Annotated in this window: 43 protein-coding genes and 1 tRNA gene (2 of these 44 only partly in view); 22 read left to right on the top strand and 22 right to left on the bottom strand. The window is 46.7% G+C overall.

All coding sequences use genetic code 11. From position 1 onward, the window contains the following. Positions 1 to 266 carry the beginning of a signal recognition particle protein gene (ffh, locus tag R3B84_05805; protein ID MEZ6140068.1) on the bottom strand. The gene continues 1,180 nt to the left of window position 1, outside the view, so only the first 266 of its 1,446 coding nucleotides appear in the window; the start codon lies at positions 264 to 266; the stop codon falls past the left edge of the window. A gap of 107 nt (positions 267 to 373) precedes the next feature. Between ffh and R3B84_05800 the strand changes: the two genes are divergently transcribed. Continuing rightward, the gene (locus tag R3B84_05800) at positions 374 to 1,720 is read left to right on the top strand and encodes a PQQ-binding-like beta-propeller repeat protein (protein ID MEZ6140067.1); all 1,347 of its coding nucleotides are present in this window, start codon (positions 374 to 376) and stop codon (positions 1,718 to 1,720) included. A 19-nt stretch (positions 1,721 to 1,739) separates the two neighbouring features. On the opposite strand, the gene R3B84_05795 is transcribed toward R3B84_05800, so the two are convergent. Beyond that, positions 1,740 to 2,423: an HAD-IA family hydrolase gene (locus tag R3B84_05795; GenBank protein MEZ6140066.1), complete on the bottom strand. Its 684-nt coding sequence runs from the start codon at positions 2,421 to 2,423 to the stop codon at positions 1,740 to 1,742. An 87-nt stretch (positions 2,424 to 2,510) separates the two neighbouring features. Here R3B84_05795 and R3B84_05790 point away from each other — a divergent pair, with 87 nt between their 5' ends. After that, entirely contained in the window at positions 2,511 to 2,777 is a 267-nt protein-coding gene (locus R3B84_05790; protein ID MEZ6140065.1) for a hypothetical protein, read from the top strand. Positions 2,778 to 2,781: 4 nt separating this feature from the next. Here R3B84_05790 and R3B84_05785 read toward each other — a convergent pair whose 3' ends face one another. Then, positions 2,782 to 3,486 carry a hypothetical protein gene (locus R3B84_05785; GenBank protein MEZ6140064.1) on the bottom strand — a complete coding sequence of 235 codons (705 nt, stop codon included), beginning with the start codon at positions 3,484 to 3,486 and terminating at the stop codon, positions 2,782 to 2,784. Between the two features lie 73 nt (positions 3,487 to 3,559). On the opposite strand from R3B84_05785, the gene R3B84_05780 reads away from it, so the two are divergent. Both R3B84_05780 and R3B84_05775 read left to right on the top strand, forming a co-directional pair. Next, positions 3,560 to 6,907: an FtsX-like permease family protein gene (locus R3B84_05780; protein ID MEZ6140063.1), complete on the top strand. Its 3,348-nt coding sequence runs from the start codon at positions 3,560 to 3,562 to the stop codon at positions 6,905 to 6,907. Between the two features lie 8 nt (positions 6,908 to 6,915). Beyond that, positions 6,916 to 7,809 carry a Gfo/Idh/MocA family oxidoreductase gene (locus R3B84_05775; GenBank protein ID MEZ6140062.1) on the top strand — a complete coding sequence of 298 codons (894 nt, stop codon included), beginning with the start codon at positions 6,916 to 6,918 and terminating at the stop codon, positions 7,807 to 7,809. A 17-nt stretch (positions 7,810 to 7,826) separates the two neighbouring features. On the opposite strand, the gene R3B84_05770 is transcribed toward R3B84_05775, so the two are convergent. Genes R3B84_05770 through R3B84_05755 form a run of 4 tightly spaced genes read right to left on the bottom strand, consistent with a single transcriptional unit; the run spans position 7,827 to position 10,757 of the window. After that, on the bottom strand, positions 7,827 to 8,417 hold the full coding sequence (locus tag R3B84_05770) for a pyridoxamine 5'-phosphate oxidase family protein (GenBank protein ID MEZ6140061.1): 591 nt from the start codon (positions 8,415 to 8,417) through the stop codon (positions 7,827 to 7,829). 10 nt (positions 8,418 to 8,427) lie between these two features. Further along, on the bottom strand, positions 8,428 to 9,255 hold the full coding sequence (locus R3B84_05765; protein ID MEZ6140060.1) for a S8 family serine peptidase: 828 nt from the start codon (positions 9,253 to 9,255) through the stop codon (positions 8,428 to 8,430). After that, the gene (locus tag R3B84_05760; protein ID MEZ6140059.1) at positions 9,239 to 10,432 is read right to left on the bottom strand and encodes a response regulator; all 1,194 of its coding nucleotides are present in this window, start codon (positions 10,430 to 10,432) and stop codon (positions 9,239 to 9,241) included. Before R3B84_05760 ends, R3B84_05765 begins: the two co-directional genes overlap by 17 nt. Next, complete coding sequence (locus R3B84_05755) at positions 10,425 to 10,757, bottom strand: hypothetical protein (GenBank protein ID MEZ6140058.1); 333 nt, start codon at positions 10,755 to 10,757, stop codon at positions 10,425 to 10,427. Before R3B84_05755 ends, R3B84_05760 begins: the two co-directional genes overlap by 8 nt. A gap of 110 nt (positions 10,758 to 10,867) precedes the next feature. Here R3B84_05755 and truB point away from each other — a divergent pair, with 110 nt between their 5' ends. Beyond that, complete coding sequence (gene truB, locus R3B84_05750) at positions 10,868 to 11,746, top strand: tRNA pseudouridine(55) synthase TruB (protein ID MEZ6140057.1); 879 nt, start codon at positions 10,868 to 10,870, stop codon at positions 11,744 to 11,746. Here truB and R3B84_05745 read toward each other — a convergent pair. Beyond that, positions 11,740 to 13,056: an oligosaccharide flippase family protein gene (locus R3B84_05745; protein ID MEZ6140056.1), complete on the bottom strand. Its 1,317-nt coding sequence runs from the start codon at positions 13,054 to 13,056 to the stop codon at positions 11,740 to 11,742. The two genes, truB and R3B84_05745, sit on opposite strands and share 7 nt — an antisense overlap. A 175-nt stretch (positions 13,057 to 13,231) precedes the next feature. On the opposite strand from R3B84_05745, the gene R3B84_05740 reads away from it, so the two are divergent. The 4 genes from R3B84_05740 to R3B84_05725 are packed head-to-tail and all read left to right on the top strand — an operon-like array spanning position 13,232 to position 18,230. Beyond that, positions 13,232 to 14,215, top strand: coding sequence for a glycosyltransferase family A protein (locus tag R3B84_05740; protein MEZ6140055.1), 984 nt, complete (start codon positions 13,232 to 13,234; stop codon positions 14,213 to 14,215). 8 nt (positions 14,216 to 14,223) lie between these two features. Then, complete coding sequence (locus R3B84_05735; GenBank protein ID MEZ6140054.1) at positions 14,224 to 16,362, top strand: Gfo/Idh/MocA family oxidoreductase; 2,139 nt, start codon at positions 14,224 to 14,226, stop codon at positions 16,360 to 16,362. A 4-nt stretch (positions 16,363 to 16,366) separates the two neighbouring features. Then, positions 16,367 to 17,596, top strand: coding sequence for a glycosyltransferase family 4 protein (locus R3B84_05730; GenBank protein MEZ6140053.1), 1,230 nt, complete (start codon positions 16,367 to 16,369; stop codon positions 17,594 to 17,596). A gap of 4 nt (positions 17,597 to 17,600) precedes the next feature. After that, positions 17,601 to 18,230, top strand: coding sequence for a CehA/McbA family metallohydrolase (locus tag R3B84_05725; protein MEZ6140052.1), 630 nt, complete (start codon positions 17,601 to 17,603; stop codon positions 18,228 to 18,230). Positions 18,231 to 18,254: 24 nt separating this feature from the next. Here the strand turns inward: R3B84_05725 and R3B84_05720 are convergent, their stop codons facing one another. From R3B84_05720 to secA, 4 genes are all read right to left on the bottom strand, one after another. Continuing rightward, positions 18,255 to 21,044 (bottom strand): sodium/proton-translocating pyrophosphatase, encoded by a 2,790-nt coding sequence (locus tag R3B84_05720; protein ID MEZ6140051.1) that lies wholly within the window; start codon positions 21,042 to 21,044, stop codon positions 18,255 to 18,257. A 96-nt stretch (positions 21,045 to 21,140) separates the two neighbouring features. Then, positions 21,141 to 21,992, bottom strand: coding sequence for an aminotransferase class IV (locus R3B84_05715; GenBank protein MEZ6140050.1), 852 nt, complete (start codon positions 21,990 to 21,992; stop codon positions 21,141 to 21,143). Further along, positions 21,989 to 23,281, bottom strand: a complete 1,293-nt coding sequence (locus tag R3B84_05710; protein ID MEZ6140049.1) for a 3-deoxy-D-manno-octulosonic acid transferase — start codon at positions 23,279 to 23,281, stop codon at positions 21,989 to 21,991. The genes R3B84_05715 and R3B84_05710 overlap by 4 nt, the downstream gene beginning before the upstream one ends. Positions 23,282 to 23,349: 68 nt before the next feature. Then, positions 23,350 to 27,057 (bottom strand): preprotein translocase subunit SecA, encoded by a 3,708-nt coding sequence (gene secA / locus R3B84_05705; GenBank protein MEZ6140048.1) that lies wholly within the window; start codon positions 27,055 to 27,057, stop codon positions 23,350 to 23,352. Between the two features lie 256 nt (positions 27,058 to 27,313). Between secA and R3B84_05700 the strand changes: the two genes are divergently transcribed. Continuing rightward, positions 27,314 to 30,733: a HEAT repeat domain-containing protein gene (locus R3B84_05700; protein ID MEZ6140047.1), complete on the top strand. Its 3,420-nt coding sequence runs from the start codon at positions 27,314 to 27,316 to the stop codon at positions 30,731 to 30,733. A gap of 101 nt (positions 30,734 to 30,834) precedes the next feature. Here the strand turns inward: R3B84_05700 and R3B84_05695 are convergent, their stop codons facing one another. The 6 genes from R3B84_05695 to R3B84_05670 form a co-directional block, all read right to left on the bottom strand. After that, complete coding sequence (locus R3B84_05695) at positions 30,835 to 32,145, bottom strand: DUF1552 domain-containing protein (protein MEZ6140046.1); 1,311 nt, start codon at positions 32,143 to 32,145, stop codon at positions 30,835 to 30,837. Positions 32,146 to 32,208: 63 nt separating this feature from the next. Further along, on the bottom strand, positions 32,209 to 33,117 hold the full coding sequence (locus tag R3B84_05690) for a DUF58 domain-containing protein (GenBank protein ID MEZ6140045.1): 909 nt from the start codon (positions 33,115 to 33,117) through the stop codon (positions 32,209 to 32,211). 9 nt (positions 33,118 to 33,126) lie between these two features. Beyond that, positions 33,127 to 33,795 (bottom strand): hypothetical protein, encoded by a 669-nt coding sequence (locus tag R3B84_05685; protein ID MEZ6140044.1) that lies wholly within the window; start codon positions 33,793 to 33,795, stop codon positions 33,127 to 33,129. Between the two features lie 83 nt (positions 33,796 to 33,878). Then, a complete protein-coding gene (locus R3B84_05680; protein ID MEZ6140043.1) occupies positions 33,879 to 34,769 on the bottom strand; it encodes a serine/threonine-protein kinase in 891 nt (296 codons plus the stop codon). 72 nt (positions 34,770 to 34,841) lie between these two features. Continuing rightward, positions 34,842 to 35,666, bottom strand: coding sequence for an acetyl-CoA carboxylase, carboxyltransferase subunit beta (accD, locus tag R3B84_05675; GenBank protein MEZ6140042.1), 825 nt, complete (start codon positions 35,664 to 35,666; stop codon positions 34,842 to 34,844). Positions 35,667 to 35,725: 59 nt separating this feature from the next. After that, complete coding sequence (locus R3B84_05670; GenBank protein MEZ6140041.1) at positions 35,726 to 36,934, bottom strand: phosphoglycerate kinase; 1,209 nt, start codon at positions 36,932 to 36,934, stop codon at positions 35,726 to 35,728. Positions 36,935 to 37,592: 658 nt separating this feature from the next. On the opposite strand from R3B84_05670, the gene R3B84_05665 reads away from it, so the two are divergent. The 4 genes from R3B84_05665 to trmB all read left to right on the top strand — a co-directional run bounded on the left by R3B84_05665 (position 37,593) and on the right by trmB (position 41,657). Then, positions 37,593 to 39,326 (top strand): hypothetical protein, encoded by a 1,734-nt coding sequence (locus tag R3B84_05665; GenBank protein MEZ6140040.1) that lies wholly within the window; start codon positions 37,593 to 37,595, stop codon positions 39,324 to 39,326. Between the two features lie 142 nt (positions 39,327 to 39,468). Beyond that, positions 39,469 to 40,419, top strand: a complete 951-nt coding sequence (locus R3B84_05660; GenBank protein MEZ6140039.1) for an HAD family hydrolase — start codon at positions 39,469 to 39,471, stop codon at positions 40,417 to 40,419. Between the two features lie 12 nt (positions 40,420 to 40,431). Further along, positions 40,432 to 40,944: a 3-hydroxyacyl-ACP dehydratase FabZ family protein gene (locus tag R3B84_05655; GenBank protein MEZ6140038.1), complete on the top strand. Its 513-nt coding sequence runs from the start codon at positions 40,432 to 40,434 to the stop codon at positions 40,942 to 40,944. A 62-nt stretch (positions 40,945 to 41,006) separates the two neighbouring features. After that, complete coding sequence (gene trmB / locus R3B84_05650) at positions 41,007 to 41,657, top strand: tRNA (guanosine(46)-N7)-methyltransferase TrmB (GenBank protein ID MEZ6140037.1); 651 nt, start codon at positions 41,007 to 41,009, stop codon at positions 41,655 to 41,657. Here the strand turns inward: trmB and R3B84_05645 are convergent. Together R3B84_05645 and R3B84_05640 are read right to left on the bottom strand one after the other, a co-directional pair. Then, a complete protein-coding gene (locus R3B84_05645) occupies positions 41,640 to 42,263 on the bottom strand; it encodes a sigma-70 family RNA polymerase sigma factor (protein ID MEZ6140036.1) in 624 nt (207 codons plus the stop codon). The two genes, trmB and R3B84_05645, sit on opposite strands and share 18 nt — an antisense overlap. 71 nt (positions 42,264 to 42,334) lie before the next feature. Next, complete coding sequence (locus tag R3B84_05640; GenBank protein ID MEZ6140035.1) at positions 42,335 to 43,585, bottom strand: tetratricopeptide repeat protein; 1,251 nt, start codon at positions 43,583 to 43,585, stop codon at positions 42,335 to 42,337. A gap of 153 nt (positions 43,586 to 43,738) precedes the next feature. Between R3B84_05640 and R3B84_05635 the strand changes: the two genes are divergently transcribed. From R3B84_05635 to R3B84_05615, 5 genes are all read left to right on the top strand, one after another. Next, a complete protein-coding gene (locus R3B84_05635; protein ID MEZ6140034.1) occupies positions 43,739 to 44,635 on the top strand; it encodes a serine/threonine-protein kinase in 897 nt (298 codons plus the stop codon). 176 nt (positions 44,636 to 44,811) lie between these two features. Beyond that, the gene (gene icd, locus R3B84_05630) at positions 44,812 to 46,173 is read left to right on the top strand and encodes an NADP-dependent isocitrate dehydrogenase (GenBank protein ID MEZ6140033.1); all 1,362 of its coding nucleotides are present in this window, start codon (positions 44,812 to 44,814) and stop codon (positions 46,171 to 46,173) included. Between the two features lie 190 nt (positions 46,174 to 46,363). Continuing rightward, entirely contained in the window at positions 46,364 to 46,804 is a 441-nt protein-coding gene (gene msrB, locus R3B84_05625; protein MEZ6140032.1) for a peptide-methionine (R)-S-oxide reductase MsrB, read from the top strand. 445 nt (positions 46,805 to 47,249) lie between these two features. Next, entirely contained in the window at positions 47,250 to 49,838 is a 2,589-nt protein-coding gene (locus R3B84_05620) for a DUF1592 domain-containing protein (GenBank protein ID MEZ6140031.1), read from the top strand. Positions 49,839 to 49,858: 20 nt separating this feature from the next. Then, positions 49,859 to 51,250 carry a DUF1552 domain-containing protein gene (locus R3B84_05615; GenBank protein ID MEZ6140030.1) on the top strand — a complete coding sequence of 464 codons (1,392 nt, stop codon included), beginning with the start codon at positions 49,859 to 49,861 and terminating at the stop codon, positions 51,248 to 51,250. An 82-nt stretch (positions 51,251 to 51,332) separates the two neighbouring features. On the opposite strand, the gene R3B84_05610 is transcribed toward R3B84_05615, so the two are convergent. Next, a tRNA-Ser gene (locus tag R3B84_05610) sits at positions 51,333 to 51,421 on the bottom strand. Between the two features lie 211 nt (positions 51,422 to 51,632). Here R3B84_05610 and R3B84_05605 point away from each other — a divergent pair. Next, positions 51,633 to 54,638, top strand: a complete 3,006-nt coding sequence (locus R3B84_05605) for a c-type cytochrome (GenBank protein ID MEZ6140029.1) — start codon at positions 51,633 to 51,635, stop codon at positions 54,636 to 54,638. Further along, complete coding sequence (locus tag R3B84_05600) at positions 54,635 to 56,065, top strand: hypothetical protein (GenBank protein ID MEZ6140028.1); 1,431 nt, start codon at positions 54,635 to 54,637, stop codon at positions 56,063 to 56,065. The genes R3B84_05605 and R3B84_05600 overlap by 4 nt, the downstream gene beginning before the upstream one ends. On the opposite strand, the gene R3B84_05595 is transcribed toward R3B84_05600, so the two are convergent. Then, complete coding sequence (locus tag R3B84_05595) at positions 56,054 to 57,442, bottom strand: hypothetical protein (GenBank protein ID MEZ6140027.1); 1,389 nt, start codon at positions 57,440 to 57,442, stop codon at positions 56,054 to 56,056. The genes R3B84_05600 and R3B84_05595 overlap by 12 nt on opposite strands. Positions 57,443 to 57,654: 212 nt before the next feature. Between R3B84_05595 and R3B84_05590 the strand changes: the two genes are divergently transcribed. Continuing rightward, positions 57,655 to 57,671 carry the beginning of a glycine cleavage T C-terminal barrel domain-containing protein gene (locus R3B84_05590; GenBank protein ID MEZ6140026.1) on the top strand. The gene runs 1,078 nt beyond the window's last position, so 17 of the gene's 1,095 nt are visible here — the first part of the coding sequence; its start codon is at positions 57,655 to 57,657; the stop codon falls past the right edge of the window.

The following is a 57,671-nucleotide window of genomic DNA, read 5'->3' as shown; positions in this document are numbered from 1 at the left end:
TCCACAGGCCCCATCAACTCAACCAGCTCTTCAAAAACGATGTTTACGATCTGCTCAACCGGTTTCACCCGGTCGATCACTTTCTCGCCAATCGCTTTTGCTTCACATTTGCTGATGAAGTCGTTGGTTACGGTAAAATTGACATCCGCTTCCAGAAACGCCCGACGAACTTCGCGAAGACCTTCCCGAATATTGTCTTCGGTCAGACGACGACCAGAAAGTTTCGCCAGGGCTTCTTTGATGCCTTTTTGAATTCCATCGAACATTCGCAAAATCCGTGAATATATTGACCAACAGCTAATTCTATTTTGGAATACCGTCAACTACAAGCACGCTTGCAAGATTGAAGTGGCAGTAATTTTCGAGGACAGCTATGAAATATGGACTATGGATTGCCTTGTGGTCGCTTTGTGCAACACACGTATCTGCAGAAGACTGGTCCCAGTGGCTTGGTAATCATCGTGATGGTGTGTACCGTGAAAAAGAATTATTACAGGTTTTTCCGAAAGAGGGCCCGAAAGTAAGCTGGAAGATACCTTGTGGTATGGGATATTCTGGGCCGTCTGTTGCTCATGGCAAAGTATTCTTCACCGATCGCCAATTGGCCCAAAAAGCAGCCAATCCTGCCAATCCATTTGCGGTTTCTGGTATTCAGGGAAATGAACGGATCCGTTGCCTCGAAGAAACTACTGGTAAAGTATTGTGGGAACACGAATATCCCTGTGAATATCGAATCAGTTATCCTGCAGGCCCACGTGCGACACCCACAATTACGGAAAAACACGTCTTTTCACTGGGTGCGATGGGGGACTTCTTTTGCTATGAAATCAAAACAGGCAAAATTCTGTGGGAAAAACATTTCTTAAAAGATTTTAATGCCTCGCTGCCTTTCTGGGGATTCTCAGCCCACCCTCTGGCATATAACGATACTGTTATATGCCTCGCAGGTGGGGCACAAGGCAAAACAGTTGTTGCTTTTGATGCCGCGACCGGAAAGGAAAAGTGGTCTGCGTTGAACGTGGGTGACCCTGGTTATGCAACTCCAATAATTATCGAATTGCAAGGGAAACCGCAACTGATTATCTGGACACCCAAAGCGATTTATGGCCTGGAACCTGCCAGCGGCAAGAAAATCTGGTCATTCGACTGGACAATCAATTCCAGCTTAACTGCCGTGGTGCCACGTTTTGTCGAAAATCGCTACCTCTTTTTCAGTGCGTTCTACAACGGGTCTTTGCTGCTCGACGTTTCTGGCGACCAACCGAAAGTGGTCTGGAAAAGTAAAAGCAAGAACAATGGTTCTTCGGTAATGCCAAACAATACGCTCGATCTACACAGCATTATGTGCACCCCCTGGATTGCCGACGGAAATATTTACGGGGTATGTAGTTACGGCGAATTGCGCTGTCTTGATCTGCTGACAGGAGAGCGAAAATGGTTTACCCACGAACCGACCAGTGGTAAGTCATTACGCTGGGGGCATGCGTTTATCATTCCGACCACGGAAGGGTTTTCCTACATCTTCAATGAACAAGGCCAATTAATAACCTGTCATTTTTCCCCCAAAGAATATAAGGAAATATCGCGGGCGACGATTTTGAAGCCAACGAACAAAATGGCTACCGGCCGACCTGTAGTTTGGACGCACCCCGCTTTTGCAAATCACCATATGATCGTGCGAAATGATGAAGAAATCATCCGGATTTCCTTACAAAAGTAATCAACTTAGTAGTGATTAATCATTCAGTTTCGACTAATTCCAGAAGTCTTGCAATTGTCCGGAATTCTGATTGTCGTTGATCGGTTTTCAGTACCGCAAAGAAGCCTGCTTCATGTGAAGGTGCGTAATCATTAAAAAAATCATCGCCCACATAGGCAATTTGATTTCTATTCAAGCCCACCTGATTCTGGATAAAATCAAAAAACTGTGGGGCAGGCTTCCGTATTCCCAATCGAGAGCTGGAACAAATTCTCTCTTCACAGGCGAGTAACTCGGGAAAATGCCCGCAAATTCTGAAAAGTCGCTCATCAAAATTCGAGGCAATCCCCACTCTCAGCCCGCGTTGGGCGCAAAAATCGAAGACATTTTGGGTATCTTCATCTAGTTTCCAGTGCTCAGGTGCCGCAAAATAGTCCCAAAGCTCCTGAAAACAGTCATCTGTATCAATGTCGTCGAAAATTCCACGAATGATCTGTTGCCAGCGGTCTCTTTCCCGCACTTCGCTGGTTTGCCAGGAATTCTGCTGATCGAACGATTCCTGAAGATGAAACAGCGGAAAAAAGCTGGTACGTACTTGATCTAAAGTCTTTTGAGAGCCATACTTGCGGCCAGTTTGCCAATAAACTTCCATTACGGATTCTTTGGGAAGCAGCAGTGTGCCTACTGCGTCGAAATAAACGCATTGAATTGTATTTGGTAACATGACGATGTTGTATCAGGGAAACAGCCATTTTGGTCTCTGAGCGTTCAAAATGACTGTGAAAAGAAACCATTTTGAGCACCAGTGGACATGGCGAAAGCAACCGCAGTAGAAGTAGATAATCATCAGAATCCGTACGGATATCGTTCGTACCAATGTGCATTACTGGGGTTAATTCCCCCACTTGGAGTGCTTTTTGGCTTATCTGGCCTCATTCTGGGTGTTTTTGGCTTTCGATGGGCCCGCAAAACAAAGGGAAAGCCAGGAATAGGCTATTCGGTAGTAGCTATGGTCGCGGGGTTTATTGAATTGATTTTTCAATCGATTGGGCTAGTTATCATTGTCACTGCGAAGTAAATGATTACTTCTTGGGTGCGATTGTGGGGTTCAGCAAGGCTGGGCGGGTTTCCAGCCGATCAAAGCCGCGAATTACTTCGGCTGCAACTCGTTCATCTTCAGGAGTGCTTTTCTTCGGGTAAGACACTCGCACTTTCACCATCCAGCGAGTGCCACGTTCGCCTGGTGCTTCAAAAATGTACATCGAACCGATATAGCGGTTTTCATTCGGCCCACCATCGATATTCACTTTATACACATCGCCCAGGCGACCCATCAACGACTTGGTGGGTTTGGAAACGCGATCCCGACCGTAAACCGTTGACAGAATCGCATGCTCTTCGCCATAAGCCCCACTGATGGGGTTATCGGTAATGAACTCCGAGAGTCGTGTCGTGGGATTCAATTGCATCCACCATACGGTAGCAACGAATGTGCGATCGCCTTTTAACTTATCGAGATTTTTTTCAATCCCCAGGTAAGTGTGGGTGCGGGGGTCCAGTTTGCGAGTCAATCGTTGCGGACGAATTTCTTCCCAACCGGTCGGTGCGGTAAAGGTGGTCATCGTCGCTTCGTGGTAGTAAGTTTCACTGCGATTCGGTAGGCGGACGAGTAAAGTGAGATCCCGTCGATCTTCATAACGATCTTTTAATACATCTTCTTGCGAAAAAGCGGGTAAGGCCAACAGAACCGCACCCAAGCCACTCATCAGTTGCCAACTCTTGAACATTTTCAACTCCCAGCACCAGTTTCGTGCTCATCTATCTAGAATAATATCAGCTTCAAAAAAGATCACAAAAGTAATGAACCAGACACGCTTTGTCCTGAACAATCTTCGGTATCACTGGCAACTAAGCCTGGCACTGTGCCTCGGCACTTTTGTTTGTGCTGCCGTCATTTCAGGCTCGTTATTTGTGGGCGATTCATTAAAAACAAGCCTGAAAAATCGCGTATATCAACAATTAAACAATACCCAATACTCCTGGATGGGTGGTCGTTTTATCAACGAAAAGATCACCAAATCACTTCCAGGCATCAACCACCCGGCAATTTTGTTGCAGGGTGCGGTCTTCCGCTCAGATAACCCAACAACTTCCGTGTCTCTCATTGGCTGTGGGGAAAATTTTCACCCAGATCTGAAAGATCTTCCCGATGGCGCAATTCTACCAGCAAATACTGCTAGCAAAATTCGCGCCAAAGAAGGCGACAGCTTAGAAATTTCAGCAGAAAAAGGTGCGGCCATCCCACGCTCCTCGTTACTTGGCAAGCGGGATAAATCGTCCAGCATTGCCACGTTCAAGGTGAAAGTGGTTGCGATTTTGCCACCAGATCACCCGCTGGAATACTTTTCCTTAACTGCCAACAGTTCGCTACCCATTAATTTGTTCATGAATTTGCCGGAATTGCAAGCACAAATAGGACAATCGGGAAAAATCAACACAATCCTTTCCCATGCCCAACCGTTAGCACCCCTACAATCCGCATTTCAACAGCAGATTTCGCCGGCAGATTGGTCACTTAAAGTCCGGCCAGCAAAGAAGTTAGGAAATTACTTTTCTGTTGAAAGTGGGCAACAGATCCTGAACGATCAGATGGTATCTGCGATCCAGAAAGCCGCACAGAAACTCCGCTGGGAATCGTCCCCCACCCTGACCTATCTAGCAAATTCAATTGAACATCAGAATAAAGCGATTCCTTATTCCATCGTGGCTGCAATTTCACCCAACTCCAAAGGTACGCTTAAAGTTGATGAGAATCTCTCATTAAAGAAAAATGAAATTGCTTTGGTGAATTGGCCAGATTCCCCACTGAAAGTGCGTGTGGGCGATCAGATTACACTGCGATTTTTTGAACCTGAAATTGAAACAAAATTGCAGGAAACAAGTGCCACATTCACCTTAACGCAACTGATTCCTCTACAAGGACTTAGCGCTGATCCTGATCTGGTACCTGAGTTCCCTGGGATCACCGAAGTCGAAGACATTCGGAATTGGAAACCACCGTTCGATTATGATAATACCCGGATCAAGACAGCAGATGAACGGTACTGGAAGCAATACCGCACCACACCAAAAGCGTACATTTCGATGGATACAGCCCAGGAAATTTGGGGCAGCAAATTTGGCAAAATCACATCGGTGCGGGTTGCAACAGGTGCTGGTATTAACCCAGAGCAGCAAAATCAACTGGAAACTGCCATTTTGGCAGAACTAGACATCAAAGCAGGTGGGTTTGTATTCGATCCGGTAGAAGAACGACTGCTTGCAGGTACTGGTGGCAGCACCGATTTCGGTATGTTGTTCCTTGGCTTTAGTTTTTTCCTGATTGTAGCCGCACTGATGCTGGTCGTACTACTTACCAAGTTGAATGTCGAACGCCGAAGTGCTGAAATTGGTCTGATGCGGGCGATTGGCTACACTTCGAGCCAGATTCGGACGATTTTTGTGCGTGAAGGCATGCTCATCAGCATTATTGGTGCGTTGTTGGGGGTAGTGGGTGGTATTGTGCTGTGTCAGACCATGTTGACGATGCTTTCCACTCTCTGGCCCAGCGCAGCAGCCAAGTCAATACTCCAACTGTCTCCCACTCTACCCAGTGGAGTCATTGGCTTTGTTAGCTCGCTGGCTGTGAGCATGCTTGTAATCATCGTTAGCTTTCGCAGAAAAAGCATCGAAAACCCGATCCAATTGCTCAAACATTCAAACGAATCTGAAATAAAACTAGGCTCGCGACGCAGATTTTATCCCATTCTTGCAGGGTGTTGTCTGTTGGTAACTGCCATTTTAATGAGTTTTGCACCCAGCCTCCCACCGGGAGAACCGCAGGCCGGTGCCTTTTTTGGCAGTGGATCACTGGTTCTGACAGCGTTATTGCTACTATTTTGGTATTTGCTGAATTCGTACAGAACTGCGATGAAATCCACTTCGGGTTACGCATTGCGGAATGTTTTTCGCCAACCCACGCGAAGTTTACTGACTACAGGAATCCTGTCTGCAGCCATTTTCTTGCTAATTGCAGTAGAATCGTTCCGACGCAGTCCAGAAGACGATTTTGCCAACAAAGAAGGCGGCAGTGGGGGATTTGCGTTTTTGATGGAACTCGAAACCCCCATCTACGGGGCGATGTCGGAACGCAGCGATGATATACTGGATGCATTTGCACGAAAATGGCAGGACGAAGGGCTGAGCGGTGCTGTTCGATTGGAAAAGGAAGACGCACTAGCGAGCCAGTTACAAAACTTGAAAACTATCGGTTTACCTGTCAGTTCTGGCGACGACGCAAGTTGTTTAAATATGCAGCAAGTGACCCGCCCAAGAGTTATTGGTGTCACCAATGAACTGATCGAACGTGGTGGCTTTCAATTTTCTGCAAATTTACCGTTATCAGAGAACACGAAGAATCCATGGACACTTCTACAACTACCCGCTGAGTTGCCGAATGTCTTTGTGGAAGAGAACACTGCCAAGTGGATGTTGAAAAAATCTTTGGGAGATGAACTTGAGTTGCTTGATGAAAATGGGTTTACTTTCAAAGTAATCATTGCTGGATTGCTCAAAGACAGTGTATTTCAGAGCGAAATATTGTTGAGTCAACAACAATTTGTCAAATACTTCCCCCATCAGGATGGGAAGAAGCTTTGGTTAATTGAACAACCTGAGACAAATCAGAACCAGATTCCCGTAGCAGATATTTTTTCGGTAGGATTGGCGGATTATGGTGCCAGGATCACACCTAGTGCAGAAAAACTAAGTGCTTTCCTGCAAGTGCAGAATACATACCTCACGACATTTCAATTACTGGGAGCATTTGGCTTGATATTGGGAGCTACTGGATTAGCCATTGTTCTGTTACGCAACCTGTGGGATCGGCGGCACGAACTGGCAATGTTGCGTTCCCTTGGTTTTGCCAGCAGGCAGATACGCCAAATGGTGTTTCAAGAAAATGCCTGGCTGGTTGGTATTGGTGTTCTTCTGGGTGTGGTTGCCGGTTTCAGTGCAGTATTTCCCCACCTTTCTGCAAATAATCCATTCCCTTGGCAGAGATTATTGATTACGATATGCGGTGCGGTATCCCTTGGTTTGTTCACACTGTATCTTTCGATGATCTGGTCGTTACGTACCAACATCGTTGAAGAACTCAAAAAGCATTGAGGTGTGCGATGATTCGCTTTGGCTTGCTGGATTTTGATACTTCCCACGCAGTGGAATTTACCAGACGCCTCAACCAGGTGGGTGTCGCAGAGGACCAATGGGTGAAAGGTGGCCAGGTAGTCATTGGCTGCCCGGGTGAATCGAAACTGTCACCTGAAAGAATTCCTGGCTTTACAGACACAATGAAATCTTACAAAGTGCCTTTGGTAGAAAAACCCGAAGACATGATCGGCAAAGTGGATGTGATGCTGATCGAAGCAGTGGATGGCAGTGTGCACTTTGATCGCGCGAAACCATTTCTGGAAGCTGGGATTCCCTGTTTCATCGATAAGCCATTTACGTGTTCTGTGGCAGATGCCAAAAAGATCATTGAACTGGCCCAGAAAAAAAAGCTGCCGATCTTTTCATCTTCTTCGTTGCGATTTGCTCCAGAACTGACGGAGTCTCTGGCAGGTTTGAAGCCCACAGATATTCACGGTGCGGTGGTCCACGGTCCTGCTTCTCAGCATGATCGAAACCCTGGGCTGTTTCATTATGGCATCCATGCGGTTGAAATGCTCTACACAATTATGGGTACCGGTTGCATGCGTGTCGTAACCACCACTGACAAAAATTGCGACCTGGTAACTGGGCATTGGAAAGATGGCCGCATCGGCACTGTTCGTGGCATCCGTGCGGGTTCCAGCAGCTTTGGTGCCCTGCTCTTTCAATCGAAAGCAAACCAATATGTACCTGTAAAAACGACATATATCTACCGCGAATTGTTAAAGCAGATTGTTCAAACATTTGAAACAGGCAAGCCACCAATCCCAATTGAAGAAACTTTGGAAATTGTGGCATTTATTGAAGCTGCAAATAAAAGTGGCAACAACCACGGCATGCAAACCGAAGTAGTTATATAGCATAGCGGCTATATAAATCACGGTGCTACCAGTTTCATTTCCATTTCTCCAGATTGAGCTAACGCAACGAAGCACCTGCGATGCCCACCTGGGAGTAGCCAAAGTAAGTCAATTTGCTGAATTTGTGAAGAAACGATTGCAAAATGCCCACGTGCACGGTGAGGATCAACAACAAATTCTTCCAACATCAAATGTGCTGTCAATCCCGTACCGGGCACCACATGTTGCGAGTATGCGAGTTGGTTTGTTTCTACCGCAAGTTGCCAGATTTCATCGCATATGGCGGGATTATGCTCCAACTCTGACTTAGCTTTGATGCGAAGCTGCAACTGGAGTGCGGGATCAAATCCCAGCAGGTGCGTTTGCGGCTGGGCGGAAAGTTCCTGAACTTTATCAGAACGCATGTCTGTATGAAAATATAGTTTATTCGCAATATTGTCATACTTACGAATTACTACCATTCGCTGATTTGGTGCCCCACTCTGATTTGTTGTAGCAAATGTTAACCAGTGGAACGGTTTCCCTGGCAGTGCCGCACCTTCCAGCAAGGAATGAATTGTGTTAAAGGTGCAATCAGGTGTTTGCAAAAAGTTTTCAGGCAAATTCATGACTAATTTCTCATTCCTGGGTGCAGCGATTGTTCCAGTGCTGGCACAACCAATAGAGGATGGTCTTTAATTCAAATGGTTTCAAATCGGGCTTCATCGATAAAATCCGTGCCGCAATCCCTGCAAGGTGGGGTGTCGCCCAGCTTGTGGTTGGTTCGCGAGAAAATGGCCCCAGGTAACCACGACCGTGTGCTCGAAATTCGATGGTATCGCCCACATTGTAACCAAATTGTAACGGCGTAGGAAACAATCCCTTATCAACAGAAATTAAAGCGGTGCCAAATACCGCAGGATAACTTTTTACCAGTGGGTGTTCGTTGTGAGCGGCAGCAAACACAGAAATACCCTGGTAGTACGCTCGCTCAATTAAACGGGCAAATTGTTGCCTTTTGGCTGGCTGGATCAGCCTTGCTTCGGAAACTCCCAAAGACAGGTTAATGATCTGGCACGGCCACTTTTCCAGAATGTATTCCAATGCATGCAATAACGTGTCAATGTCTGTAGTGCCTGTATTGCCAAAAACGTCCGCGCTGTAAAGAGAAATAGCTGGTGCAATACGCAATAGAATATCTGCTACTGTTGTGCCATGAGGGGAAGACTGCTTACCCAAAAATGGGAATGGCTGTGGCTCGTTTGGGCGAAAAATCCCACCTGCTACCACTTTCATCTGGGGGTGTTTCTGTTGCAACACTTCCGTATCGACACCACTGTCCACGACTGCAACGCGAATCGCTTCGCCGTTTGCTGTTGGTTGAGTCAAAATTCGATCAGGATGAATCCCGGCGATCAAATCCTGAAACACACTCGTGGGCAATGCCGTATCATCCTGCGTATGCATCGAGTAGCTTCCTGACCAATTGAATAGATGCCAGTGCGTGCTGGATCGCAATGTCGCCATGCCGAAGATTTAACTGCCGCAACTCATCTAATAATTCTAGTTCGCTTTCACTGCTTCCTGGTAAATCAGAAATCAACTTCGCTCCCACTTGCAGGCGTTGATATGCTGCGGAGGATTCTGTTGTCGATTGTGGCTGGATATCGATACGGCCACTTTCCTGTAAAGCTCGATTGATCGCCTCCAACAGCCTTTCGCGAATATTCTTGTCTTCAAAAATCATCCGCATGATATCACAGACGATGTTTCCAAGCAGATTCGATAAGTTTTCGGCTGAAGAATCAAACGATTTGTCGCTTCGTAAAAACTGCAGAACCCCTGTATGGTGATTGCCAATAATCATTGGCACCAGCAATGCATGCCGATGAGCCACTTCAAATGGCAATAATTTCATTCCCAGTAATTCATCGTGGTAGTTTGAAGCCAGCGTACTTTTACCAATGCTTAATGCCATTGCGGCCATCGAATGTGGGAATAATTCCGGCGTAACCTCCACATGACTACCATCGATCTGATAAGCCACCACTTCCAGACGATTCCCCGCCTGCTCAAGAATTAACATCACCAATTGTTCGCAGGGAATCAAGTACTTTGCAAATCCCAGCGCGTTGGGAACGATTTCCGGCAATCCTACATGGGATGACAAGCGATTGGATTTTTCGACCAGGGGAATCAATTCCTGCACTGCATCACGGAAATTACGTAATTGTTCATGAAAAAGCCGATAATTTTTTGCTGGAACAATTTTGCGAAGTTGTTTTTCAACAGCTGCCAGAAAACTATCCCTGTTGAGATCCTGATTTTTATCCAGATAATCCCTAACGCCCATCCGAAGTGCATCTAAAGGCGTCGCCTGGTGGGCAAATCCTGTTACCAGAATTGCCACGATATCGGGTTGAAATTCAAACAGATCTTCCAATAATTGCAGACCATCGGACCCACTGCCCAGATTCCAATCCAGTATTGCGAGGTCAATGGTCTGTTCATTGGCCAGCACCAAGGCAGATTCGGCATCGGATGCTACCAGAATGTCGATGTTCCACTGTGAAGCGTTGAGCCACTCAAACAGTGTTTTGCGGACACTCTCTTCATCATCCACAATTAAAACAGTTTCAGCCATGGTGGATTGCTCGATATTGTTGATAGGCTTGCTGATATTGTCCATTCAACCAGGCAACAACTGCCAGTGCCTGGTGAAGTTGATTTGTTGAAGAAATCGCCTGACATCGATAAAAGTGGCATTGTGCGTTAACGAAATCGCCCACATGCAGTGACTGGACTGCCGCCCGTAAGTGGCGGGCCAGGCTGATCAGTGTGCCACAAATTAATGAAAGATCGGTCGTACACCTTCGGCACACTGGCTGAAAAGAATTGCTGGCGCGGCATACGGGACAAGCGATTTTTTGCAGAAAGTCCGGAATGTTGTTCTTATTCATTTCATTCATGAATTTTTCTTAATCTTCTCGTCTGCTGGAAGAACTTGGAAGAAATGCAGAACCTCAATTTTCATCCAGGTTTCCTTAACATATGAATGCGGAATCAGGAAATACTTGTCATGGAAAAAATACACGGAATGTTGGTCATCAACAAGCAGTTGGGGGTTACATCCCGTGATGCTGTTAATGAAATTCAGGATTTATTGCCCAGAAAAACCAAAATTGGCCACGCAGGTACCCTGGATCCATTAGCAAGTGGTGTATTGGTGATTGGTATAGGATTCGGCACGAAATTGGTCGAATTTGTCCAGGCGCAACCAAAAATCTATGAGGCAAATGTCCGCCTGGGTTGGACCAGTGTTACTGATGATGCGGAAGGCCCGCTGGAACAAAATCCGGTGATAAATCCACCTACGATAGAAACGATCCAGTGCCATCTGAATCAATTTGTGGGCAATATTGAACAGATCCCCCCACTATATTCTGCTGTCCACACGCAAGGAAAACGAGCATACCAGCTCGCCCGACGTGGGCAAACTGTTGAATTGTCCCCACGTTCGGTGGTGGTTCATGCGATTGAAATCGTGCATTACGAATGGCCCCACTTGAAATTGCTAATCACTTGTGGGAAAGGGACTTACATTCGTTCCATCGCACGTGATCTGGGAAAAATCCTGGGGACTGGCGGCTATCTTGCAGCACTGCAACGCACCAAGGTGGGGTCATACGCATTAAAAAACGCTGCACCACGATGTGACAGTTTGGCAGATGTCATTGCAAATTTGTTACCATTATCCACGGCTCTCACTACTTTTCCCAGTTTGCAAATCAAAGAAGCAGACGTGGTTGGATTTTGTCAGGGCAAGTTTCTGCCTTATTCCCATCCAAATGCTGCAATAGTGGTTGTTTTGAAACAAGATGGAAATCTGCTTGGTCTTGCCAGTTCAGAAAATGGCCTTTTGAAACCAGACAAAGTATTTCACCAAAACACTCAATAGACTGTCAGAATAATTGCTGCCGCAAGCAACGACCAGCCAAGTGCAACCAGAAACGGGCCAATCCTCATCTCTTTCTCATAAATCAGCAGAATTGTCTGGCTCAGTCCTAGTGTGTAGGTGGCAATCACGGCACAAAACGCCATTCCCAACACACCGTGGGCGAGAATCAGGGGCTTCAGGATGATCACCCCCACCAAAAGTGAAATCAGGTAAGACCATGACGCAAGAATGACGCGGTGCGACGTTACGAGGTGCACCACCTGAACCTGGATAAGTGCACGTATTGGCAACCGAGCAGAAAGAACGCCCAAAAGTATACCAGCTTGCCGATACTGAGTCGGGTACAGTTGATAGTAAAACCAAGGCGCGATGATTGCTGCAACAGACAGAATAGGCACCCCCACCCTGGCAATTAATGAGGAAACTCTCATTAAGATGCGAGCGGATTGATCTCGCTCTTTCCGGGCGGTGACTGAAAACAACACATCCCCTGCCCGATTGAGAAAATTATCCACCACTTCGTAAAGGGTCCAGGCTGCGAAGAAATAGCCAATTGTCTGCGTTTCAATGAAACGTGGGCCAAGTAACCGTTCCAGATTAATCCAGGCACCGTATAAGCAGGTGTTGAAGAAAATTGGCCAACCAATGTGACTGATTTCCTGCCAGGAGCGTCGATCCCAGCGAAACCTGGGTGCTGCAGGCAGGATGATGTGGCTCAGAATTGTGCGACACACATCTCCTGCCAGCAAACCCACAGCCAGGCACCAATAAGACCGATAAATTGCTGCAAGGCTGATTGTAAAGACAATACCTGCAATGGTTTGCGTCATATCCAGCCAGAACGGCCCACGATAATTCACCTGGCGATATTGCACCAGGACCATCGGATTTCCGAGCGACAGCAAAATTGGCCGCACGGCAAGAATCAGCAACGCGGTGCCGATTTCCGGTGTGTGATACCACTGCGGTAACACATATGCCAAGCCGATGGTAACACTTGCCAAAATCCCACTTCTAATGAGAAGTGCTGTCCAGATCGTGCCGACAAACTCTGGATTTTCACCATTTTCAGACCTGCCCACTGCCTGACGCAAACCCACGTCGGATAGAAATTCCAGCAAAAAAATCACAGCCAGGGCGGGGCCGAAAATCCCGAACGCTTCCGGGGTCAGCAGTCGTGTGATGGCCATGCTGCTGGCAAAGCGCAAGCCAATCATGAGAATCTGGCCCAAATAGGACCAGAAAATTCCATGGAGCAGCTTATTCAATGCCGGGGTGCGGGTAAGAAAATGGGAAAAGCGAAACTTCATGTCTCTTGGTAATTGCTCCCAACCAACTCTAGTTTTTCAATCCCTGAATGATCTTTTCAGATCAGGGAAGCCACCCAAAGACATTCTTGCAGAACGTTTTGTATCGGTACTTTCTTTTGAGTGATCTTCAAATATCACAACATCATCATACGAAGCGGGCAACAGTTGGGTTGTCATGGATGAAATCGGTATTGTTGTTATTGCACGTAACGAAGGGGCGCGTTTACAGGCGTGCATTCGCTCGCTGTTACCATTGACAAAGAAAATCGTTTATGTCGATTCTGGTTCTACGGACGGTAGCCAGGTGTGGGTGACCGCACAGGGAATTGCCATAGTTGAATTGGATTTGCAGCTTCCATTTACAGCCGCCCGAGCACGAAATGCGGGTTGGGAACACCTCCTAAACCTCTATCCTGAAATTAGTTACGTACAATTCGTGGATGGAGACTGTGAAGTACAAGCAAATTGGCTACTTGATGCAAAAAGCATTCTTGTGAACCACCCCAAAGTGGGTGCGGTGTGTGGGCGGAGGCGGGAGAGATATCCCGACAGAACAATCTATAACGCATTGTGCGATATTGAATGGAACACTCCAATAGGTGAGACAAAAGCCGCTGGTGGGGATGTGATGATGCGTGCAAGCGTGCTGCAGGCCGTTTCCGGATACAACCCCACGGTGATTGCGGCAGAAGATGATGAAATCTGTCTGCGGATCAGAAGAACTGGCCAGCAAATTTGGCGAATCGATTCCGAAATGACCATTCATGATGCAGCAATGTACCGTTTCCATCAGTGGTTTAAGCGTGCAGTGCGTGCAGGTTATGCGTATGCACTTGGAAACTGGCTCCATGGTAGTGGGCCTGAAAAGCAATTCCGGAAAGAAATCCGCCGAATCTGGAGAACTGCATTTCTGTTACCCCTTCTTGCATCGGCACTTGCCTGGCCAACTTGGGGAATCAGTCTGATTTTCTTGCTCTATTACCCGCTTCAAGTAGTTCGAATTGCCCAACGAACTCGCAAGAGGGGCTATAGCATCAAAATCAGCCTGGCCTGGGGGATCAGTTGCATCCTCGATAAATTGCCACAATTGATAGGTGTATTAAAATTCCATCGTAATCGATTGTTTTCTCGCCAAGCCACCATCATCGAATACAAGTGAGAAGAATTTTGGCTGAAGCACAACATCGCGTTGCTATTGTGGGTGCTGGCTATATCGCCGATTGGCATCTGAAAGCATTGAAAACGATTCCGAATCTGAAGGTCGTGGCTGTATGCGACAGCAATGCATCCAGAGCAGAATCTTTTGCAAAATCATATGGAATAAGTACTTACGTAAAATCAATTGATGAGTTAGTTGCTGCCGGAATTTGCAATGTGGCCCATATACTGTTGCCCGCTGATCTTCACCATTCAGAAGCGTCTAAGCTGCTGGAAAATCAGATTGATGTGCTGCTCGAAAAGCCCGCTACAACCAGTGTAGCAGACTGCCGGCATTTGGCTGAAGTGGTGCACAGAACTGGACGGCATCTAGGAGTCAGCCATAACTTTTTGTTTGATCCAAATTATGTTTTTTTGCGTAACTCATTGCACAATAAAGAATTAGGAAAAATTCGCGATGCCCGGCTTTGTTGGCACCGCGAATTGCCATTTGCTAAAAATGGACCATTTCACACCTATGCCGTGCGGCAACCTGGAAATGTCATTTTTGAAGTGGGCCCGCACCTGATTGCGGCTTTGATTGACCTCTTCGGGATGCCGAATGAAGTCCATTCGACAACCTCAGGTAAACTTCATCTCCCAGGTGGGGGGCATTTTTTTCAGAAATGGAATGTGCATGCCAAGTGTGCCAACGGAGAGGAAGTTTCCCTAACTTGGGATTTTGGCAGTAGTTACGGCCAGCATTGCATCGAAGTACGTGGTAGAAATGGGCTGGTGATCGCAGATCTGGAATCAGGTACTGCTGTTATGGATCGTTATGGTGCTGGGATGCTTGATTGGGAAAGGATGAAACGCACCGTCCGGCATGGTAAAACGCTGATTTGGCAGGGAAAACGGAACTGGCGATCCTATCTGCTGTCAAAGTTGAAATTGAAGAAACATGGCAACCTCTTTGGTGCCAGTATTTTTCACAGCTTGTCGGAATTTTATCGTGGACGAGAATCTGGAACTTTAGACCCACGCTTCACAATTGATTTTGCGACTCTGGTGATTGATTGTTGCGAAAAAATTGTGCAACAGGCAATTGGTGCTGTGGAAGTCCGTCTCCCTGAACCCGCACCTTTAAAACAAACTGCAACAGGTAAGCCCACAGTTCTGGTTCTGGGTGGGACAGGCTTTATTGGTCAATCACTCGTGCAACAATTAGTTCGTGAAGGCCATTCCGTGCGGCTTCTGGCTCGCGATCCTGATCGAATTCCGTTGAAAATCAGTGCATTACCGCTGGATCTGGTGCGTGGAGACCTGACAAGACCAGAAACAATCCATACAGCTTTGGAAGGCATCGAAACCGTTTTTCACCTCGCACGTGCCTACGGCAATCGTTGGGAAGATTACCTGAAAGGCGAGGTATACCCCACACTCGAGCTTGCTTCTTTGTGCGACCAGGCATGTGTGAAACTACTGGTTTATTCCAGTACCATTGACAGTTACTATTCTGGAGATCTCAATTCTGTATTACAAGATAATACCAAACTTGACCCCAAAATTCACCGCCGAAATCTCTATGCCCAATGTAAAGCATTGTGCGAAAAGAACTTAGAGCAATTTTCACTGTCGCACTGTTTGAAGATCGCAGTGGCACGCCCAGGCATTGTGATCGGTTCTGGTGGTTCACCATTTCATTGGGGCGTTGGCATGTGGTACCACGAAAACACTTGCCTGACCTGGGGCACAGGCGACCACCCCCTGCCCTTTGTACTGGCAACTGACGTGGCTACCGCGTTGACAGCACTACTACGACAGAATTCCGAGGTTTCCCAGTTCCAGACGTTTAATCTGGTGGGAGATCCGGTGTTAACTGGCAGAGAATATCTGAAATTTCTCTCAGAATTTTCTGAAAGCCAGATTACGACGAAACCCACTTCAGCGTGGTACCACTTCAGGAATGATTTGTTGAAATGGCTGGTAAAAATTGTGGTTCGGCACCCAAACCGTCGCCGGCCAAGTTACCGAGATTGGAAGTCTCGCTACCACATTTCGCGCTATGAATCGAACTTTGCCAAAGAAATCCTACAATGGCAGCCCGCAAATCGCGAAAAACTGATTAAGGAAGGAATAGAATTAGCCGTGACCACCTGGATCGAATAGCAGAATGAAGATCGCATACCTGACGAATCAGTACCCATACATCCGGCATACCTTCATCCGCAGAGAAATTCAGGCCCTTGAATCGCTGGGGGAAACAGTTTATCGCTACTCAGTGCGAGACTCCGGTAAAGATTCCCCAGATTCGGCAGACATTGCAGAATACTCTCAGACACGGGCACTCCTTTCTGTGAACATGCTCAGTATTTTGTGGATCACCTGGGTCACCTTTTTTCGTTCTCCAAGTCGATGGTTTAATGCCTTTGGTATTGCATCGCGTCTTGCAAGAAAAGCTAGCAATGGCTACTTTCGCAATCTGTTTTACTTTTGCGAAGCATGCGTGCTGAGAAAATGGCTCGCAAAGAACGAGGTGGAGCATCTCCATGTACACTTCGCAACGAATCCGGCGTCGATTGCGTTGCTTTGCCGCAAACTGGGTGGCCCCACATACAGTATCACGGTGCATGGTCCAGAAGAATGGGACCGGCCAGAAGCGTTGAGTTTGCAGGAAAAATACGAACAGGCAGCTTTTGTTGTAGCAGTTTCCGATTTTGGTCGTTGTCAGATATTTCGCTGGATTGACCCCGCGTTTTGGTCCAAAGTGTATGTGGTCCATTGTGGCGTCGACCTGGCTTATCTGGAATCGACACCAGATCCCGTTCCCGATACCAACAAATTGCTTTCTGTAGCTGGTCTAGTGCCACAAAAAGGCCACCTGCTCTTGCTACCTGCCCTCAAGAAAGTCAAAGAAATGGGGCACCAGTTTCAGATGGTGTTTATTGGCGATGGGCCCCTGCGAGAGCCGATCGAAAAGATGATTCAAGACCTGAACTTACAAGATTGTGTCACATTATTGGGGTGGCAGAGCAATACCGAAGTCCAACAACAATTGCATCGATCACGGGCATTAATAATGCCAAGTTTTGCTGAAAACCTTCCTGTTGCGATGATGGAAGCATTTGCCACTGGTAGACCCGTGCTGGGGACTTATGTTGCAGGTATTCCAGAGTTGATTGAGCATGGAGTCAATGGTTTCCTTGTACCATCGGGGAATGTTGACGCTACCTGCAAAGCAATTATCCAGCTACTGACACTATCTAACGATCGCTTGAATGCAATGGGCTTTGCAGGTTTTCAAGCAGTAAAATCGAACCACTGTGTTACCACAGAAACAAAAAAACTGCGACAATTATTTGAACAGACGATTTCAGACAACCAGAAGAAAAGCTCCAAGTAAACGAATGAAATTTGATCTCCATATGCACACGTGCCGTTATTCACCCGATAGCGTCATTGATCCGTACGAATTGGTAGAACACGCGGTTAGAATTGGATTGGATGGAATTGTACTGACCGAACATGACCGTCTTTGGCCAGAAGATGAATTGGATGAATTACGTAGTTATGCCCCACGGTTGACGATCCTGGGTGGGGTGGAAGTAACCGGAAAGCAAGGTGATGTACTTTGTTATGGGATTCAATCCCTCGATTACTTACCGAAGGGCATTCACTGGGTTGATCTATGCCAGGAAGTGCATCGCCAGGGTGGGGTTTGTGTGGCGGCACATCCTTTTCGCTGGGAACAGGGATTTGATATCATTTGCGAAAAATATCAACCAGAACTGGATGGTATGGAAATGATGTCGAACAACATGTTTCCTGAAGTGCGTGCAAAAGCCGCAGCCTATGCAATGCAACAGCCACGTTTTGCCCAACTGGGGAACAGCGATGCACATGAACTGTTCGTGCTTGGCAGGTGCTTTACTATGATGAAAACACCCGTCAAGAACAACGAGGATCTGATTCTGGCAATTCAACAGCAACTGTGTTATGCAGTCGATGGCCCACTTTTCCTGAAATCTGCCTCCTAAACTGACCTACTCAAAATTAACGAATCAGGTGTTCTGGTCCTTCTCGGATCTTCTTTTCTCGATTGCGGCCTTCAACTGCACTTCATACTCTGCATCCAATTCCCGCATCTCAATCGTATCTCGTTTCGATTGCCACCACGACCAACTGATTGCCAGAAAACCTACCAGTACAATTGCTGCCGTGAGGAGATAATTTGGCTCACTCCCGTTTTTCAGGTTATGTACCAGCACCAATGGCAGCACCAGTAGGGCTACCATATTCATCACTTTAATCAGTGGGTTGATCGCGGGACCTGCAGTGTCTTTCAATGGATCGCCAACGGTGTCACCAGTAACACTTGCCTTGTGTTGCTGTGAACCTTTTCCAGAAAGATCGGATGGTTCCTGGTCTTCGATCATTTTCTTTGCGTTATCCCATGCACCACCTGCGGTAGCCATAAAGACGGCCAACAATTGTCCCACAACCATCATGCCAGCGAGGAAGCCTCCCAACGCGTAGGGGCCCAACAAAAAGCCCACAAGAATTGGTGCAAAAATTGCCAATAATCCTGGTCCGATCAGTTCTCTTTGTGCGGTGGTGGTACAAATTCCGACCACTCGGGCGTAGTCCGCAGGTTCCGTTCCTTCCCAGATTTCTTTCTTTTTGAACTGATTTCGGCATTCATTGACGATCAAGTAGGCAGCCCGACTAACTGCCCGAATCGTCATACTGCTGAACAGAAAAGGCACTGCACCTCCCAGCAACATGCCAATAAATACTTCAGGTACCGCAATCGAAAGCAAACCAGTCTTTTCGGCAAAGTCGCCTTTGGTGATTTCATTGATTTTTTCTTCAGAACCTTTCACCAGCACCGCGATAAAACTGGCAAACAACGACACTGCTGCCACCACTGCAGAACCAATCGCAATTCCTTTCGTAATCGCCTTTGTAGTATTACCTGTGGCATCGAGGTCTGTCAGTATCTGGCGGGAAGACGCGATTGCCGCTGGTGACATGTATTCGGGATCAGTAGGAGATAATTGCTGGAATCTGGTATCACGATTGTAGCCCATCTCACCAATGCCATTGGCGTTGTCTGCAACTGGACCAAACACATCCATGCTGAGCGTGTCGCCTGTGAGTGCCAGCATTCCAATGCCACACATCGCAATACCGTAAGCAGTGAAAATAGGGCTTTCTGCGCCCGAATACACGTAGACACCAGTAAAAATCCCCACCGCAATGAGCAGTACCGCCCACACGGTACTTTCGTAGCCAATGGCGATCCCCTGAATGATGTTCGTGGCATCTCCTGTGCGGGAATTTTTTGTAATCGAACGTACCGGACTGTATTCAGTGCTGGTCCAGTATTCTGTCTTAAACATCAATGCGAGTGTCAGCAAAATACCCACCAGGCAGGCGACGGCAGGACGAATATCCAAACCATGCTTTACCGGAACGATACTGTCAGCCTCCTCGAATACACTCCGCTCAATAACCCCCTCTTTGGTAGTTATTTTCATTGGAATTTCTGCGATTCGATTCTGCTCTTCTTCGCTGAGTTTTCGCCATTTCTCGTGGGCTAATTTGGCATTCTTCTCATTTTCCTGCAGCCCTAATGCTACGCGAAATTCAGGATAGTTAACCAGGCCACGTTCAATGGCCTGTTCAACGATGTACGGTTTCTCGAAACGTAAAAATAAGAAGCCTACCAGAAATATACCTGCAACGGTCAGCAGTGCACCAATTCGAAAACTATTGTTGATCGCAGCCATGGCACCACCTGCACCCGGCCCTGGGTCTTTTTTCCCCACCAGCGCAGTGCTGATCATACTGCTGAGAATCCCCACCGCCTGAAAGAGCAGTGGGAGAATCATTGCTTTGGTACCAAAGGCTGCGTAACCCAGAATCATGGCCGCTACCATCGTTACCGTGTAACTTTCAAACACGTCCGCAGCCATCCCTGCACAATCCCCCACGTTGTCGCCAACATTGTCAGCAATGGTGGCAGCGTTGCGTGGGTCGTCTTCGGGAATATCCTGTTCAATTTTACCAACGAGGTCGGCACCGACATCGGCAGCTTTGGTATAGATACCCCCACCCACACGCATGAATAGTGCAAGCAAGGAACCGCCGAATGCAAATCCTAGCAGCGTTTCATAGGCTTTTTCACCCATGAATAATACGATTACGCACCCACCCAGCAGACCCAGGCCAGTGGTAAGCATACCTGTCACTGTACCAGTCTGGTAACCAAGTCGCATCGCTGGTGCCATGCCCAGGCGGGCTGCGGAAGCTACGCGAAGGTTCCCTTCGGTAGCAAGTTTCATGCCAAAAAATCCAACTGTGGCTGAAAAAATTGCACCAATAAGAAAAGCAATACCTCTGGAAGCAGCAATCGCCTGCACTTCAGTGTTGGTGCTATCACCAAATGGCCATTTTGCAACAATGATCAACACAGCTAAGATGACAAGGAGTACGGAAACTATCCGAAACTGCTTTTTCATATACTCATTTGCGCCCTTCCGTACCGCATCAGCAACAGCCTGCATTCCGGAAGTGCCAGAATCGGCACGAAACACCTTCTTACTGAGTATTGCTGCATAAACGATTGCAGCACAGGAAGTTAGTAGTGCTCCCAGCAACGCAAGTTGTTCCACCATTGAAAAATGAGTGGTGTCAAAAAATGTTGCAAACGGCTGCCAGCCTGTATGTGCGGTGGTGAGGTCGTTCTGGGGTGCTGCACCCAGCAGGATTGCGGCACCGATTACGACAACCACATGCAGCAATATTCGTAGTTTGCGACTTTGCAGTCCAGGTATCTTCAACGGCATTGGTTGACCTGTTCTATTTGGGGAGGAATAACAAAGCCGCCCGTATCCCATTGGAGATGCGTCGGCGGCCATATCTAGGTAGAGGATTATATAAAATTAATGAAATTTTGGGCAATCCGAAAAATAGTCCTGCCACAAACCATTTTCCGCACTGATTTCCAGCCAAAAATTCTCCAATTTCTCCCAGGTGGGGCCTCCTGGGGAAGTCGGTTGAGCACCAATTTGTGAAACTTTCTTCATTATAAAAGTGGAATTTGTGATCAGTACCACTTCTGCTGTGATCAATTCGCTGAGCAAAACTGGGCGAAATTTTGTTGGAATTGATAAACTTTCAGCCAATTCGAAAATTAGTTTTCGGGCAATTCCTGGCAAAGTTTCCCGTTCAGGTGGGCTCACCAGCACTCCATCGATAATTGCAAGGACATTTGCTCGAGCAGTTTCATAGATAAACGGATCTGCAAGACGCGAAGTAAATAGTGGTTCAAATCCTGCTGGAACAGATTGACTTGCAACCCACCAATGCAGTCGAGAGCGATGTTTGACCGATGACAATTCCATCGGCGTGCATTCATAAGGGAATAATTTGTATTGATCGGATCCTACGATCTGTGGCAGAAACTGAATCGATAACGCAGCACCCGATGATTTCGGTAACATCAACAGAATAACCTGCCACAATTTACCTGCTTTTCCCAAATTAAGCTGAATTCCAACCTCAACCAAGTTCTTGATGGATTCATGATCTGCCACTAGTGGAATCTTTGCCAATTCAGCACTTTGCATCAGCCTTTCGATGTGTGCTGCTAAGCGAAAAGGTTTTTCGTCGCGAATCTGAGTTCGATCAGTGACAATTGCTCCCCACATTAACCCAGGATGATCGAATGCCAAGGAAACCTGGTTTGCAGGCACCCAATGTCCGTCGAACCACCAGAGGACATCTTTATTCACTGAGATTCCTCAACGATTTGTGTTAGCACTTCAACTGTTCGGTGGGTGGCACCGAGTTGGGAATGTGCATAATTTTTTGCATTGGCACCCATTGCTGCAGCAGTGGTGCGGTCAGTCAACATTTTTTCAAGTTGAAATGCCAATTCGGCTTGATCGTGGACGACCACTGCACCATTGTGGTGCAATAACCCATTGACTGCATCCCGAAAGTTCCAGGTGTGGGGACCAAAAACAAGCGGAATCCCCAATCCAGCCGGTTCAATCATACTCTGCCCGCCTCGTGTGGTACACAAACTACCACCTACAAAAGCAACATCAGCCAATGCCCAGACAGTGCCCAATTCTCCCATTCGGTTAATCAATATAACAGGCTTGTTATATACTTCCGATTTTTGAAATTGTTGCGTGCGTAACTGGCATTCAAAACCAGCACCACGAATGAGGTGTTCCACTTCGACAAACCGTTCTGGAGAACGAGGAACCAGAATGAGTCGCAATTGATTAAATTTTGCTAACAAATTCTGGAATACTTGCAGGCAGATCTCTTCCTCTGGTGCATGCGTGCTGCCTGCCACAAATACTACTTGATTAGTATGAATTCCCAGTTCTTGCCGCATCCTGCCTAATGTATCAGGCGAAATCACGACTGAAGATCGATCGTATTTCACCGAACCTGTGATAGTCAGGCGATTGGAGCAAACCCCAAGCCCAGCCATCAACTGGGTGTAATGTTCGCTTTGCATGCAGAAGTGAGTGACTTTTCTCAACAACAGGCGATACAGAATTGACTTGAACAGCTGGTAGCGTTTTGCAGATCGTGGAGAAATTCGGCCATTTACAACAACGACCGGAATCTTGACTTGATTGGCGATAGTTAGAAAATTCGGCCATAAATCGCTTTCAGCAAGGACGATCAGCTTCGGTTTCATTGAAAATAGAGTGCGTTTCACAGCCCAGGTAAAATCAAATGGTGCCGCACAAACATTTTCGATTCCAAATATCCGACACGCTTCATCGTAACCCGCATCCGTAGAAGTTGAGAGATAAAACCCCCACCCTGAGTGGTGTTGTAGAAAGCTGCGAATGATCGGTTCAAGCAGATGCACTTCTCCAACGCTGACACCATGGAATAGTGCGTAAGGCTTTTGTGAAGAAGACTTTACAGTAGTACCCAATAATTTGGGAAGCAATAATCGGCGGTAGCGGCCTGTTTTCGCACGTCGTCTCAGCAGAAAAGGTGCCAGCAGTGCCAGAATTAGCACATAAAACAGGTCCAAAATGTAAACCATACTCCATCTTGGTTAGGGTGCCACCAAATTCCACCATATCGCCATGTAGCAATATTGCAGTTCGGCAATTAGCTTTTGGGTGATTGCTTCATGTGGCAATTCTTGTACTTTTTGCCACTACCACATGGACAAGGATCGTTGCGCCCCACTTTCTGATTAGAATTGCGGATCGGTTCGGGACGGGAAGTCTGTGCACTGTTGGTTTGCTGCTGGTCATCCACTCGCTGCATTAGCTCGTCCGCGTAACTTCCTGCAGATTCGTGCTTTGTGATCATATTCTGCTGGGCAACCGGTGGGGCTTCTTCAGTGGTTTCTTCGATCCGGAAAATCATATCGGTTACACGGTCGTTCAATCCTTCCCACATCACATCAAACTCACGCATCCCTTCCTGTTTGTATTTGATCTTCGGATCGACCTGTGCATAGCCCCACAATCCGATTCCGGATTTTAAGTGTTCCATCGTCTGCAGGTGTTGCTTCCAAGCTGAATCCATCAACTCCAGCAGTAAATGACGCTCCATATGATGTATTTCGTGGCGGAAATGCTCATCGAACAGGTTGTATACTGCGTTCTGCAGGTCATGAACCGTTTTCAGGTCGTCGAATCGTTCTTCAGGCAACTGGAGATCCCAGTTGTCCTTCATCCATTGCTGAACCTTGCTGACATGCTCACTTGTGAGTTTTTTTTCATTTTCGACAATCTCTTCGATCTGCTCCAGTACGTCCCACTGTGGCACTGTGGGATACTCTGCTTTGCTTGCTTCCAGAAGAAGATTTTTCAAGGCACCACGCGATTCGCTGCTGAAAGTGTTTTCGTCGAACTTGCTTTGCGATTTCGGGAAACGTTGCAATGCCCATTGATGCAATCCTGCACGATTGTAACGTTCTCCACTACCAGATTCTGCCATGAAGTTGGACATTCCCACGCTGACAGGATAAACAATATCCCGTTCGATGGAATGTTCACCAATCAATTTCAATAACTGCTGTTTCACTTCGGAATCAGTGCCTTGGCAAGCAGTTAACGGAATTTCCATGTGGAACTTGTTCTGTGCCCACTGCATCAGACTGAAAGAGCCCCATGTTTCGTCGTAGAACTGAGCCCCACCCGATAAATCGATCGTTTCCAGATACCGGTTACCTTTCTCCAGCAGCATCACCTGCAAGTCGTCGCGCTCAATTTTCTTAAGGTCCCTTTCCTGCAGGTTCTGCTGAAATCGGGAATTGATCAGACGAGTGAATTCCTGCCACTTCCAATCACTGGGATCATCAGAAAGCGACAGATTCTCTTCCATCGCTTCGGTTAAAAACAATTGCAAATTGTTGGATGCACGTTCGATTGCAGCATGCTTCGCATCTTCAAAGCTCAATCCAGCGAAGTCACCTTCATGAAACTCCAGATTTAAGCGAGATGAAGCAAATGCTCGGAATGATTCACCTGCATAATTTTCATCCAGATAGTTGTCGATTGCCGCATCCAACTGCTGCTGAATCATTCGATCGATCTTCAATCGTGGGTTGGCACCATGAAGAATCTGCTGGCGTTCGCCATAGATCCGCTTCCGCTGGGCATCCATTACCTCATCGTATTCCAGCAGATTTTTTCGAGATTCGAAGTGATATTCTTCAATTTTCTTCTGGGCAGCCTGAATCCGCTTGGTAACCATACGGCTTTCAATTGCCTCACCCTCTTTCATTCCAAGACGGGTCAGAACGTTTGCCACCCACTCCCCGGCATACATCCGCATTAAGTCATCGCGAAGTGAAAGATAAAATCGGGAAGAACCAGGGTCTCCCTGACGACCTGCTCTACCACGTAGCTGGTTATCAATCCGGCGGCTTTCATGACGCTCGGTGCCGACAATGTGCAGGCCACCCATTTCAATGATTTCACGACCGGAAATCTTGGTCTTTTCCCGTGCTTCAATCGCGTCAACGGTCTGCTTCCAGACATCCTCTGGGACTTCCAGCCGACTTGGATACTGGTGCCGCAATTGGGCCCAGGCCATGTATTCTGGATTCCCACCAAGGATAATGTCAGTACCACGACCAGCCATATTGGTCGCAATTGTTACTGCACCTTTTCGCCCAGCTTGGGCGACAATTTCCGATTCGCGTGCCACATATTCCGGCTTGGCATTCAGCAGTTCGTATTTAATCCCCACTTTACGGAGCATGGCGGCTAGTTTTTCCGATTTTGCCACATCAGTGGTGCCCACCAGAATGGGTCGACCAGTAGCATGCACTTCTTTGATTTCACTCAGAATAGCATTCCACTTCTCTTCATCGGTGCGATAGACCATATCAGGATGATTAATCCGCTGCATCACACGATTGGTGGGAATCGCAATCACATCCAGCTTATAAATTTTCCAGAACTCATTTGCCTCGGTCATGGCGGTTCCGGTCATCCCGCACAATTTGTCGTAAAGTCGGAAAAAGTTCTGCAGGGTTACGGTGGCCAGTGTTTGCGTTTCTTCCTTAATTTTTACGCCGTCGCGCTTGTGCTTGGCTTCTACTGCCTGGTGCAAACCATCAGACCATTGGCGACCATACATTGCCCGGCCAGTGGATTGGTCGATAATAATGATTTTTTTCTCATTTTCATGCACCATCACCATGTAATCACGATCCACGCGATACAGGTGGTGTGCCTTCAGCGCATTATCCAGCAAGTGAGGCCATTCCATATTCCCTGGGGTGTAAAAACTCTCCACACCAGCCAGTCGTTCCGCTTCCCGCACCCCTTTATCTGTAAGGTTTACCGTGCGTTCCTTTTCTTTCACTTCAAAATAAACGCCCAACTCCCTTTTTTCACCCGGTTTCAGTGGGGCGTCGATTGGTGTTCCAGCGGCAGCCAGTTCAGCACGTGCCTTGTTTTCCAGATCGGTCAGCGTTCGGGCAATCGAATCGGCTTTTTCATACAACCGCAAGTCAGAATTGGCACCACCAGAAATAATCAAAGGTGTTCTGGCTTCATCAATCAGAATGTTGTCCACTTCGTCGATGATGGCATAGTGCAGTTTGCGTTGCACCTGACGGTGATAGGGATGAAATCGCTCATCATTCCACGCCGCCATTTTCATATTGTCGCGGAGATAATCGAAGCCGAATTCGCTGCTGGTGCCGTAAGTAATGTCGCACTCGTAGGCTTTTCGACGATCCATCGGACCCATGTCTGATTGGATAAAACCTGCGCTAACTCCCAGCGCCTGGAAAATCGGTAACATCCACTCGCAGTCACGACGTGCCAGGTAATCGTTCACAGTGATGACGTGCACACCCTGTTCTGTGAGGCAGTTCAGGTAGGCAGGCAGCGTGGCGACCAGGGTTTTCCCTTCACCAGTCACCATTTCGGCAATATTCCCCTCATGAAGGACAATCCCACCAATAATCTGCACATCGTAGTGGCGCATATTCTTGGTGCGCTTGGCGGATTCCCGAGTTGCGGCAAACGCTTCAGGCAAAATCGCCTCAATGCTCTCACCGTTTTTTAATCTTTCTCGAAACTTAACTGTTAAGCCTTTCAGTTCCTCATCGGAAAGTGCGGCCATCTGCGGTTCCAATGCGTTAATGATTGCTAACTTGGAATTCGGGGTAATCGAGTGGGGCTGATTGGGATCTTTACTTTCCAGAAAGCCCAGATTCCGCACATATCGCTCATTACTTGTTCGAAAAACTCGAGTCAGTAGTCTTGCAAACCCATCTCCGAATGCAGTAAATTTTGCACCAATTTTTTCCAGGAAGTTCATCTCCATTCCGGAATCTTCTGCCATGGGTCGCACTCTCTTTCCTGAGGAAGGTCATCTGGTTCCAATATATCGCCGCACTACCAATTTAATTGTGATAATTCTCCCCGTCAATACGACGATACTATTCACCTGGACAGCAAAAGCCTGTTTTCTCGCTGAACGATTAAAAAGTGCCTCTTTCAAGTTTTCAGAAAGCCACCAGTTCAACTGCATTCAGAAACTATCGCAGAACTAACAAATCTGGTAAGATAACTGGCCGAAACTTGTTCAGGAGTCTTCTTTGAAACGAACAGTGAAACTTCTCCCGTTAGCATTTCTGGTGGGGATGGCGTGCATCGTTTTTGCCAATCCCGAGCCACCAAAATCGGGCTATCAGCCCAAATTAGCCAAGGCATCTGACGAAGCCCAGAAAAATATCGCAAGATTTAAAAAATCATACGAAAGTTTGAGCGTTTCCGTCTGGGCGGCAGAACCAATGGTCACCCACCCAGTTGCAATTGCTTTTGATGAACACGGTCGGTGCTACGTTGCAGAGACTTTTCGGCACTCCCGTGGCACCACCGATAATCGCAGCCATATGAACTGGCTGGATGATGAACTGGCTGCCAGAACGGTGGAAGATCGAGTGAAAATTTATCAGAAAGATGCTGGGAAAAATTTCTTAAAGATTTATGAGAGCGAAAAAGAAAGGGTCCGCTTGCTGCAGGACACGAATGGTGATGGTACTGCAGATCGCTCTACAGTATTTGATGATGAATACGGCAAAGCTGCTGATGGGTTGGGGGCTGGCGTGCTCGCTCGAAAAGGCAATGTTTACTTCACATGTATTCCCGATCTTTGGCTGTTAGAAGATCCGAAAAACACAGGTTATCGGACAGCACGCAAATCACTTTCCAGTGGATATGGCGTTCATACCGCGTTCATTGGGCACGATTTACACGGATTGCGAATTGGTCCAGATAAAAAACTGTACTTTACCGTGGGTGATCGGGGACTGAATGTCACTTCAAAAGAAGGTAAACGGCTGTTTAATCCCGATTCCGGTGCCGTGCTGCGGTGCAATCTGGATGGCAGTGATCTGGAAATTTATGCCACTGGATTAAGAAATCCTCAGGAATTAGCGTTCGATAATTACGGCAACCTGATCACAGTCGACAACAATTCCGATTCTGGTGACCAGGCACGACTGATTGACTTGGTTCAAGGTGGGGATTCTGGCTGGAGAATTGGCTACCAATACGGTAGTGGCATGCACGACAGTACCGTCAAACAGGGGAATCGTGGGCCATGGAATTATGAGAAACTTTGGGTTCCCAATCAAGCTGACCACCCAGCCTATTTGCTGCCACCACGGAAAAACTTTACCAGCGGTCCATCCGGTCTGACCTATTACCCTGGCATTGGTTTGGATTCAAAGTATGAAAATCACTTTTTCCTGTCAGAATTTCGTGGCGGGTCCGGCAATAGTGGCGTTTGGGCATTTCAACTGAAGCCGCAGGGGGCAACTTTTGAGCTTGCCCGCTCAGAACAATTTTTGTGGAACACACTGACCACCGATTGTGAATTTGGCCCGGACAGCAACTTGTATGTGGCAGACTGGAGTGAAGGCTGGAATACATCTGGGAAAGGCCGAATTTACAAAGTTTCCGATGAAAAGGCACAGTCGAATCCTGCAGTTCAGGAAGCCCAGAACTACCTGAAAGATGGTCTGGAACAAATGGAATTTGCCAAACTGATAAAGTTGCTATCCCACCCCCACCGAGATGTGCGCCAGGAGGCCCACTTCGAACTTGCTCTACGTGGGTTTCGCTCCTTGCCACATCTTGAAAAGTATCTGGATGAAAAACCCACGGCTTTGGGTGCAGTACACGCACTCTGGGCAGTTGCGATGATCGCTAAAAATGTGAACGCGGCTCAGGAATTGCTCGAAAAATCCTTAAAACAACCAGACAACCAGGTGCGTGCAGCTGCGATCAAGGCATATGGTGAACTCCCCACTGCATCTCATCAAATATTAATGAATTTTCTTTCAGACAGCCACCCCCGAGTGCAATTGAATGCAGCCCTCGGCTTAGGGAATCTGTCACCCGATAGCAGAAATTCAGCCGCCTTGAAACGAGCTCTGTTTGATCTGATTGCCAAAAATAACAATCAGGACACCTACATCCGCCATGGTGGGATCATTGCACTGGCAAGTCAGGTGGACACCACCGAGCTGGCGAAAGCAAAATCAGAACCAGACCCCGCGATTCGTCTAGCAGTGGTGGCTGCATTGCGAAAAAAAAATTCTGTTCTGCAATTGAATGGAACCAGTGTGGATGATGAGAAAATTGCACAAAATTCCGCCGCAATTCAAGGATTTTTAACAGATGTGGATTCCAAAGTAGTGGCTGAGGCAGCACGTGCGATCATCGATGAAGAGCCAAAACTATCGAATCTGGAAGGACTTGCGAAAATTCTGAGCAATCCCACGCTGCCACCCGTGGTTATTTATCGTGCATTGAATGCAAATTACATTCTGGGTCAACCCGCGAATGCCAACGCACTGGTCGATTTTGCAGCTAACAGCCCCCAGCCACCATATCTTCGAAAAGCAGCATTGGAGTTATTAGCTAACTGGGCAAAACCACCTCGGCGGGACTTTGTCGATGGCAGTACCCAGGCTCTGCCGAGTCGTCCCGCAGATTCAGCGGTGAATGCAATCAAATCGCAGTTAGGTAAACTTTTCGGTGCAAATGAAGAAATTCGGAAGCAGGCTGCCACTACCGCATCCAAGTTGGGAATTAAAGAAGTTGTTCCGTTTCTGACAGCTATTGCTTTGGACAAAAAGGCGCCGGATGTCGAACGATCGGAAGCGTTGAATGCATTGAGCAGCTTGAAAGACCCACAGTTGGCCGTCACCTTGGATCAAACACTGAAAGCTGACCAGCCTCTTGTGCGTGCCACCTCAAGAACGATCATTGCTGATCTCGACCAGAAGCGAACCAAGTCAATGATTGAAGATGGTTTCCATTCCAACTCGGTCGTTGAAAAGCAGGCAGCCCTGAAAACTCTTACGAAATGGAATCGTCCGGAAGCAGATGCTGCGAAAACTGCATTAATGAAACTGTTGTTAGATAATCAACAACCTGCAGAACTCCATCTCGATATTCTGGAAGCAGCAAGCAGCAGTAAATCGAACGAAGTTAAGCAGTTACTGGCTCAATATGAGAAAAAGCGAAATCCAAATGATCATTTGTCTGCCTGGCGTGAGACACTTGCAGGTGGGGATGCAGAACGAGGCAAAGCGTTGTTCATCAACAATTCTGCGGTGCAGTGCCAGCGTTGTCACATCGTGGGTGGTATTGGCGGTGAAGTAGGACCAGTGCTGGATGGAATTGCAGTTGAGAAAAATGCGGAATATCTACTCGAAGCAATCGCAGTACCTAACAAGCAAATTGCAAAGGGCTACGATTCTGTTTTAATCACCACACTGGACGGAAAAAGTGTTTCCGGAATTCTTCGACCTTCACAAAAATCAGGGGAAATCAATCTGATCACGCCTGAAGGGAAAATGATTGTCATTGATAAAGAGAACGTCGAAAGCTCTCGTCCAACGAAATCTGCAATGCCGGAAGACATCATTCAAAAACTGACGAAACGCGAACTACGTGATCTGGTAGCGTATTTGCAAACGTTAAAGACCCCACCACCGAAATAAAGGCAGAGCACTAAATAACGTTCTGCTCTTAAAATCTTAGATGGGATTCAACTTTCAAACATGTGCCGCTGACGCGTGTTGATTCTCAGTGAAATGCAGAATTACGACAGCAGAAGTGGACCTTCTTTGCAGTGATCGGGGTTGCCAAACTGCTTGACATGGTGCCCATACGCATGTGCCAGGGACATCAACAACCGATTGTGGGCGATATTGCGATACTTAATTGTCCGCCCCATCTTAAAGCCCAAACCGCCTCCGACAAGGATGAACGGGATGTTGTTCATCGTGTGGGAGTTCCCTTTACCCAGCTCATTTGTCCAGATGATCGTGGTATGATCAAGCATGCTGCCAGAGCTGCCTGGTTCAGGTGTTTCAGACAATCTCTTCGCAAGATATGCCACTTGTTCGCAATACCAGCGATTAATTTTCACCAACTTGGTCTGGGCATCGGTATTGCTGTCAGGTTCGTGCGAAAGTGCATGGTGGCCTTCTTTCACACCCAGCCAGGTCATGCGTGCCCCACCCACCGAATTGGTGATCTGGTAGGTGGCAATTCGGCTGAAGTCATTCGCAAACGAGTTTACCAGCAGATCAATCTGCATTTTGCTGAGTTTGGGCAGGTTATCGTTGTCATCCCGTACACCAGCGTCCAATTGTGGCACAGGGTGAGTGAGTGCTTTCTGGCTACCCAACGCCAACTCCTGTTCCATATCCCGAACAAAAGTGGCATGTTCATCTAGCAACTTTTTGTCTTCTGCACTTAATTTGCCAGACAATTTTTTCAGATCCGCCTGAATCTCATCGAGCACACTGCCCAACGCTTCTTTCGACTTCATATTGCCATAAAGGCGATTGAACAGTTGGTAAGGGTCGTCAATCGGCGTGTTGGGTTTATTGGGACCTGCGTAAGACATCCGCGTCCAGGTATCAGCACGATCCGGCACAAGCACACCCAGTTCTAATGAGCCAAAACGTGTACGGGTTGCGGGATTTGCCTGCAGGTAATTTTTCAATTCCTGATCGATCGAAATGCCAGTTGACCAGCCAGCAGGCGTATCAGACCCGCCCTGGATATTTCCAGGGAACAATTCGATGCCGGTCAAAAGGCAGCCAATACCACGCATGTGGCCGTCGCCATCCCCACGTATTTTGTCACTGATACCTTGCAGCACCAGCGTCTGGTTCTTGAAGGGTGTCAATGGCTTCAGAATTTCTTTGAAGTCACCAATGGGACCTTCTGCATCTGGCCAGTACTGGTTGGGAACGATACCGTTCGGACTGAATACCACGACCAATCGTTGCTTCCTGGCAGACTGATTGGCAAATCCCAAGCTTGGTAGGTTTAGAATAAAAGGGAGGGATGCTGAACTCAGGCCAAGTTGCTGCAAAAACGCACGACGAGAATGAATCATATTGCATTCCGGTTCAGGTAGGTAAATAACACATATATTATAATGCGAAATTAGAAAAAAGGATTAATTTTTTGCACCTTTTAACATCCTTAAACGCATGTTTATCACATTTCCCAGAGCAGTACCCATATCAATATCGGTTGAAAACTGCCAGCAATCCATGCGTAACTGATTGGCTTCTTTTTGTAATCGATTGCAGAATGTGGCAAAGTTTTTGAGGTATTCATCTCGAAACTGCTTGGGAGAGACTTTCACCATTTGATCGGGGGTTTCCATATTGCGAAATTGTGCGACTCGAGTAAATGGGAAGTGAATCTCATCAGGATCAAGTATCTGGCACAAGATTACTTCGTGATTGCGATGTCGCAGGTACTTTAACGATTGTGTTAACAGATCGAGATCGCCAAAAAAGTCTGAACAGATGACTACCAGACTTCTGCGTTTCAAATATTGGCAGGCAACTGTCTGAATGCATTGACTTAATTCTGTCGTGCCTGCTGGTGCGACATTTTCCAGTAGTTGAAACATTCGCAACAAATGCTTCACCGTGGTGGCTGGGGGTAAATTTTCTTTGACTTCCGAACTGACTGCCAGCAACCCCACCGCATCCGTCTGTTTGAGAAACATATATGCCAGGATTGCTACCAGCCTTCTCGCAAAATCGATCTTTGCAAGCGACTGTCCCTTACCGCGATAGGCCATGCTTTTCGAAATATCGATAATCAAATGGCAATTTAAGTTGGTTTCTTCTTCAAATTCTTTTATGTAGTATTTATCCGTTTTGCCAAATGCCCGCCAATCGATGTGCCTGATTTCATCGCCAGGTGTGTATGGGCGGTGCTCTGCAAACTCAATCGAATAACCCTTGAATGGGCTGCGGTGCAATCCAGTCAGATAGCCTTCAACAATTTGCCGCACGATGAGGTGTAAATTACCTGGTGGGCGAAACGCTTGAAATGAAAATGCTCTCATAAGCTACAACTATTTTTGGAATTTCGCTCGTTTTTTCTCCCACGTGGGGTCGATTTCTGCCTGCCATACTTTCAAATTGCGATATTTCGCCGATTCCCCTGCTACCGTGAGACCAAAGTTTGCAGTTTTCTGATCGAGTTTTTCGTGGCTACCGTAAACCACTTTATCTGATAATTGAACTATCATTTCCTTTTTGTGGACTTCAATCATCACGGTATACCAGGTTTCTTGTTGGAATGCAAAGTCCAACTTACCAATAACTTCTGCCTTATCTGGCCCTTTCTTACCATCCTGATCGTCTTTGCTCAATACAACCCCTTTGGGTGTGAGTCGCACTCGGCCTAAATGCCCCTTGGCATAATTGAAGCTGAAGGAAATTGCTTTTGTACCATTGAGTTGAACTTCTGCCTGAATGATATAGCAATCGCCAACCATGTCTCTGCGCATCACTGCACCATGCATGTCGGCGGCCAACTCTTTACCAGTGATCGATCCATTCTCAACGACCCAGCTTCCTTTGGCAACTTTCCAATCTGCTGCGAGTGGCTTGCTGAAACTATCCTCCAGCATCATCTCTTTTTTGACCAGCATCTGTGGCTTGAGATCCGGCACAGAATCAGCACCAAATGAAAATGAGGTTAATGCAAAAACTGAAAATAAAACGCCATGTCGCATCATACCACTCCGGGAAAGGTTATTTTTGATCATCACCAGGAATATGAACCCACGGTGGCACAAAAAGTTTCGTTGTGGATGAAATCTCAATAATCGCTTTTGCCCAACGATTCCAGCACTTCCTTCATTGCTGCAGCAGTTCGGTACCGATCTGCTGGTTCTTTGGCAATTGATTTGCTGAGGAAGCGACAAATATCATCTTCCAGATCTGGATTAAGCGATTTCGGTTCCCGTGGGGGGCTATTTAAGCGTTTCCGCATTGTGTCTTCGCTGGAAACTGAACGTTCCCACGGTTGCGTACCAGTGAGGATTTCAAAAGCCGTAATTCCAAGTGCATACAGATCAACACGGTGGTCCGTCGATTGTCGTTTAATGATTTCAGGTGCCAGATATTCGGCAGTTCCTGTGCGATTCCCAGGTCGACAGAATTCAGCGGTGTATGGAATCGTTAAGCCAAAATCGATCAACTTTACTTGTCCTTCGAGGTTGACCATGATATTTCGCGGGCACAAATCGCGGTGGAGATAGCCTTTGTCGTGCAGGTAAGCCAGGGCATCACACAATTGAGTCAGGTAGTAAACGCGATTTCCGTTTAACTGGCTGCTTTTGGTTTCAATCAGGTAATTCAACCCAAACCCTTCGATCCACTCCATCACTAGATACGGTTCACCTTTGGTGGTTTTCCCATATTCATAGGTCGTCAAACAATTCGGGTGCTTCAAGCTGAGTGAGATTTCACCTTCGCTTGGTTTTTTAAGCCCCTGAATTTTGAAGCGTTCTTCAAATTTTTTGGTTTTATCCTTGTCAAGAATTTTCAGACAAACTTCCCGACCAAGGTCACTATCGTATGCCTTGAAAACTTTTGACATACTCCCCTGACCTGTTTTACCACTCAGGCGAAAGCGTTTTTCGATATCTACAGTCTTTCCTTTGCTACCACCGGAAAATAAGCCAGCAAGTCCATCGAACAATCCCATACGGGTAACTCCCAGCAAACGACTGCGTTTTAAGAAACCACTTATGAAGTTTATTGGCGAGAGGCCGCGCACTTAAGCATGCTGCATATCACAATAGTCGATCAGTCGTGCCAATTCTGTGCGTAAACTTTTCCGATCGACAATCCGGTCCACAAATCCATGTTCCAAAAGAAACTCGCTGGTTTGAAAACCAGGCGGGAGCTCGATTCGCACCGTATTCCAGATGGTTCTGGCACCTGCAAATCCAATCATGGCACCTGGTTCTGCGAGTGTCAAATCTCCTTGCAGTGCCCAGCTTGCTGCCACCCCACCCATCGTGGGGTGGGTTAACACACAGATATAAAGTCCACCAGCATCATCGTATTTTGCCAGTGCTGCGGATATCTTTGCCATCTGCATCAAAGAGAGAATCCCCTCCTGCATGCGTGCCCCACCACCGGAACCACTGACCATCACCAGTGGCAACCTTAGTCGTGTCGCTTCTTCAATCGCAAAGGTTAATTTTTCACCCACTACAGAACCCATACTGCCTGCCATGAAGTGAAAATCAGTAACACAGATGACCAATGGCCGCCCACGGATATATCCTTTTCCGACAACAGCAGCATCCGTCATGCCTGTTTTTTTCTGTTCATCTTTCAATCGCACTGCATACGACTTTTTGTCGTTAAACTCAAGCGGATCAACGGGTCTTAAATCGGCACACCACTCTTCGAACGAATCGCTGTCAACCAGTTGTTGAATCCGTTCGCGGGCACTGACTGGCAAATGGTAGCCACATTCGGGGCAAACGTGCAACTGGTCCGCAACGGTGCGTCGAAAGAGGGTTGCTTTACACTTCGGGCACGACATCCAGAGACCTTCTGGAATGCCGCGATTCGTTAACTGGGGTGTCATTCGTTGCCTGTACACACAAAACAATTCAAGGCTTACACTCTTTATAACTGTTTCCGCAGTTATTTGTCTTCAATTTGGGCCAGGGACTGAAATTTTCTCCCTTCGACATAGGCGAGAAAGGCTCCACCACCTGTAGAAACGTGGGTAATCTGGTTCGCATAACCAAACTTTTCAACTGCTTCTGCCGTTTCGCCACCACCAACGATGGTTGTGGTTTTGCTGGCATCTGCCAGTGCTTTTGCAATCCCCTGTGTTCCCTGACTGAATTTTGGCCTTTCAAACCATCCTACGGGACCATTCCAGATCACCGTGCCAGCATTCAGGATGATTTGTCGATATGTTTCTACAGTGGCTGGGCCAATGTCAACCCCTTCGTAACCATCAGGCAAATCACCCTGAACGATTTGGGTGTCGTCGAGATTTCCCGAATTGGCCACCATCACTTCTGTTGGTAGCAGAATCTTTTTGCCTACATAGGGAACCAGATTGGCTGCGGCTACTAGCTCTTCATCGGGAATGGTCATATTTCCAACTGACATTCCCAGAGATTTGAAAAATGTATAAGCCATTTTACCGCCAATCAACAGTTGATCGACTTTTTGCAGCAAGACGTTAATGAAAGCGATTTTATCGGAAACTTTTGCCCCACCCATCACAGCAATCATTGGTCGAGTTGGATTTTCCATCAAACCATCAATCACACGTAATTCTTTTTCAACCAACAATCCCAGAACAGTCGATTTCCCAGCCGTTTTCATTGCAGCTGGCACTGCTACCATGGAGGCATCCTTGTCGTTCTGACAGGTGCCGAACGCGTCGTTCACGTAAATGTCGGCCAGTTCAGCGATTTGTGCCGCAAACTCTGAGTCATTTTTCTGTTCGCGCGGATCAAAGCGTACATTTTCCAACAACAGTACCTGCCCAGGTTGTAATTGATGTGCCGCAGTCCGCACCGAGTCGTCAATTACATGATCACTCGGCTTTTTCACTTCTACGCCCAGTAATTCGGAAAATCGAGCAGCAACACGGTCCATTTTCAAAAACTGGTCCGCAGTGGGATCACCTTTTGGCCGGCCCAGGTGGCTCATAGCAATGATCGAGGCACCGTTTTCCAGTAAGTAGCGAATTGTTGGTAAAGCAGCCCGAATCCGCAAATCGTTGGTTATTTCACCAGATTTTTTGTCGAATGGCACATTAAAATCGACACGGATTAAAACACGCTTCCCTTGAATCGAACTCAGATCATTAATATTTTTCTTCGAACCCATTGTTACTCTCTGTTTCCTGTTTCATTCAGTTTGTTGATGCCCTGATAAAAGTGAAGGGGCAAATTCGAATCGTTTAAATGATGTATCGGGATACGATTTTCTGTGCCCACTCAATTTAGGATCAGTATGTCCAATTTCTTGGAGAAAGAAATGAAACTGCGCCCACATTTATGTGTACTTTAGTTAGACGATATTGAGTGGTATTTAGTTCACTAAAATTTGATTTTTGTAGTAATTTTTCATAAGTTGCATTCTCTTAAGTACTTAGAGCAACGATTTGTTCAAAGTACTTGAACTGACTTTCTGAATGCGGCAGGTAAGTTCAATATGAAATTGCAATTTTTCAGAAAAAATCAAAATAAATCGGCACAATCGAATCAGATATGATACAGTGTATATTAATGTTCGCACGATTACTAGAGTGTTATCAGACGAACAGATGTTGCGGATAGTTTCCACTGCTGACTAGTTGCTGTCGCAATTTTCAAGCTGGGAATAGCTTTTTTTGCATTTCCGCTGTCATCTATTGTTAAAATAATAGTTCTTGGATCTCTCCAACGATCTGGATGATCGGAGCCGTGGCTGGATGAAACTTTTCTCACAAGTTTACCCGCAACTCAGGCATACGCTTTCCCACGGAAGGTGGTTCACGCCATCCGTGATCGTGTTGCTAATTGGTCTGGAAATGTATGGCCGTCAGGCCACCACAGACATCCACGACACGATTGGTGCAATCGTATTGCTGCTGATTATGGCAACGATTGCTCTCCGGCATCGTAATAATCCAACATCCTGGGTGAAACGATTAGGCTGGCTGGTCTGGCGGCTGGCAAAATTAACCGATTTCGTGAAGTTATCCTTTGGTCCAGATTTGCGGGGCTCCCCTCAAATCCCAAGAAAAATGCCTCTCGGCTACCACTTGTTGCTGGCAAGTTTAGCCGCATGGTGTATTCTGGGCACCCTTGCCTGGTATTATTTTCCAAGTGGCTGGCGACCTCCTGTTGTGCAGGTTTCTTATATCGCGTACCTGTTTTTGCTCAGCCTGTTGTGGGGAGCAATGTTCCTTACATGTCTGGCAGGTGTCTATCTGCCAACGATGGTGGTTTCTCGTCTGTTCCCACAAACAGAAGGCACGCCGTATAATCGTCGTCGATTAATTGCAATTGCCTCCTACATTTCTTCGATCAGCATTCTCAGTTGGTTGTTCCCACTCTGGATCCCTCTGACAGTAAATGCACTGTTTTGGCTAGGTGCTCTGGTCGTGCAATTTACTCTGGGATTTGGGAATTCCAACATGCAATTGATCTGGCGAGCCTACCGCAGCCAGAAAATTTTTGCCATTACCCTGCCCCGATTGCTGTTAGCTTGCACATCAGTCGCAATATTTGGTCTTTTTGCACTGACAATAAGTGCTTCGGGAAGTTACCTCTACGGTAAACCAAAAGCAGAACAGGTTATGGGGCTGACAAATATGCTTGGCACCTGGGTAGCTTGGCTTTCTCCAGGAATGTTTCTTTCATCATTTATACTTGCCTGGTACGCTTGGATTCGATCTCCATCAGGTAAAGAAATCCGCTTCATCGACCTGGAAAATGGCAGTGAGCCCACCCGCAATCATTTCGCCAGACTGGTTCGTCCCCACGGTTGGCATCTGGCGACACCTGTGACCGAAACGGACTACTGTACGATTCATGTGCGAATCGTTCATCCCGAAGCATCTCAGGCAACAGAATTCGATCCCAAATGGCCGCTGGAACTTTGTCTCGAGGATTTGAAGAATGCCGATGTTCATTTTCGACTGAAACGGCGTTATGAACTACAGGCTAGGCGAAAGTTCCTGCGTTGCACAGAAGTATTGTTCAAACAGGCAAAATCGGTACCCCGCAATGGCGCTGAAGGCTATTGGTTCGCTCCTCACCTTTGGTTTGTCGGCGGCCTGACTAGAGATGAAGCGATTTCCAGTGAAGATGAAATGGCATTTCTGGCAGAAATGATCGGCCCGCCTTACCGTGAATTGTATCCCTTGTCTGTACGGAAGTACTTTTACCATTTGCTGCGGGCAATGGAAATTGATGTCATTTTCATTGAAATTGGCATCGGTGCGGGCCCAATCATTCGAATATTCAGGCGATTATTCGAAGTTTATGATCGCACCCATCCCGCCAGACGTGCTGAAGACCTAGATTTTCGACAAATGATCAAATATCGAGTGATGTTCCACGATCTGGATGTTGAACAGAAAAAGTCGGAATCGAAATATTACGAACCAAAATTCGCACCACTTGGAAGGTTAAGGATCATGCATATCTACCGCGATAAAGGTGGCGAAGAAGAGCTGCAGGATTCTCCATTCAGTTCAGACTCTTCACCTGTGCCATTGGCGCTTGCTTGAAAGTTCTGGCAACTCGCGCAATTTCGTGTATACTGATTCACTCAACCATACAGTTGAACCTGTGCAAATAGTATTTCACAATAAATGCTGTAATTCATTGAATGGTTGAATTTCCAGCATATACGCTTGTTATCGGACAACAATGGGTGTTACCTTACTTCAGTATGCGGAATCGCTTGATCAGAGGAAACTCCCCTGGCCTTCTCCCCCTGCCCCGATTCCGGTAAAGGCGAAACCAAGTACCGCACCTGTTCCAGGTATCCGACTCGTGTTGTGGAACACATACGGAACTCTACTGAATATCGCAGGTGGGGATTTGCGTCATCAAGTTGATGATGACTTCATGATGAACATCGCGCTGGATAAAACGATCACCGAGTTTAAGATGTGGGGTTCAATGAGCAGGAAACCTGGTCAGCCTGCGGAATACATGAAAGAAATCTACAAAAAGGTATTCACAGAATTTCAATTTGCCGGTAGTGATGTGAAATTGCCGGAAATTGCTTCCCATCGTGTCTGGGAGGCGATTATTGGAAAGCTCTTCCAGAAAGAGTACAAATACGACACCACTTTCTACGGTGATCCGAACGAATTTTCGCAAAAAGTAGCCTTTTTCTTTCACCGCTCGTTACAAGGCACTGCTGCTTACCCCCACGCTGCAACGGCGATCAAAGAAATTGCGCAACTGGGCATCAAACAAGGTGTTCTCTCGAACGGCCAGGTGTTCACTTTACCCCACCTTCAGTATTGCCTGACGCAGCAATCCCCAGGATTCGATTTTCAGGCGATCTTGCAGGAACAGCATTCTGTTGTTTCATTCAAAGCTTCTGCCAGAAAACCGGAAGACAAAGTTTTCGAACAATCAATAGAAATGATTGAACAAATGGGAATATCTCCTGGTCAAGTGCTTCATATTGGCAACAGTATTCCTCGCGATCTGATGCCGGCTAAACAGTGGGGGATGAAAACGGCGTTATTTGCCGGTGATCGAACTAGTTTGGAGGCAACCAGTGATGATTTAAAACATCCTGCTTCTCGCCCCGATGCCCTGTTAACGCAGCTAATTGATATCATTCCGCTTTTGGGTCACTAATTTTTAACAGCAATGAGACACCAGCCTTTCATCGATCTTCAACCGTACTACAATGCGGCCCCGATCGCAACTCGAGAAGAGATTCGTAAGTTCCTGCCACACCGCGATCACATGGAACACCTGACTGCGGTGGTGCATTTGGATACCACCAACCACATTCTGGTGGGGTACAAGGATGTGTTGGAAGATGAGTTCTGGACTTCCGGTCACATGCCAGGCTATCCCATCCTGCCTGGCGTTTTAATGATCGAAGCTGCAGCACAACTATTGTGTTATTACGTGCTGAAAACGGGCTTGCTTTCCGATGTGCTTCTGGGTCTGGGTGGGGTTGAAAATGCCCGTTTTCGCACCAGCGTCCGCCCTGGCGAGCGACTGTACCTGCTTTGCAAGGGAAATCGCGTTGACCGTAGACAGATGAACTTTACCGCACAAGGATTTGTCAACGACAAAATGGCTTTTCAGTGCGATGTAATCGGTATGGTGATTCCTGGACAGGATTATTTGAAAATAACATCTAATGAATAGCCGCCCAAAAATATATCATATTGACTATATAAATAACATAATATATAATTGAGCGAATTATTGTGCGGCACCGCCAACGTCTTGAAATTGACCAACTTACTCCAGTGTTATTTGAAACCTCTCCTGAAACCACTGGTAGGCTGGTATGGGAACAGTTATTTGGTAACAACAATCCCATTGAAATCGAGGTGGGTTTTGGCAAAGGGTTATTTCTGCTGAATAATGCCACCCAACACCCGGAGAAAAACTACTTTGGCATTGAAATCGTGCGGAAATATCAATTGCTGACGGCCGCACGGGTAATCCATGCTGATCTTCAGAACATCCGGCTTGCCTGTGGGGATGCGAATTGTTTTCTCAGAGACCGGATTCCAGCACATAGTGTCAGCACATTGCACATCTATTTTCCTGATCCGTGGTGGAAAGCTCGCCACCGAAAGCGGCGAGTGTTTACCGTAGAATTTGTGAACCACGTCTGGCAGTCGCTATTGCCAGGTGGGCATTTTCACATTGCAACGGATGTAGAAGAATATTTTAGAGTAATGCAGGAGGTAATGCAGGAATCGAGTTCCATTTATCAACCAATTGAACTTCCAGCATTACCTGCAGGAGAGCACGAAAAAGACTTTTTGACCAATTTCGAAAGAAAATATCGCAAGGAAGGTCGGCCAATTTATCGGGCTAGTTATGTCGCATTAGTCCAAACGGTCTAATTCTGGCAGTTTGTCCTGTAACTTTTCCTGTAATTGTGTTATGGCGTTACAATACCACCGCCGGATGGTGCGAGAATCTTTACCATACATTTCAGCAATCGCTTCTTTATCGATACCGTGATAGAAAACGAGGCAAAAAATGTCCCGCTCCAATTCAGGGAGTTTCAGCACTGTTTCATGGAACGAAAACCAGTGATCGAGATCCGAATTTTCTGCAGAGGTCAAATTTTCAGGTATATTCTTAGCCACTTCGGGATCAATTTCGCGGATGTTCTGATACCACCCGTTTGCCCCTAAGTACTTTCTGGCTAAGCTTTTGAGTTCATTAGCCAACTCCCAGCTTGCCAGATGAAAAAATTCTTTTGTTGATTGGATATCTTTGCTTTTCAGCCTCCGCCAAAGCCGTTGGTGCATCATGTTCATGACATCGCCCGTTTCTTCCATCTGCCGCACAGATGGAAATCTACGAAGCATCTTTCGAGTCAAAAACTGAAGACGCACTTCAACTTGCTTGACGAGTTGATCGTAGGCAGTGTCATCACCAGCCTTTAAGCGGTTGGTGATAATGATCAATTGATTCGTATTAAACTCTTCAGACTGGTCCATGAAACCCTCAGGCTAACCAGTATTCCATCACTGAAATGGTATTGAAATGATCCTGCAATTACGAAGCGAGATCAATCGTCCCGATTGCTGTCTAGCTTCTTTTGAATCGCTTTGCGTCGCTCCTGGTCACTTTTAGAAATATCTTCCAGTTTTAACGCTTTTTTCCACATTTCGACGGCTTTGTTCGTTTGACCCAGCGCTTTATAAGTCTCGGCCAGGTGATCATAAATTTCGATGTGAGCACCGTCCTCCAGTTTGACGGCTGCTTCCAACTCCTTTAATGCTTCCTGATATTTCTTTTTCTTGAAGAGTACCCATCCCAGGCTATCCAGGTAAGCAGCATTGTCGACATCAAGATCTTTGGGCAGGTTTTCGATTGCCTTGCGTTCTTCACGATCAAATTCAATTGCCTGGCGAATCAGTTTTTCAGCATCATCAAGGCGTTTATCGTGGTCAGCCAGAGTAAAACCTAAATCATTCAGATAGGTGGGATTTTTGGGATCCTCTTTAACCAGTTCTTCCAGAATAGTAATCCCTTTGTCGAGATCTTTCATCGATACGTAAACACTGCTTAAAATGTAGCGAATTCGCTGGCCGATGCGGTCTCGCTGCTCTTTTTCCAATCGATCGAACTTCTTCAACCTGCTGAGCGAAAGTTCATAGGCTTCCGCAGCTTCTTTATATTTTTCACCTTCTCTTAACACGTCCCCTTTCAAGCGGACAAAATACCAGCCTCCACGGTCATCTTCGACGAGTCTGTCGGCGAGTGCGACAGCTTCATCAATTTTGCCTTTACGCGCCACATTCATCACCATCTTTTCCATGATGAACGGTTTCATCCGAGAGATTGGACTTTCCGGATCATCGATAGGGATTTCCAGAAATTCCTGGCAGGCTTGAATTGCTTCGTCGTATTTTTTTGTGGCAGCATAAAGGTCGATTAAAGAATCGAACACATCTACGATTTTGGATGCACTCCCCACTTTCGTAGCTTCTTCAGATGCTGCGCGGTATAGCTGAACTGCATCGTCCGACAATTTGAAGTTTTGTGCCAGTCTGCCCATTACAAAAAGTGCGTTGTAATTGATGTCGCGCTTCTTTGCCTTACTGAGTTCAACAGCAACTGGAATGAGCTTTTTACTAAGTTGTTCATCACGAGCCAGTTCCACCAGTCGTTTTGTCATCGAAGTAGTACCGGTCAAGCGATTCAATTCGAGAACGGTCTTGGTTAACTCTTCTTTGGTCGGTTCCGCACCATAAAACGTTGGAACGGTAATCAACAGCAATCCAACAACCAGCACTTTGTGCATCAAATGGCTCATCCATTACTCCATCAATTCTAACCATACAACCTTCCATTCTAACCCAAATTGCCTTTTTTGCTACACCGAAATTTCATGAGAAATGGGCAACTGGCATTTGTCACTAAATTTCCGTGCTATATTTCCTGAAAATGTTGTCAGTGAGTGATCTGAATGCCTCCCACACCGACTATCGACCGAACAATGCAGCCATTTCCAGGTGTAAAATTGCATCACCGCCTGGGTGTGGGGGCGTTTGGTGAAGTCTGGGAAGGCAGTTATGAAAGCGGCAGACGTGTTGCACTGAAGTTCATGGGTGGTAAAAATGGTGTTGTTTCACAGGAATTGAAGACAATTCAGGCACTTCAGCGAATTACGCACCCGCATTTATTGCCCACCTATCAGGTGTGCAGCATACCAAAATATATTGTCATCATCATGGAACTGGCGGATGGGAACCTGCTGGAACTCTGTCAGGTGTTTAAAGATGAATACGGTACTGGCATACCTGCAGAATTATTAGGAATTTACATGGCCCAAGTAGCATCTGCTCTGGATCATTTAAATTCGCGGAAGCATCGTTTTGATCACCGAACGGTGGGATTTGTCCATCGAGATATCAAACCGAGCAATATCCTTTTGTCTGGAGAACAGGCGAAATTGTGTGATTTTGGCTTCTGCACCCCAATTCATGCAAACTACCAGATTTGTCATGCCTCTGGAACACCAGACTTCTCCCCTCCGGAATTTTATTCGAATCAAATTACTCCGAATTCGGACCAGTATTCATTTGCAGTTACGTATTATTATCTGCGAACGGGGGAATTACCTTTCCCTGCGGTTACAAAAGCCTCTTTTTCACATCCAAGCGAACGAAAATCACCCAACCTCGGTGGTGTCAGTGCTGTGGAAGCCAAAATTCTGGAACGAGCACTCAATCCACAGCCGCAGCACCGGTGGGCTAGTTGCACCGAATTGATGCAGCAAATTTTTACTGGTCTGGGAATGACTTACCCGACAATTACCGAAAACGATGCCACCACGATGGCAACACCAGTAGAATCAATGTAAAAAATCACAGAAATAAATGAATTCTCATTAATAAATCACCCTATTCAAGTCTCCTCATTTCTGTTCATTGATTACCATGACTTCTTCTTGACAAAGATACAACTGTAAATAAATAAAGCAGTTCTTTAAGTTTCGATTTTGTAAGGGTTTCCTCTTCTATTTTTGCTGGATTTGCTATGAGCGCACCAAGCTACGAAAAAGTAACTGCCCCCACCACTGGCACAAGAATTAACCTGGAAAGTGGGCAATTTCCAGATGATCCCATCATTTGCCTTCTTCGTGGGGATGGTATTGGTCAGGACGTCAACGGTGTGCCAGGTATTACAGAATGTGCAATTCGAGTTCTGGACGCCGCAATCAGCAAATCATACGGTGGAAAGCGGAAAATTTCGTGGTTTGATGTGCACGCAGGGGATGTCGCTCGCAGTACATACTATCCCGAGGTCAAAGATGAACAGGTGGGGTCCCTTTCAGAAGAAGAACAACGCAAATTGTATATCCCTGATGACACGTTAAAGGCTTTCGAATATTACGGCGTGGGCCTGAAAGGTCCACTGACTACACCAATTGGTGGTGGTTTCCGAAGCATTAACGTGTTCTTGCGGATGCGATTCGATCTGTATTCCTGTGTTCGACCTGTGCGTTATTTTAAAGGGGTTGATGCACCCAATAAGCATGCCAGCAAAGTCGATATGTGCATCTTCCGGGAAAATACCGAAGACGTATACTGTGGGATCGAATTTAAATCGGGCAGCGAAAAAGCCAACAAGGTAATTGCTCTGTTGCGTGAAATGGGTTACCCCGCTGGTCAGATTCTTGATTCAAGCGGCATTGGCATCAAGCCGATCAGCCCGGAACGAACCAAGCGTCTGGTTCGCATGGCGATTAAATATGCAGTCGACAAAAAGTTGCCAAAAGTGACCCTGGTGCACAAAGGCAACATTATGAAGTTTACCGAAGGTGCCTTCAAAGATTGGGGTTACGAAGTCGCCAAGACTGAGTTCCGAGATCAGATCGTCACTGAAGACGAAGTTTGGAATGGCGCAAGTGCAGATGGGAAAATTCTCATAAATGACCGTATTGCTGACAGTATGTTCCAGCAGATTCAACTTCGGCCTGACGAATATTCCGTTGTCGCTACGCCAAACCTGAACGGTGACTATCTTTCCGACGCAGTTGCCGCACTGACTGGCGGGATTGGACTGGCAGCTGGTGCCAATATTGGCGATAAAGCAGCAATGTTTGAAGCCACCCACGGTACAGCACCGAAGTACACTGGCAAAAACATGGCAAACCCGGGCGCAGTGCTGCTTTCCGGCGTGTTACTATTAGAATATCTCCGTTGGTTTGAAGCTGCAGAACTCGTGAATCGTGCGGTTGAAAAGACTTTTGCAGAAAGTGAAGAAATTGCCCGCAGTGGTGCTGGCAAGAAGTTATATGTGACTTACGATATTGCCCGCCAATTCCCGAATTATACAGACAAAGATGGGGCCAGCAGCAGTGAATTCGCAGATCGCATTATTCACCATCTCGGGTAATCTCGCCACCTCACTTTGTTAATCTCTTACTGGGTAGTAATTCAGGTCGATTTCGCATACAGTTTTCCTGCGATCCATTCCCCACCTATAATTATTCATGAGCAAAAAGCTTATCCAGTTGATCGTTTTAGTAATCTTCGGTGGGTCAGCATTTTACTTTCTGTCCACCACAAACTTTTGGCATCAGATCATGGGACACACACGTGGTACACCGGTCAGAATTGGCAAACCTGCTGCAGGTCGCCTGGAATTAACTGAAGAAGAATGGAAGATTCGCTTGCCACCTGAAGCCTTCCGGGTTGCACGGCAGGAAGGAACAGAGCGAGCTTTTACTGGTGCCACCTGGGATAACAAAAAGCCTGGGGTCTACCAATGCGTTTGCTGTCAGCAACCGCTGTTTTCATCAACTACGAAGTTCGATTCAGGGACAGGTTGGCCCAGTTTCTGGGCCCCCATTGACGAGGAATCTCTGTCGCTATACGAAGACCGTGGGCTCTTCATGGTGCGTGTCGAAGTGCTATGCAGTAGATGCGATGCCCACCTGGGCCACGTTTTTGACGATGGCCCCGCGCCCACCGGTCTGCGGTATTGCATGAACTCTGCCGCGATGCATTTTGTTGAAGAAAAGTAAGAAGGACAAACAGAAAATTCAGCAATCAAATATTTGTCTGATCATTATTTTTGAAGAGTTGTAAAAATAATTTTGTTCCACGTAAATGCTTGTCTGTAAATAAGTTACGGCGATGAAATATTGTATTTTCACCAGCATTTTCAAGAAAAAACGCTTCGTATCTCACAGTCGTGGTAATATTATATGTGAAACAGTGTCCACGCTCACTGCACTGTTTTTGATGGTGTTGTGCCACAGATTGCAATTACGGTTTGCACTTGAACAGCATTTGTGGCACAATAACCGTGTGAAGTAAAACAGATTTGCAGAACAGTGTTATCCGCAAAGCATGAGAACCAACCTCAGTGCGGTACCTTTAGTGATCGGTTGAACTTCCAACCTCCCTCCCCAATGTGCATGTTCGCATCAGGCCTTTGTCGATTTTGTGAAAGGATGAACCTTACCTATGAAGACGATCCAGATTACTTTTCTGCTGACATTTCTGATCGCTTCCGCGTTATCAATCACCTTTGGACAGGACGCACCGATCAGCCTTGAGTCTGCGAAAGTTCAGGGGCGAAAAAATTCCAGCTATCTTACGACAGCGAATCCAGCATCGAAAGACGCTGGTGGGATCCCACTTGCAAACATTGCACAGTACAAGAAAAGTGTTCTGCCAATCCTGACAAAGAGCTGCCTGCACTGCCATGGACCTGAAAAAGCCAAGGGCAGGCTGAGGATTGATCAACTCAATCCCGACTTGCTTGCTGGTCCAGATGTCGAACGTTGGCGAGAAGTTTATAACGCCCTCAGTAAATCGGAAATGCCACCAGAAGGCGAACCAGCACTTGCTCACGCAAACAAGAGTCAGGTTGTGGAATGGCTAAGCGATGAACTGAACAAGGCGTCCATTGTTAGGCGAAACAGCAAAGAACACTCTTCCTTCCGTCGATTGACGAAGTACGAGTATGATTACGCCCTGCAGGATCTGCTTGGTTTGCCCTACTCTTTGGCAAGCAAGTTACCACCGGAAGCAAAAACAGAAGATGGTTTCCAAAACAGTTCCGAACTGTTACAAATTTCGGCAATGCAATTTGAAACCTATCGCGAACTTGCACTCAAAGCACTGAAACGGGCTACGGAAAGCGGGGAAAAACCAGCACCGGTTACCTACATCATTTCGATGCAACAGGAGTTCGAAAAGGCAATGCAGGTCAAGAATGCCAATATTGAAACAAATCAGGACAAGCTTAGAAACAGTCAACATCTGTGGGATCGGGCAACTGGCAGGGGGATCGGTTTAAGATCGACAAGATCGTTGTTCAGCCCGCTGCCCGTTTCAAAGCCTGTGGTGGGCCAAGTGCCTGACTCTCCAGTAGTTCTGGTACTGCCAGCTTCCAACGAATTAAAACTTGATCTGGATCGTTTTTTGCCAGATGAAGGGAACATGAGAGTTCGAATTCGAGCGGGTCGGTCGTCGATGGATCCCGACCAATACGCGAGCCTTCGTCTGATGTTGAGTGCCCACACCAGCAATAATGCCAACTTCTCCCAGGTCATCAGTCAACATGATATACCTGTGAAAGCAGCAGCTGATCAGCCCGAGGATATTCACTTCGATGTCCCCCTGGGCGACATCCAACGCAACCCGTTTCGGAAGCTGAAGACCTCCTTCCCCAGAAAGAACGAATTTCTGCATATCAGGAATATTTCCAACGCTACTGGCAGAGATCGTCTGAATCTATTGATCGACCATATTGAGATTACTGCACCATTTTTCGAGCAGTGGCCTCCGAAAACCCACACAAACATCTTTATCGAGAGCCCAAATAAGAACGATGAAAAACTCTACGGACGAGAGGTTCTGAATCGTTTCCTGAGACGTATCTGGCGCCGACCGGCTACTGCACAGGAAGTTGATAAATTCATGGGCCTTTTTGCAAAGTACCGTCCTGAATTTACCACTTTTGAAGACGCGATGGTGGAAGTGCTGGCAACTGCACTTGCCACACCAGAATTCCTGTACCTGACGCAACGAGCTGTTAAACAGCAACATTCCCCAGGGATGATCAGCGAGTTTGAGTTTGCAAGCCGCCTGGCAATCTTTTTATGGGCAAGTATACCAGATGATGAACTGTTGACCCTTGCAGAACAAGGGAAGCTGCGAATGCCAGAAATATTGACTCAACAAATAACAAGAATGTTGGCTGATCCACGTTCGAAGCGGTTTTCGCGGCACTTTGTTGAACAGTGGCTGGGACTGGACGGGTTGAATAGTGTTACCCATGTTCCGGCAACACTGCGGGAGGACATCCAGGAAGAGCCGATTGCATTCTTTGAAGAGGTCCTTCGTCACAACCACAGCATCATGGATTTTATTCATTCGGATTATGCTGTTGTCAACGAACGGCTGGCTGCCCACTACGGAATGCCCAAGGTTTATGGCCCGCATTTTCGCAAAGTACCCATAACTCCTTCCGTGCATCGAGGCGGCATATTAACTACCGCAGCAATTCTATCAATGAATTCTGATGGCAAAGATTCGCACCCATTGAAACGTGGTGTCTGGATGCTGAACCGCATTCTGCACGATCCCCCACCGCCGCCACCAGCAGATGTGCCGGAAGTGGATCTGACAAACCCGGAAATTCTGAAAATGACTTTGAAAGAACGTATAGCAGATCATCGAAACAAAGCTGCCTGTGCATCATGCCATTCGAAAATTGATCCGTGGGGAATCGCTTTCGAAAACTACGATGCTTTAGGAATCTTCCGAACGCAAATTCAGAACAAACCTGTGGATGCTACTTCTGAACTATTCAACAAGCAAACCCTTGCTGGGATGGATGGGCTCAAACGATATCTGCTGTTGGATCGCCAGGATCAATTCGCCAGAGCAATGGTGCATAAACTTACTGCTTATAGCATTGGAAGGCCGCTTACATTTGGCGATCGTGCTGAGATTGACGAGATTACCGCCCAATTCCGAAAGCGTGGTGACGGCTTACATGATTTACTCTTCCTGATCATCAACAGTAAACTTTTTAACTCTTAAACGGGACCGAGGAGATGGAGATGAATAATCAGTCGTTCAACAGGCGTACGTTTCTGCGTGGAACAGGTCTGGCTCTTGCTTTGCCATGGTTTGAAACATTTGCCAAAGCCGCCCCCACAAACGATGAAACACCAAAACGGTTTGTCAGTATTTACCACCCTGATGGCGTGGGATTACCACTCAAATCGGATCCTGCGTGGAAAGATTGGAGCTGGTTCCCACGAGGTGGCGAAAAAGATTTTGAATTGACCAAAGTGCTCGATGTCCTCCAACCACTACGAAGCGACATTACGATCTATTCTGGTTTATCGCACCCCGCGGCTCGGCAGGTGCATGGCCACTCCAACGCCGATCAGTACCTGACAGGTGCGGCAATTGGTGGTTCCGGCCCTTATCAAAATTCGATTTCTGTGGATCAGGTTTTTGCGGAGTATGCGGGTAACTTCACACGACATTCATCGCTGGTCATGTCGACAAATGGGGGAATTGGCGGTCCACGTGGGGCCCAAACTCAGTCCTTTAACCGTGAAGGAAGGCCAATCCCGGCAATGAATAAACCGAAAGAAATTTTCGACATGTTGTTCGTTACCAGCAACAAAGATGCTGCAGCAAAGCTGGCGAGAAGTAAAAGTGCATTGGATCTCCTTATTGAACACACGCGATCACTGTCTCGAGAGCTTTCCAGCAAAGATCAAGAAACGCTGAAACAGTATCTTGATGCGGTTCGCGATACTGAATTGAAACTCAGCAAAGCCCAGAAATGGATTGACACTCCTGTTCCCAAAGTTGATACACGCAATTTGCACCTCGATGCAGAACCTAAAGAAGCACGATTGTATTTTCAGACGATGTACGAACTGATTTATCTGGCCTTTCTCAGCGATTCCACTCGAGTAGCAACATTCCAGTTGGGGCGGGAAAATGGCGAAGGTCCCCACGATCTACTTTCGCGTGCGGTTGGTCTTGGCGGAGCCCATGGTTTGACGCACGAAGTCAAAAAGCCGAATGGCTGGAAGAACCTTGGCACCTATAATCGGTACCAAGCCGAAGAATTTGGTCGGTTTGTCCAGCGATTGAAAGATACCCTGGAACCCACTGGTAAAGGCACAATGCTCGACAACACCTTTGCAATGCATGGTTCAGCATCCAGTAGTTTCCACCTGTCCCGAAATTACCCCATCATTTCAGCAGGCGGGAAAAATCTCGGGTTCACCAATGGCCGCTATCTGAAGTTTGGCAAAGGAAATGAAGACAATCAGGCTGGTGCGGGTATTGTCACTGATGCTGGCTGGCAAGGTAAAGTAGCCGTGGAAGAACTACCACTAGCGAAGCTATTCGTCACCATTCTGCAAAGACTCGGTATTGAAACCGATTCATTTGCTGGATTCCACGGCACTTTAACCAGGGTATAAGATTAAAGTGTCAGCAAGCACAATTTGTGTACAAATTGATAGTTTGTAAAAGAAAGTGAGCCTAGCAAACGGAAGTGAAAAACGGAGAGGGCGGGATTCGAACCCGCGGATAGGTTTGACCCCATCGCAGCTTTAGCAAAGCTGTGCTTTCGACCACTCAGCCACCTCTCCAGTGACTCAATCGTTCAATTATCCTACATTACAAACAATGATTGGCAAGTAGTATTGCAGGTTCACTTCCTAAGTAGATTTTTCGGATTTATTTTTGGTAAACGAGAGCTGATTTCTGGTATTGATGAAGAGATTTTTCATTTTCTTGCTTTTCAATTACCAGCAAAAAGTGCATAATCGTTACTGGTTCAATCGAGGATGAGTTGGATTTATGAAGAGATTATTGCTGATTATTCTTTTGCTGAACTGCAACTACGGTTTATCGCAGGAGGAGATTACACCAGAAATGCTTCAACCTGGTGTTATCGCCACATATACCGGTGGAAAATCGAAAACGACTGTTCATCAGGTGCATTCTCACATCCGACTCCTGTTGGAAGAAAACGAAACGCCCCATCCACGAATGAACGATACCACAGGCACCTACACTTGGAATGGATACGTGAATGTGGTGCGTACTGGCGATTACCTTTTTGAAGCGGCGCTTCTTGGCGCTGTTGAAGTAAAGGTGGATAACCAGGTTGTTTTGAAAGCAAACAATCGAAGTGCAGAGAATCCGATTGTTAGTGGCAAACCGGTTCGCCTGGAACCTGGCATTCTGCCGATTCAGGTGACCTTTCAACGCGATCTTTCAGTAGCACGTCTGGAATTGATGTGGACTCCCCCAAGAATGCCTCGAGAAAATATCCCACATCAGTTTCTTGGTCACACACTTAAACAATCGATTGAATCAGTTCAGAATGATCTTCATGTTGATCAGGGACGTCTGCTTTTTGAAGAGTTATCGTGCGTAAAATGCCATCAATCGACAAATGAAATTCAGAATCTGACCACCCGCAGTGGGCCAAACCTCAGCAAGGTCGGGAGTCGAGTTCAGCCTGATTGGATGGTAGCCTGGATCACAAATCCGGAGAAACTTCGTCCAAATACGACAATGCCGAACTGTTTTGAAGATACAGAACTCGGAAAAATGGAAGCGTACGCAGTTTCAAGTTTTCTAATGGCAAACACTGGCAACTATTCTAATGCCCCGAGTGGTAAAAATCCGAAAGATGATGCCGCGGCAAGAAACCGTGGACAACAACTGTTCATGAAAATTGGTTGCGCAACCTGCCACCAGTCGAATAATTTTCCAGAAAAAACAACTGGGCATGAATCGCTTTATTCCGTGCCGAAAAGGTTTTATGAGTTAGGGAACCTGTGGAGTAAAACGAATGCAAAGGAACTGGCTGGATTTCTGTTAAAGCCCTCTGCTTTACACCCAGATACTCGAATGCCAGAGCTGTCGTTAACCCCACAGGAAGCAAACGATATTGCACGGTTTTTGACAGATAGTTCCAGCAAAAAGCCTGGTTTACCAGCGTTCAAAGCACCAGATACCCCGCCGAAAGACTTACTGGATAAACTCACGAAAGAAAATCAGTTGCAAGTTGATCCTGCAATCCCAGCGAAAGATCAGTGGGTCTCGATCGGTAAGTCGCTCTACACCAGTCGAGGGTGCGTCAATTGCCACCAGATCGATCAACAGAAAACTCTCCCGTTACTTCGAACCAGTTCCCTTCAGGATCTGGTTGGTAAAACTACAAATGGCTGTCTGAGTACTGAAGCCAGTCATGCTGGACCGAATTATCGATTATCCCCACAGGATCGTGCCCGCCTGACCAGTTTTGTGAGCACGGCAAAAGTGGTAACAGCACCAATTTCTGCTTTCCATGATGCAGCGATTTCACTGAAGCGATTTAACTGCACTAATTGCCACGAACGAGATGGCAATGGTGGGCTAACACTCGAATTAGCCGACCAGATGAAAATGCTGGAAAAGGCAGAAAACGTCGATGATATCAAGCCGCCCCTGCTTACCGGAGTGGGGCATAAAATGCTCACCCCCTGGTTGAAAGAGGTACTGGTGAATGGTGGTAAGTCCCGACCATGGATGAGTTTGCGAATGCCACAATTTGGTGAAAAAAATGTCGGACGGTTAGTGAAAGGACTCGCGCATATCGAAGGCATCGCAGAGGAAAGCCGCACCAAAGAAGTTAAACTGACTGCCGAAAAGATTGAAGTGGGTCGATTGATGCTGGGTAAGCTGGGGCTGGGGTGCATCAGTTGCCACGATATTGCAGGTATTCCAAACACTGGAACACGTGGACCAGACCTTGCAAATACAGTACAGCGTGTTCGATATGAATGGTACCGGCAATGGCTGGAAGTGCCACAGCGGATGGCACCTGGAACACGTATGCCACAAGTATTCATCGATGGCGTTTCCACGTTTACCAAAGCTTATGAAGGAAAGCCAGAACTGCAGGCAGAAGCAATGTGGGCATACATGTCCCTGGGTAAGAGCATGAAATTACCAGAGGGTCTGGAAACGCCAAAAGGCTTGGTGCTGAAGGTAGGATCCCGCCCCACAGTTCTTCGAACATTTCTGCCAGAGGCGGGCAATCGTGGCATCGCAGTTGGCTATCCCGGTGGGATGAACATTGCGTTCGATGCAAATCGTTGTCGGCTCGCTTACGCCTGGTCAGGAAGTTTTGTGGATGCAAACCCTGTGTGGAATAATCGTGGGGGACGTCCTGCCAATATTATGGGGCCGAAAATCTGGCAGGCACCATCGGCAACCCCGTGGTCAGGCAACAACAGTCTGATACCACCCGAGTTTGAAAAAAGGGCTAATGATCCTGCATTTGGTGCTGATATGCCAGCATTGCAACTATTTACTGGCGAAAAGAAAGTTCAGTTCGATGGTTATGAACTTGATGAGAATGGCTATCCTACTTTCTCATACCAGGTACTCGATGGTGAATCACCGCTGAGTGTGCAGGAAACTCCCCGCCCAGCGAAGTCATTCGCGAATGGAATTATTCGCACCTTCAAATTAACTACGAAAGGTGGCTGGTTTGAAGCAGCGGAAAGTTCCGAATTGCCACAGGTGGTGCTGAAGGATGGTAGTGTGGAAAGCATTACGATGACTGGTGACGAAACGAATATCCCACTGACAAACGGACTGATTGTGAAATCAGGTGAAGGGAATATTTTACTGAAAATACAGGGTGATAAGCTTCCGGAACAATGGCGTATTGTGAAAAAATCGGCAACTAACTACCGAATCCTGCTTTATTTTCCTGCCACCGAGCAAACAACTTACAACTTCCGCCTTGGAAATTGGAATTTGCCGAAGGTAAATAAAGAATTAATTGAAGGGTTACAGCCATGATCTTATTCCTGCGGCATCTGATCTCGATATTCTTATTTGCACTATTTTGCAAAATGGCAGTTCCAGGAAATGCCGCAGATCCTACGAAAAAAGAAGTAGTCGAAACGATCGCCAAAGCGACAGCATACTTTACCAAACATGTCGAAAAGCATGGTGGCTATGTCTATTTTTATTCACTGGATCTCAGCACAAGATATGGTGAAGGAATTGCACAACCCGATCAAATCTGGGTGCAGGCACCAGGAACACCGTATGTGGGAATGGCCTATCTCGCAGCCTGGGAGGCGACACGTGACCCGCAATACCTGAAAGCGGTAGAAAGGGTCGCGCTTGCACTTGTATATGGCCAACTTAAATCTGGCGGTTGGACGAATTCCATTTCTTTCTCCCCTGCAAGCGGACGAACTGCTGCTTATCGTAACGGGATGGGAACAGGGCGAAATTATTCCACTTGGGATGATGGTATCAGCCAACTGGCGATTCGCTTTCTGTTAAAAGCAGATGTCGCCCTGGAGCATAAACACCCAAAGATTAATGATTCATTGAATTATGCATTGTCTGCAATGCTGGCTTCCCAGTTTCCGAATGGTGCTTTCCCCCAAGGGTGGCAGGGAAAAGTAGCTGAATACCCCGCAAAGAATGCGACATTACCTTCGGAACGATGGCGAACTGAAGGGAAAATCAAGAATTACTGGGATTTATACACTCTGAACGATAATCTAGCTTCGCAAATGTTCCATACCCTGAACGAAGTATACCAGCAAACTCAGGACAAAAAATACCTCCAGGCGATTCAGCAGCTCGGAAATTTTCTGATCTGTGCACAGCTTCCTGCACCACAACCAGCCTGGGCACAACAATACAATTACGAGATGGTACCAGTGTGGGCCAGAAAATTTGAACCACCAGCAATTGCTGGAAGCGAATCCCAGGATGTGATTGAAACTCTGTTACGAATCTCCATTGTTACCCAAGATAAGAAATATCTGGAACCGTTTCCCAAAGCGTTAAAGTACTTGCAATCTGTTGAATTACCCGATCAATTACTGGCACGATATTACGAATTTGGCACTAACAAGCCGTTGTATTTTGTTCGAACTGGGAATCTGTACGAACTCACATACAAAGATGACCAGTTGCCCTCCCATTATGGATGGAAAACCCGTTCCAAGCTAAAGAATCTGCAACAATTGTATGAACAATGTTCTGCAGGCAAGAATCCATTTTTATCATCCAAAAGAGTTACTGCCATGGATGCACAAAAATTAATTAAAAATTTGGACTCTCAGGGACGGTGGGTTGACGTAGCGAATGGTGAACAACTTGTTGGGCAGACGAAAATGGCGAAAGGTACTGTTTATCTGAGTTCCGAAACATTTGCAGATAACATCAACAAACTGGCAACGTATCTGAAATCAATCGACTGATGATTTTAGTTTTAATTTCGGGCGAATCGGTTCATCCATGATTTCGCTCAAATGCAAATCTTCGCTAGTCTGATTAACTTGATGAGTTCCGGAATCGCTTTTGTAAATGGAGGCGTTTGCTGCCAGACAATCGGATAAATCCAAACCATCTTTCGGTCGCCGAGAAACGTCGCGATGGAGACAGGCTTCCAGCAATTGAATTTGTGATACAGGCAATTGAAACTGGGATAAGTCTTCAGCCAGTTTACCGTTTTCCCGCGGTATCGCAGTCGGGTCGTTGCAAAGCATCTGATACCAGATCATGCCGATGGCATACACGTCATCTTGTGGTACCGGGGCATGGCCATCACGTAGTTGTGGGGAAAAATACAAGTAACTGTTACTCCCTCTCTGCCCACGACGTAACATCTGCACAACTGTTGGGGCCTGTAATGAATCTGGTAAAGCGATCCCCGACCAACCAATATCAGAAATCCAGGCAGTTACCCTACCCCGATCCCGTGGCATGATAAACACATTACTTGGTTTCAGCCCGCAATGCACAAACCTAGGGTTAATCTGGTGCAATTTTCCAATGATTCGAGAAATGCGTCGCACGATCATCGAAATATCACTGATGCTTGGTTTGTTATGTCGCCAGCGGAATTCGTTCATAATGCTGACGAGGTCGTAACCGGGCATCTGAACGTATTCAAAACATGGATTTTCACAATCCAGAAAAACCGAACGCAGCGGGACCAACCCCTGGATAAAATCGAGATCCAGAATTTGCTGGATGTAATCCAATTGATTCAGCATCCGTCTCGATAACTTCTTATCAGTACAGAATTTCATTGCTGCTGGAGACAGTTCCGGCTGCTGGTCGTCGTAAGACTCCCATATTTCACTGTGGATACCCAGGCCGCGCAATCTACGCAATTCCCAATTATCCAGATTCAGCGGTCGATCCCACTCCTGATAGAACGAAAGCCGATCTGGCAAAAGTGGCAGTAATTCTTTATGGTCTGTAACTTGAAAGGATTCTGGAACCGATATGCCATCAACATCGCCAGAACGTCGAAATACCTGGCGACACACTATTGGAATCAATTGGAGATAATCGCGAACAGTATCGTGGAACTCATCTGGTATCGGTGGACGAGATACCATCAGGCAGTCCTGAATCAGCAAGTCGATTGTCGTGGGAGAAGAATAAATCAGCTCACGAAATGTTGCCCGAAACTCATTGGCAGACATTTTCTTAACAATATTCTCATAAATAACTTTGCAGACTTGCAACAGGTGGTCTTCAAATGGGACAAATTTGGCGAGAGATGCGCTAGCGTGCAGATTCAGCGTTTGAGAAATAACGGATAATACGTGATCGATCTTTGCCATGTGGGTGCAAGTAAGTACTCAAACGGTGACGATGCACAGTTTTGTACAGTTTATCACACTTTTTCATTTTGTGTCGGAAAAAAGGAACTTTTGGTATAAGGAAGCATGTACAGCAAACAAAAATGAGGGATCACTCATTTTTCTCTTTGATTTATCGTTTTGGTACATTGCTAGAATAATTATCTTGATGAAATGGAAGGAGAGGCGGTATCGTGCATTCCCAAAATGA

It is taken from the genome of Zavarzinella sp., from assembly GCA_041399155.1.
Lineage (GTDB): Bacteria > Planctomycetota > Planctomycetia > Gemmatales > Gemmataceae > JAWKTI01.
This window is presented reverse-complemented; position numbering and strand designations above follow the sequence as displayed.

Bases quoted from the DNA above. Each gene is read 5' to 3' on its own strand.
- icd (MEZ6140033.1), top strand. From the start codon at position 44,812: ATGAGCGCACCAAGCTACGAAAAAGTAACTGCCCCCACCACTGGCACA.
- R3B84_05680 (MEZ6140043.1), bottom strand. From the start codon at position 34,769: ATGGGATTGTTCGATGGACTTGCTGGCTTATTTTCCGGTGGTAGCAAA.
- R3B84_05755 (MEZ6140058.1), bottom strand. From the start codon at position 10,757: ATGAATGAAATGAATAAGAACAACATTCCGGACTTTCTGCAAAAAATC.
- R3B84_05795 (MEZ6140066.1), bottom strand. From the start codon at position 2,423: ATGTTACCAAATACAATTCAATGCGTTTATTTCGACGCAGTAGGCACA.
- R3B84_05655 (MEZ6140038.1), top strand. From the start codon at position 40,432: ATGAGACACCAGCCTTTCATCGATCTTCAACCGTACTACAATGCGGCC.
- R3B84_05760 (MEZ6140059.1), bottom strand. From the start codon at position 10,432: ATGGCTGAAACTGTTTTAATTGTGGATGATGAAGAGAGTGTCCGCAAA.
- R3B84_05785 (MEZ6140064.1), bottom strand. From the start codon at position 3,486: ATGTTCAAGAGTTGGCAACTGATGAGTGGCTTGGGTGCGGTTCTGTTG.
- R3B84_05710 (MEZ6140049.1), bottom strand. From the start codon at position 23,281: ATGGTTTACATTTTGGACCTGTTTTATGTGCTAATTCTGGCACTGCTG.
- R3B84_05780 (MEZ6140063.1), top strand. From the start codon at position 3,560: ATGAACCAGACACGCTTTGTCCTGAACAATCTTCGGTATCACTGGCAA.
- R3B84_05800 (MEZ6140067.1), top strand. From the start codon at position 374: ATGAAATATGGACTATGGATTGCCTTGTGGTCGCTTTGTGCAACACAC.
- R3B84_05730 (MEZ6140053.1), top strand. From the start codon at position 16,367: ATGAAGATCGCATACCTGACGAATCAGTACCCATACATCCGGCATACC.
- R3B84_05645 (MEZ6140036.1), bottom strand. From the start codon at position 42,263: ATGGACCAGTCTGAAGAGTTTAATACGAATCAATTGATCATTATCACC.
- R3B84_05670 (MEZ6140041.1), bottom strand. From the start codon at position 36,934: ATGGGTTCGAAGAAAAATATTAATGATCTGAGTTCGATTCAAGGGAAG.
- R3B84_05690 (MEZ6140045.1), bottom strand. From the start codon at position 33,117: ATGAGAGCATTTTCATTTCAAGCGTTTCGCCCACCAGGTAATTTACAC.
- R3B84_05790 (MEZ6140065.1), top strand. From the start codon at position 2,511: ATGGCGAAAGCAACCGCAGTAGAAGTAGATAATCATCAGAATCCGTAC.
- R3B84_05595 (MEZ6140027.1), bottom strand. From the start codon at position 57,442: ATGGCAAAGATCGATCACGTATTATCCGTTATTTCTCAAACGCTGAAT.
- R3B84_05620 (MEZ6140031.1), top strand. From the start codon at position 47,250: ATGAAGACGATCCAGATTACTTTTCTGCTGACATTTCTGATCGCTTCC.
- R3B84_05720 (MEZ6140051.1), bottom strand. From the start codon at position 21,044: ATGCCGTTGAAGATACCTGGACTGCAAAGTCGCAAACTACGAATATTG.
- R3B84_05740 (MEZ6140055.1), top strand. From the start codon at position 13,232: ATGGATGAAATCGGTATTGTTGTTATTGCACGTAACGAAGGGGCGCGT.
- R3B84_05770 (MEZ6140061.1), bottom strand. From the start codon at position 8,417: ATGAATTTGCCTGAAAACTTTTTGCAAACACCTGATTGCACCTTTAAC.
- R3B84_05695 (MEZ6140046.1), bottom strand. From the start codon at position 32,145: ATGATTCATTCTCGTCGTGCGTTTTTGCAGCAACTTGGCCTGAGTTCA.
- R3B84_05745 (MEZ6140056.1), bottom strand. From the start codon at position 13,056: ATGAAGTTTCGCTTTTCCCATTTTCTTACCCGCACCCCGGCATTGAAT.
- R3B84_05635 (MEZ6140034.1), top strand. From the start codon at position 43,739: ATGCCTCCCACACCGACTATCGACCGAACAATGCAGCCATTTCCAGGT.
- R3B84_05615 (MEZ6140030.1), top strand. From the start codon at position 49,859: ATGAATAATCAGTCGTTCAACAGGCGTACGTTTCTGCGTGGAACAGGT.
- secA (MEZ6140048.1), bottom strand. From the start codon at position 27,057: ATGGCAGAAGATTCCGGAATGGAGATGAACTTCCTGGAAAAAATTGGT.
- R3B84_05685 (MEZ6140044.1), bottom strand. From the start codon at position 33,795: ATGATGCGACATGGCGTTTTATTTTCAGTTTTTGCATTAACCTCATTT.
- R3B84_05775 (MEZ6140062.1), top strand. From the start codon at position 6,916: ATGATTCGCTTTGGCTTGCTGGATTTTGATACTTCCCACGCAGTGGAA.
- R3B84_05640 (MEZ6140035.1), bottom strand. From the start codon at position 43,585: ATGAGCCATTTGATGCACAAAGTGCTGGTTGTTGGATTGCTGTTGATT.
- R3B84_05725 (MEZ6140052.1), top strand. From the start codon at position 17,601: ATGAAATTTGATCTCCATATGCACACGTGCCGTTATTCACCCGATAGC.
- msrB (MEZ6140032.1), top strand. From the start codon at position 46,364: ATGGGACACACACGTGGTACACCGGTCAGAATTGGCAAACCTGCTGCA.
- accD (MEZ6140042.1), bottom strand. From the start codon at position 35,666: ATGACACCCCAGTTAACGAATCGCGGCATTCCAGAAGGTCTCTGGATG.
- truB (MEZ6140057.1), top strand. From the start codon at position 10,868: ATGGAAAAAATACACGGAATGTTGGTCATCAACAAGCAGTTGGGGGTT.
- R3B84_05660 (MEZ6140039.1), top strand. From the start codon at position 39,469: ATGGGTGTTACCTTACTTCAGTATGCGGAATCGCTTGATCAGAGGAAA.
- R3B84_05600 (MEZ6140028.1), top strand. From the start codon at position 54,635: ATGATCTTATTCCTGCGGCATCTGATCTCGATATTCTTATTTGCACTA.
- R3B84_05765 (MEZ6140060.1), bottom strand. From the start codon at position 9,255: ATGCATACGCAGGATGATACGGCATTGCCCACGAGTGTGTTTCAGGAT.
- R3B84_05605 (MEZ6140029.1), top strand. From the start codon at position 51,633: ATGAAGAGATTATTGCTGATTATTCTTTTGCTGAACTGCAACTACGGT.